Origin of the sequence: Microcoleus sp. PH2017_12_PCY_D_A (genome assembly GCF_020738565.1) — a bacterium.
Taxonomy (GTDB): Bacteria; Cyanobacteriota; Cyanobacteriia; order Cyanobacteriales; family Microcoleaceae; genus Microcoleus.
In genome coordinates, this window is sequence record NZ_JAEQCI010000053.1 from 1 (window position 1) to 55460 (window position 55460).

A 55460-nucleotide genomic window follows, 5' to 3' on the forward strand; every position below is an offset into this window, starting at 1 on the left:
AAAAAGCCTCAAATGATTGCAGAGCAATTATTTGAGGTTTTGAGAATTCTGAATTCTTTTGAAATTAAATCCGATCGAATATCTGCGGAATGTGGGATCAAAATCAAGATTCCCCTCAGGAACTTGAGGGATTCTCTGCCGCACGGGAATCTGCACCACAAACTCGCTGCCTTGCCCCAGTTTAGAATAACAATCAATCTTGCCGCGATGTCTTTCAGTGACGATTTGATGGCTGATCGACAGTCCCAATCCCGTGCCTTTGCCAACCGATTTGGTTGTAAAAAAAGGATCGAAAAGTTGCGATCGCACTTCTGAGCAAATGCCGGTGCCGTTATCGGAAATCGCGATCGTCACCGAGTTAGCATCGGCGGTGAAGGTGTGGATCGCAATCGTGGGATTATGCCGTGCGGGTGTGTTTCTGATACCTTCTTCCAGCGCATCAATGGCATTGCTCAGCAGATTCATAAATACCTGGTTGAGTTGACTGGGGTAGCATTCCACCATTGGTAACTGTCCGTAGTCTTTGATTACTTGAATGGTGGGATGTTCAGCACAGGCTTTGAGGCGATGTTGCAAAATCACTAGGGTGCTGTCGATGCCTTCGTGAATATCGACGGGTTTGACTTGTGCTTCATCCAGACGGGAGAAATTGCGGAGGGAAAGGACGAGTTGGTAAATGCGATCGCTCCCTAATTGCATAGAATTGAGCAGTTTGGGCAAATCTTCTTGCAGGTAATCGACATCTACATCATCCATCCAAGCTTTAATTTTGGGATGGGGCTGGGGATGGCATTCCTCGTACAACTCCAGAAAAGTCATCAAATCTTGAATGTGATCTTTGGCGGGTTGGATGTTGGCGGAGACAAAATTGAGGGGATTGTTAATTTCGTGGGCTACACCAGCCACCAATTGCCCCAGGGATGACATTTTTTCGCTTTGCACCAGATGCACCTGCGCCTGTTTTAGATCGTTTAGCGCTTGGGAAAGCTCGATCGTCTTTTGTTCAACTTTCTTTTGGGCATCGCGCAGTTTCATGTGGACGCGAATCCTTGCCAGTGCTTCTTCGTGCTGGACAGGCTTGGTGATATAATCTACCGCACCCAAGCTCAACCCTTTCACTTTATCGACTGAATCAGACAAGGCTGTCATGAAAATTACCGGAATGTCGCTGGTGGTGCGATCGCTTTTGAGCCGCCCACAGGTTTCAAACCCATCAATCCCCGGCATCATTACATCCAGCAAAATCAGATCCGGATGGTAAGATTGGAGGCGTTGCAGGGCCGCTTCTCCACTTTTGGCGATGGCGACTCGATATCCGATCTCACTCAATACATCAAATAAAACCTGAATATTGGTGGGGTTATCATCCACCACTAGAATGGTTCCGATTGCAGATGCGGTTTCAACTGACACGGGTTAACTCCTCATAAAAATTACAAATTAAAAAGAAATTAAAACTTTTTTTTTAACAAACATTTACCATTTTTATACATTTCTAAGTAATTTCACCGTACAAAGATTGTGGAATTTATTTCATCAACTTAATCTAATATTGCATAGTTTTTTGGAATAAGTATTGATTGTGCATAGCCTGACTAAACATACGGTTCCAGCAAATTGATAATCGCTTCATCGTCAAACCTCTGACTCAGTTCTAGCATTTTGTTAGCAAAGGGCGCATATTGCCGATCGACTTGTTTGAGGCGATCGGCTTCCTGTTGAATATCAGCCATAAAACCATCTTTGGCTGCTCGGTAAAGGGCTGCTAGTTGGCCCGGTGGTGGCACAATCCAATCCGCAGTCTGGGAAGCTGTGACAGAAGATTCAATTGTTTCCGGCGCAAGTTCATAAATCCATTGTAACTCTAAGTGATGCTCCAACTGGCTTAGCAATCCGGTAAACTCGATCGGCTTGGGGAAAAAGCCATTGCAACCGGCTTCCATCGCTTCCTGCATATCCACCTGCGACAGACTCGCTGCGGAGGCAATAATTGGAGTGTGGGCAAAATCCGGCAGTTGGCGCAGGCGGCGGGTCATTTCCAGCCCGTTCATCCGAGACATCATCACATCGGTAATAATCAAATCTGGACGCATTTGCAGGGCGGTATCGAGTCCCGTGTGTCCGTCATCGGCTTCTGCTAGCTTAAAGCCTAGAGGTTGCAGCATCCCGATGAGTACAGCGCGGTTTTCGCGGCGATCGTCAATCACTAAAATTTTACGCGGTTCCCCTTGGTAGCCGATAATCTTTTGATGGGCTGTCTCGGACTGATTGAGCCAATCAGCAGCGGCGGGTACATCTACTTCAAACCAGAAAGTGCTGCCTTTGTTTGGTATGCTCTTAACTTGAATCGTGCTGCCCATCACCTGCACGATTTGCTGACCGATCGCCAGTCCTAATCCAGTTCCTTCGCTGTTGCGATCGCGCTTCCCCGCTTGCTCGAAGGGTAAAAAGATCGATTCGAGTTTTTCCGGTACTATACCAATACCCGTGTCTTCTACTTGAAAACGCAGGCGGGTAAATCCGGTGTTTTCCTGTTCCCGATTCTCCACTTTTTCCACAGTAAATGTGACGCGGCCGAAGTCGGTAAATTTAACGGCATTACTCAGCAAGTTTAACAATACTTGCCGCAAGCGTTTGTCGTCAGCATGGACGGCGGTGGGTAAATTGCGATCGGGCTGGTAATGAAATGCAACACCTTTTTGCTCGGCTTTGATCCGGCACATTTCTACTGTGGTAGTGAGGAAGTTTGCTAAGTGGAAATCTTGGGGATAGAGCTCCATTTTCTGTACTTCCAGTTTGGACAAATCTAGGATGTCGTTGATGAGTGTCAGCAGGTGCGAACCGCACTGGTGAATCACCTCCAAGCCTTTCCGTTGCTTCTCGGTGGTGGCGGGATCGCGATCGAGAATTTGAGCATAGCCTAAAATGCCGTTGAGGGGGGTGCGGAGTTCGTGGTTCATGTTGGCAAGAAATTCGCTTTTGGCATGATTGGCGGCTTCGGCGGCTTCCTTTGCTAGTTGTAATGCGGCTTCTATTTGTTTGCGCTGGGCAATTTCTTGTTCTATTTGCTTATAGGCTTGGACTCGTATAGTCACAGCGTCTTGAATTGTCTGGGCGAGAAACTGGATTTCGTTATCGGACAATCCACTAGGCATGACAAAATAGTCAGTGCTTTGACTTTCAGTAACGGCTTTATTTAATCGCTGGAGTGGTTGCAGGATCGATCGCTGAATCATCACTGCCATCAATGCGAGAATTACCGACATCCCGACGATCAGGGTGACTGTAGATGCTGAAAAGGTGTGCCATGCTTGTTGTTGCATTTGTTCAACGTCGAGAATTGCGATCGCCAATCCCCGGCGATCGATCGAAGCAAACAATGTGCTGCTAAAAGGCAAAATTTCTACCAATGCAGGCTTGCCCTCTACAGTTGTTCGGAGGCTTGTCTCTACGCCTGTTTGAGCAGCTTGTTCCAGCCATTGTGCCAATTCTGGATGAATCGAAGCGTAGGGCAGATTTTGTAATTCTAGTCCGCTGCGGGCTAAGGTTTGTCCGTTGGGACTGACGATCGCCACTTCCACCACAGTTGGTAGTGTGGCATAGTTCTGGACAACGCGCTTGATAATGCTGGTATTCCCCAATTCGATCAAACCTTCTGTGGAAAATCCCACACCTTGGGTAATTGATTGAGCGCGTTGTTTTAGCTCTTGTTCCAGGTTTGATTCAATCAGAAAGTAGTTTAATCCCAAGGTGGTTAAACCTACAGTTGCTAAGGAAATACCAAAACCTGTCAGCAGTTGACGCGATAAGTAGTTTTTGGAGGATTTGGATTTAGGATTCATGACTTCCACGCCTCGATTGCTTTGCTGACAAGTGAGCCATCAATCTTCACATCTTGCCGAATCACCCTACCGTGACGCGGATCTTCTTCTAGCAGTTGGATAATTTGTGTTTTTACCGAACTTAGCCGACCATTTGTCTGGAACATCCGCCGATTCAGAGCAATATCTCCTTTTTTCAGCCCAGCATAATCGCTAGCAAAGGATTCAGCGCTTTGTCCGAGTTTTTTGGCGACAACTTCAAATACTTGATTCTGCTTCGTTTCAACAGCGTGCATCACATCAAACCAAGCTAAAATGAACTGGGTTAGTTCTGCTTGTTTCGCTTTCACTGTTTTATCATTGGACATTAAAATATCAATCACAAGGCTATCTACTTGTTTCGTGGTATAAATCACATTGCCCTTGATGGTTTTAGCCGTTTCTCCTAGCATCGGGTTCCACAGGATGGCGGCGTCGATGTCTTCTGAAGTAATTTTTTCGGCCGCCACTTCATTGGAATAATCGAGAATATGTACATCAACCGGTGTGATTTTATGAGCTTTTAACGCTTCTAACAGAATCAAATGATTAACAGTACCCAGCTTGGCACCGACTCGTTTACCGCGCAAATCTTCTACTGATTTAATTTCTGGTTTGGCGACAATTCCATCAGAACCGGCAGAAATATTGGTCGTCATTAAAACCACAGGCAGTCCATCACCAGGCTCGACTTGCATCGCATCCCACACAGAAATAAATGCCGCATCTAATCGGTTGTTCATCACTGCACGGCTGGAATCTTGTTGGTTGTCAAATCGCACCAGTTCCACCTTGATGCCTCGTTGTTTGAAGAGTTCTGAGGCTTGAGCGTAGAGTACAACATCAAAGCCCGCCCAGCTTGTAATTCCTACTCGCAAAGGCTTCAGCGATTGCTTGGGCCCGAAACTACAGGCATTAAGGGCAAATATCAGAGTAAGCGCGATCGCAAATAAACTAAAAAAGCTCGGTTTGATGGCGAATTTGAGCTTTTGTGCTGCGAGTTTCTGAATGGCTTTTTCGCGATTTGGGAATGGCAGGTATCTCACAAGTCGCACAGCGCCGAATACCTGCAATATGAATTTGCTAAATGATAGATGGGTCTTCATCTTTTTTTACTTAAAAATCTGGTTTGTTGTGTTAAAATTGAAAAGGTGAAAATTAAACTCCGCTTAATATTACTATACAGACGGTGGCAGCAAATTGAGAATAGCTTCGCCGTTAAATGTCTGACTCAGTTCTAGCATTTTGTTGGCAAAGAGTGTATATTGCAGTTTGTATCTGTTGAGTGGGGCGATCGGACAACTGCTAGCAATGGGTTTAATATCGGGTCCGATCCATTAACCGCAATTAGATTCGTCCGCAAAAGCGGACTTCAGTCCGCAAAAATCTGCGGACTTCAGTCCGCACTACGAACCGCAATTAGATTCGTCCGCAAAAGCGGACTTCAGTCCGCAAAAATCTGCGGACTTAAGTCCGCACTACGAACCGCAATTAGATTCGTTCGTAGTGCGGCAAAAATCTGCGGACTGAAGTCCGCACTACGAACTGCAAACTTGAGATGAGGGTACAGTTTTCGATTTGGCTTTCATAGGTATGGCGATCGCAAACTCTGCACCGTTTCCGGGAGTTGAATTAACCTCCAGAGTCCCAGCATGGGTGTCAACCACGATCGCGCGAGCAATTGCCAATCCTAAACCTGTGCCTTTACCAACTGCCTTACTGGTAAACTGGCGATCGAAGATTTTCTGTTTTACTTCATCAGTCATACCTATACCATTATCTCGAATAGAAATAAACGCAGATTGAGAGTCATTCGATAGTTCAGTCTTAACCCTAATGCAATTTGGATGAGCTTTTATTTCCTCAAAACTGCGTCCCTGATTTGATTCCTCCAGAGCATCAATAGCATTGGCAAGTAAATTCATAAACACCTGGTTTAGTTATCCGGCATAACATCGCACAGCAGGTAAATTTCCATATTCTTTAACAACTTCAATCGCCGGACGTTTTTCCTTAGCTTTGAGGCGATATTTGAGAATCAGTAAAGTGCTATCTATACCATCGTGAATATTGTATAGCCTTTCTCAGAAAGATGAGGTACGACTGGGAATAGGGCATAGGGAATAGGGAATAGGGCATAGGGCATAGGGCATAGGGCATAGGGCATACCTCACTTTTTTGAGAACCGCTATAAGCAACAGGAGAGCTGCTATCGGCGCGAGAAAAGGTTCTCAGATTATAGTTGCAGTCGAATGACTAATCTCTTTTTATATTGTCGCATACTTTCGCTCGCTGTCAACACCGGCAATTCATCCCAGTCTTCTATTTTGTAAAGTCTAAGTATGAGTTCAAAAATACACAATCAGTCAAACATCGAGCGCCACGAAGTGAAGCTCTCTTCGCGATCGCTCCGAAGAAAAGCAATCCGCTTGCGGTTAGGAAAATTTTACTGTTACACAGGTAAAATTTATTTGCGTCTATCTATAGCGGTTTTCAGAAAGATGAGGTATGACTGACAGCTTCTAGAACCTCTAAACGTATAGGGCTCTCGAACCAACAACGTCCGCGAATCTTTCTGAGAAGGGCTATATCTATCTATCTATCTACCTACCTACTTAATTGAGTTGTGCGATCGACAATTTCAACATTTTCTGTTGCGATCGCTCTTGTGGCAATTCACCTCTGAACTCTAACAGGATGTCTGGGATCGATCGAGTATCGATCGACAATTGCTATACTTGAACAAAGGATCTGTCGTTTCGCGATCGGATAGCTGACAGCCATGACCCAAAGCTTCAACCCCACAACCATACCGCCCGCCTTTCCCGATCACACGCAACTACCAGACTCTGACGGCACGTTTGTGAAAAACTTCCAAGAACTTCCCCAGAGTATCCTGCTCACCGATTCCCTGGAAACCACGCTGCAAACCCTGCACCCGGACGGACAATATGCGATCGGTCAAGATTGCGGCATCTACTGGCGCGAAACCGACCCTCCCGAACGCGGTGCCGAAGCGCCTGACTGGTTCTACGTCCCCAACGTTCCACCGCTGTTAGATGGCGAATTTCGCCGCTCTTACGTGTTGTGGCGCGAGTATATTGTGCCGTTAATTGCGATCGAGTTTGCGAGCGGCAACGGTTCTGAAGAACGGGACAATACTCCGTTATCTCGCTTACCCGAAGGTGGGAATCAGAAACCAGGAAAGTTTTGGGTTTACGAGCAGATTATTCGGATTCCTTACTATGCGATTTACGTCGTTAAAACAAGTGAATTGGAAGTCTACAATTGGGTGAATACTCGCTATCGCCGCCTGGAACCGAACGATCGCGGACATTACCCGATCGACCTAATGGGTGTAGAGTTAGGTGTGTGGGAAGGTAGCTATCAAAATCAGCCCATGCGATGGTTGCGTTGGTGGGATAGTGAGGGGAATTTGTTATTGACGGGTAGCGAACAAGCTAGACTCGAACGCCTCCACACGGAACAGGAACGTCAAAGAGCCGATCGCGCACAGCAAGCGCAACGGGATGCGATTCCCCAACTTTTGGCGATGGGTTTAAGTGTAGAGCAAGTGGCTGGGGCTTTGTCGCTGTCGCTGGAAGATGTGGAGAGATTTGTTGGGTAAAGTGCGATCGCATCGATGATGCAGTTTCAATGTCGATCGCTACAATCTTACCATAGGGAGCGATCGGTGCAGACAGTTGATGAATGTCGATCGACTATGCGGCGAAAAGATCGTGGGAATTGGGGGAATGCGTGTGCGATCGATCGATTGCGTTGAGCTACTGCAATGGAACCCAGCAGAATTATCATCCGGTGCAGCGCCTTGTTAGTTCCTGATAGTTTATACACATATTTCATCTATACTGGAACAAAAAGTGTTGACTGAGAGAGTTTTGCTTGAAGAGCCTGAAGAATTTGTTCTAGCTCAACCCTTGCTTCAACTTGAAGACCGAGACACATACCAATCCCGTCCGCGTCTGTGCTTAATCTGGATTGCATAACCAGCCTATATGATTCATCTGATTGTTTATTCATCAGATATGCGTGAAAGTGCATTGAATCACCGATGGCAGCCGGTTTTTTGAGATGGGAAAAGTTAAACTCCCGTTCCATATAAGCGAGAAGTTTGTCCTGCATGACCAAAACAAGTTTCTTGTTGATATGCTCGAATGTTTGAATTTTATGATGCATCTGCACTAAAGTTGTTTTTGCGGTCATTTTCCAATTCATACCATAGGGCTTTTTAGACTTCTCAGCTTCATCATTTCTGTCTATGCCAAGTTCTTTAAGCAAACGTTGCCGTTCTGGCCATACCGTGCCAGTAGTATCAATAGTTTGAAGCTCGATTCCAACAAAGTCTTTAACTTTGCCATCTTTAGTAGAAACTAGAAAGTAATCTACACTCCCACCCGGAATAGAAACTTCCGGAACTATATGTAACTCGTTTCCGGGTTCATGGGTTGTGAGCAAATGAAAGCAGTCAGTAAAAATCTGGCGTCTATCGATAAGTCGAGTTGGACAAATAAGTATGGGTTCGAGGGGTCGCCCGTAGAGAACTGTGCAGGTACCTATTGATATGTCTGGATCGCTTTTCCTAACCTTGTAACACTTTTTGCCTAGAAACGGACACTGCTGTTCTTCAACAATTTTCTGCCAATTTTCACTGTGTCTTCCTATGGAGTGACCGAATAGTTCGTTAATTTTATTCATAGGAGTGATGCACACCTTTTTCGTGATAATTCGAGATACTGGCGCGACAGGTCTATACCGACAGATTTTCTGCCGAGATTTCCGGCTACAACGAGTGTTGTACCTGTACCACAAAAAGGATCGAGGATTATACCGCCCTCTGGACAGGTAGCGAGAATCGGAATCAGGCAAAGGTCTTCTGGGTATGGAGCGAAGTGTGCATCCCTTTTCTGGGTATCTTCAGGAATAATGTCCCAAACATCAGCGGGTTTGCTTCCTTTCGGATGATAACGAAGAAAATAAAAACCCTTATTCCGAAGTTCCTTGGCTCGTCCAGAAACTTTTTCACTATCAGAGTGCGTCGCACGCTGTTGCCCGCGGATTACCATGCGAAAATCAGATATCCGGCCAACAGCAATGTCGGCGAGCATTTTCTCAAGCGCCTCAAAAGCTTCTACCTTCTCCTTTTGATTCAAAGAGGTAGATAGTTCGATCTGGCGCTTATATCGCACGCCAGAAACCCCAGTAGCAGAAACGACCGCTCCATTTACGACTTTGGCCTCGCGTGGCTTCGATCTAATGGCATCTGCGTTGTAGTAATACTTGGGCTGCTTCACAAAATGAAATACATTTTCGTGAACATTGCCAAGACGGTCTTTCGTATTATCCATACCGCTCTTTACTTTGTTCCAAATAACACTATTGCGAAGAATCCAACCTTGTTTTTCAGTAAGTTCAAATGCAATATGCCACGGAATTCCCAGCAGACTTTTATTCTGATAAGAATCGCCGATATTTAGCCAAAATGACCCTTCATTTTTGAGGACTCGTTTGATCTCGATCGCAATATCTGCTAGGTTGCTTACATAATCACGGTAATCTTTTTCTAGACCAATTCCTCCATTCTCGTACTCGCGCTTTCCCCAATAAGGGGGAGAAGTCATAACAAAATCAATACATGAGTTTGGCAATTGATGCAGTATTTCAAGTGCGTTTCCGAGCATTAGAAGAGGCCGGACATAAGGCTCTTTGGTATATTGTTCAAATGATGTTCGATACGCAGTGGATACTATCTGGTCTGAGTAGTTTAAAGACACCGAGTTCGGATCTTCTGTGTATGTCAATACTTGATTTTCACTTGGCATTAGCTATTTGCTTCTAGGTCAGGTGTGGGACATAAATATTTATTAAACTAACTTTGTCTTTGGAAAAGGCGATCGCCCATAACAACAAAACAACAGCAGCCCCAAAATAGAACCACTGTTTCCCCCCAAAACATCCTAGAAATCCATCACAACAAACCGCGATATCTAATAAAAATCAACACCACCGCCCACGATCCCAAAGCAACCTTTGCAGCCACCAAAATATTCAGCAAAGGCACCACACCACCGCTAACTAATGCCCCAAACTGTCCGTGCGGCAACTCGTACCCACACAAAGTAATCGCCGATAATACCACAAAAACCAATACTGAAATCTTCTCCCAAGTCGCCGCGTGCGATCGATCGTAAATCCGCTGCATCCACTCCGATGACGAAGTAATCGCCACCAAACCGATCGCAGTTCCCCCCGCAACACCCGCCGCAAAACCGCCTCCGGGAGTCAAATGTCCCCGCAGCGACAATTCAATACTCACCAAAGCCGCAATAGTTGCTCCCAAACGAGCTAAAACAATTGAAGGTTGATCGGTAAACTGATAAATTGTGCAGGAGGGTCTTTCTGTGGCTAACAGAAAATTAGCGCCCATAATGGCGATCGTAAATACCACCACTTCAAAAATTGTGTCATACAGGCGATTGCGGAAAATTATCGCCGATACTGCATTCGGAATCCCGCTATCTTTGACAATCAATTCTACGATCGCCAAACCTGATAAACCTGACGCTGGATTGGCAAAAAATAGCATTTTAATGTAAAGCACTATTCCCGCCGCAATGTAAACCCATTTCATTGATGATCCTCCCCTAAACCTGAAGCAATTTTATAGTCGAGACTCGTGTTTATTGATGCAATTTCCGGCTGCATGATGTCATAAAGCCGTTGAATTCTCGTGACTGTTTGATAATGTTTGGTTTCGGCACCACCATCTAGCACAGGCACACAACTTGCATGAATTTCCTTCTCCATCAGGGCGCGGTGTAAAGCCTCCACACAGGTGAAAGGTACTACCTCAATGCGGAGATAATACTTGCTAAAAATCCGGCGAAAATCCTTCATCAATGAGTTAAAATCGCGGGGACTCTCTACTGTCAACTCCACTTTCAAAACATCGCCATCCGACTCGACAGTCTCCTCTTCCAACACGCCCAGACGCATCACCAAAGACGATCGCACCGCTATCGCATACAGGGTTATTGCCAGCATCGTACCCATCAAGGCTTCCGTCAATGCCACATCCGCCGCCCCAAATACTGAATAGATCAATGCTGCGATCGCACCCAATATCCCGCGAATGACTAGGGCATGGTAGGGATTAGCTTGAACTACTACCATACAAGCAGCCAAGGGCAACAGCGCAGTTAAGATATAGATATAGCTATCATCATTCATAATGTACTTGTGGGAAACTCCGTCTGATTTTCTTGCTCTTCACTGGAACAGTGCGCCAACACATATCCCAGCATTGTATTCCAGATTGCCAAGGAAAGAATTGCTAAAGTTAGCAGCGGCCATCTACTAGGTATTCTGATCAGCAGCCCGACGACGATTAGCATCGAACCCAAGGTATCTGCAACCGAAAGACTGTGTAACTTAAATAATACCGATCGCTTGCCGACTAGGTGAGAAGTTCCCCAAAACCAGAAGAATATTCCTACACCAAAAAAGACATAACTCACCAAATCAATCATAAATCATCCAGTCGTTTTATTATGTGTGCCAACAGCATTAATCCTGCATTTCCGACAGTGAGGATAATTGCCCCCACAGCGCCAATCATCCAATCGTCGCGCAAGACAGATATGAACAAAGTCATAATTCCTGCCTTGCTGGAAATACTGCCCAAGGCTAACATTTTCTGCCAAACATCCTCATCCGTCAATGCCTCGTACATGGGGATGAGCATCGCTGCAATCATCGCAATTAAGAGCAAATTCATGGTTTTTTAATCGGGAAAACCCGGTGAACTTCGTAGCAGCCTTGTTGGTTGTGTCTCACCACAATTGTTTTGGGAGTAAACGTGATCAGAAATACATCCAAAAATATCATGATCGGCGATCGTTTCATTTTTGCCCGTTCCAAAATCATGTCTTCTCCGTTATGGGGACGGACGATAATTTCAAAGGCTTCAATGTATGCTACGGGAATCGCAATTAAGATTTTTTTGAGCATACTTAGCCATTCCTTAATCCTTTCCGGGGGTGTATTGCCGCGGGGCAGGAGAAATGCGATCAGCACACCAATGATGATATTCGGTACGGTGAAATCGGCGGTAAGCAAGAACCAAATTGTCAATCGCAATATGAAACTTCCAATCATCTTTTTTCCTTCTTAGACTTCTTGCATAAATCTTGAATTGGTGGAACAACCGCAGATGTCATTGAGATAAACAGATATAGCCTTTCAAGCTCTCCTATGAGGTACGATTGGCCCGCGCCGGGCATAGGCCTGCGCCGGGCATAGGCCTGCGCCGGGCATACCTCACAATGCTTGAGAACCGCTATATTACAAGATACTTTCTACTTTGGCTAGAGGTTTCTTGCATACCCTTACGGTTAGCGATCGCACTTTCTATTCAAGTGTGGGTTCCTGTCGCTAATGCCATCCAAAAGAGTGCGATCAAGGTTAGAGTCATCACACCTACCAGATGATCGAATTGCTCGGCTGCACGCGGCAGGGCGATCGCTAACCGTTTAATAATTAAAACATAAATCAGCCACCCGATCGCGATCGTCCCCACTGCTTTGATGATGCTTTCAATGCTATAAGCATCTAAGTACGCTATGTTTGCGATAATTAGCCCGCCAATCAAAAGTGCGATCGCTTGCCACAAACCCGGCTTGATTTCTTGTTTTTCTCCGCGCGGTATAAAGATGAATTTGGCGAAGGTTATAGCTGTACCTACGGCCGCAATATTCATCGGGATCGCCTGCCAAGGTGCTACACTTTTCAATGTCCACACTTTTGCGCCAAATCCTGCCAACAAAGGAAAGCCCGAAATCGAGAGACTGGCGATTACTAGGGCTATCCAAATTTTTGGATCGATCGCCTTAGATTGGAGTTCTTTGAAGTTGCGACTTGGTAAGGAACCGGCAATTAAGAAGAGAGTTGATTTAACTAAACCGTGAGTCAGCGCATAAAAACCACCGACTTCCGGTGCTGAGATAATAAAGCCTAACTGGGCAATTGTGCTGAATGCTAGCATCCGTTTTGTATCTTTTTCAAAGATGGCATAGGATACTCCCATTAAAGCTGTCGCCACGCCAAATATTCTGACGATAGTACCGAGATCGTCGGAAACCAAGGCACAGCGCAACAAAGGTAAGATACTAGCTTTGATGACTATTCCTGAGAGTAATGCTGAGACTGGGGTTTCTGATTCTGAGTGAGTTAGCGGCAGCCACAATCCCGATACAAAAATCCCTCCTTTGAGCAACAATCCCAGAAAAATCAGGGCTAAAGCTTCGGGTGGAGCACCTTTTAAACCGTCAAAAACAAAGGAATTATGTTTTTGATATACTAGCACCGCACCCACTAGGTAAAATAGCATGGCGGTGTTGCTGATAAACAGATAGCGCAAGGCTACCCATAAAGAGCGATCGGTGCGAGGATAGGCAATTAACAGAAAAGCTGCAATCCCGCTGACTTCTAAGGCGACGTATAAACTGATAAAATCTTGACAGATAAAGGTCGCATTTATACTGCCGTGCAGAATAATCATCTGGGAGTAAAAGAAGGCTGATTTACCGCTGTGCCAACAGTAGAAAATCACCGCAGCAGTTACTAGGGCATTTGTCAAGATAAAGTAGGCGCCCAACTGATCTGCGACTACTTCAACACCGAAATTATCTAGTAATTTTAGTTTGAGGGGCGACTTTTCGAGAAATAGTTGTAGCGCGTAGCCTGCTGAAACAAAGGTGACTGCTAAGGCGAGATATTTGTCAAGCTTGGGAAGTAGATAAATGACGAACCCGATAAAAAATGGTATTGTCAGCCAAGCGATCGTAATAATATTCATGGATGGGTTTTACGGCGTGTTATTTTTCTCGATCTCGCTGGTTTCCAAAGTCGGGTTATCCCGTGCTAGCTTCATCACACCCACCAGCATCAGGGCTTGAATCGAAAAGCCGATGACGATCGCAGTTAAGATGATCCCTTGGGGGACGGGATCGGCGAAAGCTCTATTTTTGACATCTCCCATAATTGGCGTGAACAAGCCATTGAGGGATGCGATTACGACATAATAGGCAATTACACCGGTGCTCATTACGTCCATAGAGACGATCTTCATCACCAGGTTCTTTTTAAGGATGATACCAAAAAATCCGCACAATACTGTGGCAAAGACGAAGGCTTCTAACACGGAAAGTTTTGTTGCTTAGGGTTTGGTGACAATGATACATTACTTGGGTGCTACTAATGTAGAGCGAGTCGATCGATTTTAGATTTGGGATTTTAGATTGAAGGAGGCGTGTAACAGGGGCGATCGGGCGATCGCACCAGGATGCAGCGGAATGGGAGTAAAATGAATGATATTTCTCTTAACAGTGATGCGCTGACTGGAGACAATAACTCCGGCGTGTATGGGCGAGAGAGTGTTTCTTGAGTGTATGATGTCCATTTGCTTATGGCTCAATATACCCTGCATGAGAAGCGGCATTGCCGTGTCCGATTCGGGGATCTGCGACTTTCATTGAGATGCTCTCTTTTGCACCTGACGCGATCGAGCCTAAACCTCCAGTTATAACCGAGTGTTTAACTGCCCTTCAACCAACAACAATAGTTCTCTATAAAGTATAAAAAATTATAATTACTTGTTGTTCGGCGTACTGTACAATTCCTGCCAATTTTTGTATTTGACAAAACCTTTAGTTGTACTCTATAATATTAGATGAACAGGTGCCCCGAACTGCACGGGGAGGTATGGTACGGTTGCAATACCGTGCGCCTGTCAAAGACAAGGTGCCCCGAACTGCACGGGGAGTTATGGTACGGTTGAGATGCCGTGCGCCTGTCAAGCTGAAACACTAGAACATTTAATAACAATACCCCGGTTGACAAAACAACGCCCTGCCAAGGCGTAGAGTGTTCTTTTGAACACTCAGTAAGGGCGAAATCCACGGCTATTATAGTCGTGGATTCGCATTTAAACTTACCCTTGATTTGAGCGGTCTTCAAAGTGGATTTTCTGCTGGAGAATAGGGATTTTAACCAACTGCATTTTCGGCTTAAGCAGATTGAATGCTTCCTCCAATTCGGCATTGCCACGGGCTGTCCCTGCTTCCTTTGAACGACGATCGATCAAATACACCACATAATCTGCTATCTGTAAACCAGTGTAAAAGTTTGAGACCCCAAATAAAGGTAATTCCACAAAGTTAGAAGATTCTTTTTGTGACTTCCACTCTCGATACACTCTGAGCAATCTGTCATCTTGAATGCTGGTATGATGAGCCGAGCGCGAATCCATAAGTAATATTCCAGTTTCGTTATATTGCTTTAAATAAGCATCTAGCTGCTCTAATAGTTGATTAAAACTTAAGCGATACAAGTCAATGTCATCTTTTATATCTTCCCTGGTTTCGTGCAATCTTTTTTTGTTCTCTTGAACAGCAAATATATGGCAAGGTAACTGATTCAGAGTTTGGGAAATTTTCTTAAAATATCGAAGGCGAAATTCCTGTCGGCAATTCTTAAATGAACCCTGCCCTTGCCAAATATCACGCCCCTTAAGTTCCCAGTCTTCAGGTTCCCTTCGACTCAATAGCTCCTTTTTAAGTGCTGAAACTTCTCTATCCATTTGTGACCAGTCCTGGACATGGATTGCAAAGCTAGCTAAAAAAAAGAAATCTGTCTGTTTATCGTTCCAGGTAGTGCCACCCTCATCTACATAAAATAGAATCGTCATATCGCCTTGTAGTAACATTTTAAATATAAATGCTACATTATTATAGTTGTCTTTGAACCTGAAACTTAGATTAAACTAAAGATACAGACAAAAATCCTGTCTGTCGCCTGCGCTTCCCCTAAATTAGCCATGACCGCACAAACCCCCGTACAATTCCAAGACAGTTTCGACATCATCGTAGTAGGTGGCGGACACTCCGGCTGCGAAGCCGCCCTCGCCACATCTCGCCTCGGATGCCGCACGCTTTTACTCACCCTCAACCTCGACAAAATTGCGTGGCAACCCTGCAACCCAGCCGTCGGCGGCCCCGCTAAAACTCAACTTACCAACGAAGTCGATGCCCTAGGCGGAGAAATCGGCAAAATGGCCGATCGCACCTACCTGCAAAAACGCATCCTCAACTCTTCCAGAGGCCCCGCAGTTTGGGCGCTCAGAGCACAAACAGACAAGCGGGAATACGCCGCCGTCATGAACAATATTGTCGAAAATCAACTTAATTTGACCGTCCGCGAAGCGATGGTAACAGACTTAGTTTTGGGCAAAAACGAAGAAGTAATCGGCGTTGAAACATACTTCGGCGTTGCCTTTGAATGCAAAGCCGTAATTCTCACCACAGGAACTTTTTTAGGCGGTACAATTTGGGTGGGCAACAAGTCGATGCCCGCCGGACGCGCCGGAGAATTTGCAGCCGTCGGTTTGACGGAAACTCTCAACCGCTTGGGCTTTGAAACAGGCCGCTTGAAAACAGGAACTCCGGCCAGAGTTGACAAGCGCACTCTCGATTACTCTAACCTGGAACCGCAGCCCGGAGATGCAGATGTTCGCTGGTTTAGTTTCGATCCAGAAGCTTGGGTGGAACGGGAACAAATGCCCTGCTATTTAACTCGAACCACGCCAGCAACTCACCAGTTAATTAGAGACAACTTGCACCTTTCTCCGGTTTACGGCGGCTGGGTTGATGCGAAGGGGCCGCGCTATTGTCCGAGTATTGAAGATAAGATTGTGCGCTTTGCAGATAAGGAAAGCCACCAGATTTTTATTGAACCGGAAGGTAGGGATATTCCTGAACTTTATATCCAAGGTTTTTCGACTGGTTTACCGGAAAGTTTGCAGTTGCAAATGCTGCGGACTCTTCCGGGTTTGGAAAACTGCAAGATGATGCGCCCTGCTTATGCTGTGGAGTACGATTATTTGCCGGCAACTCAGTGCTTTCCGACTCTGATGACTAAGAAGATTCAAGGGCTGTTTTGCGCGGGACAGGTGAACGGTACGACGGGATATGAGGAGGCGGCTGCACAGGGGATTGTCGCGGGGATTAATGCGGCTCGGTTTGCGAAAAATCAGGAGATGGTTGTGTTTCCCCGCGAGCAAAGTTATATCGGCACTTTGATTGACGATTTGTGCACGAAGGATTTGCGGGAACCTTACCGGATGCTGACTTCGCGATCGGAATACCGGCTGTTGTTGCGATCGGACAATGCCGATCAACGCTTGACTCCGCTTGGACGGGAAATTGGCTTAATTTGCGATCGGCGCTGGGAGTTATTCGAGCGCAAACAAGCTAATATTGTGGCGGAAAAAGCCCGTTTGTACTCGACTCGGGTAAAAGAACACGAGGATGTTGGTAAAGCAATTTTTGCTGACACTCAACAAGCAATTAAAGGTTCAATAACTCTGGCTGACTTGCTGCGCCGTCCCGGTTTTCACTACGTCGATTTAGAACGGCACAATTTAGGCAATTCGAGCCTACAATTAGCTGAGAAAGAGGGTGCAGAAATTGACATCAAATATTCCGGTTATTTGCAAAAACAGCAAAATCAAATTGATGAAATTGTCAGACACGAACGCCGCCAATTACCTGCGGATTTGGATTATATGGCAATCACAACTCTCTCGAAGGAGTCGCGGGAAAAGTTGACTAAAATTAGACCCTTGACTATTGGCCAAGCGGCGAGAATTGGCGGGGTGAATCCGGCTGATGTTAATGCTTTGTTGATTTATCTGGAAGTGCAAAACCGCAAGCAGCCGGCTGCTGTGGGAAAATGAATACATAGAACCACAAATGGCTCGACTTTGCCTTAATTGTTGGCTCAATTGTACGGGATATCCGCAGGGACACGGCCATACCGTGTCCGGTACGGGACTCGGCAATTTTTAATAGCCCTATGGATGACTTGAAGTTCAATTAGCCATTTCCTAAATCTGCTGATTAGCACGTCTTTTTTTATGGTTGTAAAGGAAGTTGGAATCAGGATATGTTATTGAAACGATCAACTTTAGCGCGATGCTGGATTGCAGAAACCTGTGTACGCGGTAAGGTTGGTGAAATACGATTTGAACATATCGAGAATGGCTTCATTAGCAAATTTGTTGCACCCACTTGGTCTGAATCAATTACTTGCCAGAAATTGACAAAATACAAAATATGTGGTATATTAGGATTAGATAATCTGCTCGTTCTGCCTTTACAAATTAATGTTAATTTGTACAGCGTTTATTGTCGTTAGCGAAGTTTATAGAGGCGATCGCTTAGTGTTTAATGCTAAAGTGTTTGAATATTTTTAGATAAGGTTTCATTGGTAGGTATTTTGGTGAATCAGCATGGGAAAATTTATCAACCTCAACAACACTCACATCATTGATATTGCTGAAATTCAATCTATCGAGTTTACGACCAAAGAAATAGGAACTCTTTATGGTATGAGCAAATTAGCTCAACGTTACACTCAACTAACCGGAAAACAAATTGATATTTTCCAGGGAACAAAGCTTAAGGGAACCTACGACAAGATTGAAATTGAGTTAAAAAGTGGTCATATAATTAAGATTGAGGACTTCGATCTGAAGAATTTAAGAGAGTATCTTATTTCATTGTTAGGATCTGTCAAATATTTTGAGTGTGCGGAACTTAAATATACGAAGCCAGATTCAGATGTATATATAGATGGCAAAATAGAGGTTGAAGCGCAATTAACAACGGGCGATTATCCTCTAGACTTAGCTTTGATAACTAATGATACAATTGATGTAAAGATCGAAAAATAATCGAAGTAGTAACTTGGTAGAGCCTATGACATTAGCAATTGCGATCGAACCAGCACCTTTAGAAATTGATGCTCGTGGCGTTGTACGAGTCGGTAAAACTCGCGTCACCCTAGACACCGTTGTGATGGCTTTCCTGGAAGGTGCTACAGCAGAAGAGATTGGAGAGCAATACACATCTCTTCAGATCCAAGATATTTATTCAACCATTGGTTACTACTTGAGACATCAGGCTGAAGTAGATGCTTATCTTTTAGAACGTCAACATCAAGCAGCAGCAATTCGGCAGGAAACTGAGCAGCGTTTTAATCCGATGGGAATACGAGCTCGGTTATTGGCTAGACGAGATAGGCAGAGGTAATCTAACATGGTTCGATTCCTGGCTGACGAGAATTTTAATAATCAGATTGTTCGCGGTATTTTTCGGCAGAGTCGTGATGTTGATATTGTGCGCGTTCAAGATGTGGAATTATCAGGAGCTGACGATCCAACTGTTTTAGAATGGGCTGCACAGCAAGGGCGTATTGTCCTAACCCATGATGTTGCCACGACGATCGCTTTTGCTTACGAACGGATTGAATCAAAATTGTCTATGCCTGGATTATTTGAAGTAAGCCGCCGAGTCTCAGTGGGGTTAGCAATCGAGGAAATTATACTGATTGCTGAGTGCAGTATTGAGGGAGAATGGGAGGGGCAAGTTAGGTTTCTTCCTTTACGATAGAAGGATCAAAATGTTACCGAATACTGCACAGTGCAAGAGTGCCGCCCAAATTCCCAGTCAGAAACCGCGTTTCTCATTCAAGAGGGGGTAAGTCCAGCAGACGGACAAAAATATTGTCCGCCCACTCAATAGCTAACTAGCAATCATTCCCACTCGATCGTACCAGGCGGCTTAGAAGTAATATCGTAAACCACCCGATTAACGCCCTTAACCTCATTCACAATCCGGTTCGAGATCAATTCCAACAAATCGTATGGAACCCGCGCCCAGTCAGCCGTCATCCCATCTTCGCTGGTGATAAATCGCAGAACGATCGGGTAAGCATAGGTGCGCTGATCGCCCATAACCCCTACACTGCGAATCGGCAGCAAAACTGCAAAAGCTTGCCAAAGTTCGCCGTACAATCCGTGGCGGTTGATTTCTTGGCGCACGATGAAATCAGCATCCCGCAAAATATTCAGCCTCTCTGCGGTAACTTCTCCCGTAATCCGAATCGCCAATCCCGGGCCCGGGAAAGGTTGTCGGTTGACGATTTCTTCCGGAAGCCCGATCGATCTGCCGACTTTTCGCACCTCATCCTTAAACAACTTTCGCAGCGGTTCGATCAGCTTAAAACACAAATCTTTAGGTAATCCGCCCACATTGTGGTGGCTTTTAATCTTAACAGCAACTCGTTCGCCGCTTTTCGGGTCTACATTCGTGTCAGCCGACTCAATCACATCCGGGTAAAGAGTACCTTGCGCGAGGTAATCGAAGGGGCCGAGGCGCTTCGATTCTTCTTCAAATACACTGATAAATTCGTGGCCGATCCGCTTGCGTTTTACTTCCGGATCGGTAACGCCTTCAAGCTGAGCCAAAAAGCGCTCGCGAGCCAGAACGTACTGCACCGGAATGTGGAATTCCTCTTGAAATAATTTCACCAACCGTTCCGGTTCCTGCTTGCGCATAAACCCTTGGTCGATAAACATACAGGTAAGTTGGTCGCCGATCGCCTTGTGCAGCAAAAAAGCCAAAGTCGAAGAATCAACCCCGCCAGATAGAGCCAACAAAACTCGTTGATCTCCCACTCTGGCGCGAATTTCGCGAATAGTTTCCTCAACAAAAGTAGCCGTCGTCCAAGTCGGTTCGCACTCGCAAATATGGTAAACAAAATTGCGAATCAAAGCTTGTCCGCCGATCGAGTGAACCACTTCTGGGTGAAACTGCACCCCGTACAAATTTTTCTCGTGGTTAGCAACAGCCGCAGACGGAGTATTGTCAGTGTGAGCGAGAATCTCAAAACCCGCCGGCAATTCGTTACAGGAGTCTCCGTGGCTCATCCACATCGTCGTGCCTTCTTCGACATTTGTGAGCAAATCCGTAGGATCGTCAATAAATAGCGATGCCTTGCCGTATTCGGCTAACTTAGCTCGCTCAACAGTCCCGCCGAGTTGCTTTACCATCAACTGCATCCCGTAGCAGACGCCCAACACCGGTATTCCCAGATTCCAAATTTCCGGGTCGCATTGGGGAGCTCTTTCATCGTATACAGAACTCGGGCCTCCTGAAAGAATAATTCCTTTAGGATTGATAGTTCTTAACTGTTCTGCGGTAGTGCGGTAAGAAATAACTTCTGAATATACTTGAGTTTCGCGAATGCGGCGAGCAATCAGTTCGGAATATTGCGAACCGAAGTCGAGAATCACGATCGTCTGGCGATCGATTTGTCCCAGAGAATAGTTGGTGAGGTCGGATTCAGTTTCTATTTGAGTAGTCACGGTGATTGGGTAGTTGCTAATTGCTAATTGGGCATAACGTAGCGGGGGTATTTGTCGCCGCCTGAGTCCAAAACCGAGGTCTGCGAACGACTTTTAGTCGCCAGCAATAAATCTTATTTGTACTAGATTGCTGCTAGTGATTTTGATAAATTAATAGGGTCGGCGACCAGTATAGATTTACTTCGAGCTTTACCCTAATTAATTGAACCATTGCATCATAAATTGCCTCAATAAGCAACCTAGTATAATTAAGGTCTAGGGACTGAGAATTATTACTTGTTAAATATTATCTCTGACTGATGTTTTAAACAGAAATCAGGGATATTCACACCACATTAACAAATTTGCGTCAAAAATGTATCCCCTGTGTCACTCTTAACAATTATTTTGCGATCGCGCCCAAACATCACTGAGCCCACGGGGATACGCTGGTTAGTGTGAGTAAAAATGCAATCGGACGATCGCAAGTCAATTTCTCGGGCAATATCGCCGTAAATTCGATCGACCCAATGGCTGTTAGTTGTCGCATCCAGAGCCCGCAGTTGCCCGAGAGCATCTTCGGCTGTCGCCGCCCCAAAAATCGCGGAACACGCATCGGCGGGCATTCCAGCTCGAGCGCAGAAAGCTGTCAAAATTTCCCGGCGCCCGTCAGCGAGGTGATGGTGAGTGTGAAAAATCCCCGCCGCCAATTTCATCAGTTTACCGTGATAGCCAAACAGCAAGATCGATCGCACCCCCTGACATCCAGCCTCTGCCAGCAGCGGGCCGAGCCAGTTAGCAGTTTTCACCAGCCGCTGAGGATCGATGCCCAGTTGTCGCGCCAAATCCAAGCCATTTTCGCCGATGCAAAACACTAAAGTGTCAAACAGTTCGGCTTTTTGTTGCAGTTGTTCGCGGTAAACTTCCAACTGTCCGGGGGCACTCAGGGGTTGAGAAATCCCAGTTGTACCCAGCAGCGAAAGTCCTTCGACGACGCCGAAAGCTTCGTTAGAAGTGCGGGTGGCTAGCTGGCGCCCCAAGGGCAAAATCAGCGTGACAAAAATTCTCTCTCCCGGTGCCAGTTGTTGGCCCAGATTCGATCGCAGCAGCCGCATCGCGTAATCATAGATTGCCGCTCCACCACCTACTTTGTGATGTCCAATTCCCTCGCCCCCAACAATCACAATCTGCTCCCCCTCTCCCCCATTCTCCCCCTCTCCCCCTCTCCCCCTCTCCCCCTCTCCCTCTCCCAGCAATTCCACCATTGCCCAAACGGGCGTATTGCGAGTCAGATCGAGGTTGTCTCCCGGATCGGAGCGAGTCACGCCTAAAGCTGTACCAGCTTTGAGTACAGATGCTTGTTCGATCGCAATTTCTGCCGTGATTGGCGGTTCCAGTAAATTTACTGATACGGTATCTACAGACTGAGTACCTGCGCGCAAGCACTGCAAAGCTGCAAGTGCCGCCGCACAGGCAAATACTGGCAGTGTATACCCGGATAAAGGTTGAGTTTTTGTCACAAAATGCAGCAATCCTTAAATTAGTTGGCGATCGACATCACGGTGTGGTAGTGATACCCCTCAAACATTTAAGCTTAATTCTAGGGTTTGATATTATTAGCAGTTAGCGTCATTTGTGTCAAGCAAGAATTTTGTCATGCCTGTTGTCTTGAAGCAAGCAACATTTTTTTTCAGGTGCGATCGAGCGCAACCTACTCCGAAGTCCTACCGGGACCTGCGGCGGATTTTCACAAAACACCCGAAATACTGAGCGCCAGCGCGTCCTAGAGCAACAAACTGATTCCCCGAATCAATTACAAATACTCCTAGATTTCCAAGTTAATTTGGAGCAAGCTTTTGAAAGGGCCGCTCTGAGAGTTGTTGTGGATATGCAGCCAGTGGATGCCCTCGCCCCAGATGGAATAGCCGCGATCGCCCGAGGGCTGGAGTTAGCAGCTATACTCGGCAAGTCGATCGTCTTTGATTCTATAGATTTAGTCAGCTATAGAACCCATTTGACATCTTTGAGTTTTTGGGTTGGGTGACGATAAATAAGCCAGAGAAACCGATTTCACGCCTATTTACGCTCATGTCGAGAAACCGGGTTTCTACGAGTTTTTGGGTTGGGTGACGAGAAATAAGCCAGAGAAACCCGGTTTCTGGGATTTACGCAAAATAGATATCAAATGGGTTCTATATAGGTTTGAGAACCGAGTGGAAGAGCTGGCGCGAAATTTGTTTTGGCCCTTGGGGCGACTTGTTCGAGGGGGAATTCGAGCAATTTTTGACAGACGAAATGTTGCGATCGCTTCCTTGTGAAGCCGTAAAACCTACTTTTTTACAATTTGCCAAATTATATCTTCCAAGCGGTTGATGTCCCAGCGATCGCTTGTCATCTATATTCATAACAATTACCCGGAAGTGCCAGTCTAGCTTTCAAGATGTTAGCTTGAAAGCTAGACTGGCTTTATCTTACTACGTGAACTCAGCAATTTTCAGCATGATTAAATTGTATTGACGCCCGTGCGCGAACAATAATTTAATCGCCAACCAGCCCCAAACCTCGACCAAACAAGGATTGTGCAAATCTAAAATCTAAAATCTAAAATCTAAAATCCTATGACTATGGTTGAACCAGTCGCAGAGTTAAATGAGCCTCTAGCTCTTCAAACTTCAGAAATATTAGAAAAGACAATATTTCAGCTCGTTCGACCTGCAAAAACAGCTCTCAAAATTCCTAAACAAGACATTCGATCGACCCTCAAAGCCTCAACAATAGACGGCGTTTTTGCCACTGTCTTCGAGTCGGCGACCGGGGGCGTGCTGCTGAGCAACTTCTTGCTGCAACTCGGCGCCAGCAGTGTGGAAATAGGTATATTATCTGCTATTCCGATGGTGGTAAATCTCCTGCAACCATTAGGAGCCTACATCGCCGATCGCACAACCAGCCGCCACTGGTACAACCTAGGAATATTCGGCGTGTCGCGGCTGCTGTGGCTGTTGCTCGCGGTGGCAATTGTTTGGGGCCCGCAGCACGCGGACTCGCACCAACTGCTGCAATGGACTCTGGTAACAGTCGTAGCAGCTAGCGTGCTGGGAGCTTTTGCCAATTCTAACTGGTTTAGTTGGATGGCTGCCGTGGTTCCTCACCGCTTGCGGGGACGCTATTTTGGCTTTCGCAACAGTGCTACGAGCTTGATTAGTTTGGTGGGAGTGCCGTTGATGGGACTGTGCGCGTCAACTTGGGGCGCCGATCGAATGGACGGCTACGGGATCGTGTTATTTGTCGGTGTTTTGGCGGGAATGATTAGTTTGGCCTGTCAATTCTTCATGGTGGATGTGAACCCGCAGGCATACCGAAAAGATGCAGAGAGCGATCGAGTTCCAGACAAAAAAGAAAAAGCTTTAACAGATTTTGTGCCTTCGATCCTGAAAGATTCTAATTTCTTAATGTTTCTGGTTTACTTCAGCGTGTGGACGTTTGCAGTTAATCTCAGCGCGCCTTTTTTTAATATCTACCTGCTGAAAGATTTAAGCTTGGATGTGAGTTTGGTGACGACTTACAACAGCTTGAGTTCTGGGGCAAATCTGCTGCTGCTGATGTTTTGGGGCAAATTGGCCGATCGCTGGGGAAATCGCCCCTTGCTAATTGCGGTGGGGCTGGTGGTAGCCCTAACGCCTTTGCTGTGGTTGGGTACGGGCAATTACCCATTTGCCCTGTGGGTGTGGCTGCCGCTGCTGCACTTGCTCGGGGGAACGACTCTAGGGGCGATCGCCCTGTGTACTAACAACATTCAAATGGAAATCGCGCCCCATCAGCAACCATCGACTTATTTTGCGATCGCCGCAGCAGTTTCGGGAGTAGCTGGGGCCTTGGGAACTACCGCCGGCGGCTTTCTCGCCGAACTTCCGGGCATGAGTTTGGGGGCGCTGTTTGCCCTCTCGGCTGCTGTGCGGCTGGTGGGCTTGCTGCCGTTGATTTTGGTACGAGAACCGCGCAGCTTGTCGCTAAGGTCGATCGTCCCGACTTTTCTACAATTCAAATTCAACGATTAATATTATTTCCCAAGATAACTATCGTCCGGTTCGATCGTTCGGACTTCAGTCCGCATCATTACTATAACTAATCGGTTTGTAGTGAGAACTTTAGTCCGCATCATTACTATAACTAACCGGTTTGTAGTGAGGACTTTAGTCCGCATCATTATTAGGACTAAAGTCCTTACTACAAACCGTTACAGATTCTGGATCGTTGACCGGACATAAATAATATAACGGCCAACAACTAACTGTTAAAAGTTAATTATTGACCGTCACAAAGCTTTTTTCAGCCTTCAGCATAGCTGTTTGTTCCTAAAAAATTAGTCCTCAGTCCTTAGCCCTCATTATTCAGTAACAATAAACCAATAATTTGGTACATACCCAATTATTAATTTTTTGCTAGCAACTAACTGATGACTAATGACCAACGACTGATGACTAATAAATTAAGCTTGACGCGAGTAGTATTCAACCACTAGCAGTTCGTTAATCTGAAGAGCAATCCATTCGCGTTCGACAACGCCGTTAACTTTGCCAACCAGTTTTTGCTTGTCAAATTCCAAGTGACTGGGCAAGTGAGCCAAGCCTGGATCTTTGAGGTTAGCTTCAATCATTGCACGGGAGCGTTCTCTGTTTTTCACAGCAACCACATCACCGGGCTTGCACTGATAGCTAGCGATATTGACTTCACGATCGTTCACAGTAATGTGACCGTGATTTACCAATTGTCTAGCGGACGGAATGGTTGGAGCCATTCCCATCCGAAACACAGTATTGTCCAAGCGCATTTCCAAAAATTGCAGTAACACTTGACCTGTGGAACCCGTCACACGGCGGGCTTTGCGGACATAACGGAGCAATTGGCGTTCCGTCACACCGTAATTGAAACGTAGTTTTTGCTTTTCTTGCAAGCGAACCGCGTACTCAGAAAGCTTTTTGCGGTTTTGACCGTGCTGCCCAGGCGGATAATCCCGTCTGGGAGTTTTGCGGGTTAGACCGGGCAACTCTTTCAGGCGACGGACGATTCTTAATCGGGGGCCTCGATATCGAGACATTTATTTTCCTCTCTAATCTCTGTATGCAATTTTATGCAGACTCTATATTATATGTTGATAAGGGTGAAAATTCCAACAAAAATCGATTAAAAAAATCGATCGACCGCAGCCATCCGTAATGTGCGGTAAATTCTGAAGTAAAAGCCGATCGAGCGACCCAACCAGCCCAAAAACTTACAAATCGAGCTGCCATGCACAACCGCAAATTTTCCCAAAATTCTTCCCCAAAGCCAGCACCGCGCTGGATGTTGGCTCTCGGCACTCCCTTAGTCGCGCTGAGTTTGTTGGCAACAGCACTGCCAATCTCGCCAGCATCAGCCATCACCCTGAGATTCCCGCGAACTCAAAATCCCTATCGCGTCTGCGCTAAGGAACTAATCGAAGCCGGAGTCGGTGCAGAGGAAGCAGCAGCAGCTTGTGCCGACGCGCTCCACCCCCGCGACATATCTAGATGCGCCCTCCAAATCAACCGCAAAACCAATATTTCTGGTATCGAAGCGCTCTCTAGCTGTCGGCGGGTGAGGCGCCCGGACGAATTAACTACTTGCGTGGTGAATATTAATAGCAAAACTAAAACTCAACCTGCTGCTGCCCTGTTAGTTCTTGATGGGTGCCGCCGCAGTTTATTGCCAGAAGTGTTTGCTGAATGCGTAGTCGGGTTGAGCGGCAGGCTCGACTTTCCCACGGACAGGTTAATTGCCACTTGTCTCGATCCCAGGGGTACAGTGAGCCAGTTGGACGGGCGTCCTGCACCGACACCTCCTACGGAGTTAATTCCACCGCCTTCGCGGCTCAATTAATTAGTTATGGGTAATTGGGAATTGGGCAAACAGGGAATTGGGCAAACAGGGAATTGGGAATTGGTAATTGGGAATTGGTAATTGGGAATTGGTAATTGGTAATTGGTAATTAGGCAACTCTCACCTATTCCTCTCCCTTCTTCCCTCTTCCTTCCTTCGGCTACGCTGACTGACAAGTCTTTTTACCCGCTCGCGAAGCCTTTATAGCCTTCTTCCTTCTTCCTTCTTCCTTCTTCCTTCTTCCTTCTTTCTTCTAATCAAATGTCAGAAATTTTTGGTCAAATTACAGTCGAAGAATTAGGTCGGAAATTAGCAGAAACTAATGCCGATCGATTGCAGCTTGTAGACGTGCGGGAACCTTACGAAATTGAACTCGCAGCGCTGCCGGGATTTGTGGTTTTTCCGCTAAGCGAGTTTGCCCAATGGTCTGGTGATATTGACGATCGACTAAATCGCGACACAGAAACCCTAGTGCTGTGCCACCACGGAGTGCGATCGGCTCAAATGTGCCAGTGGTTGAGCGATCGGGGATTTATCCATGTTAAAAATATCCTTGGTGGCATCGATGCTTACTCCATATTGGTCGATCGCACTGTGCCGCGCTATTAATCTGATGCCCACTCTAACTACCGCAATATAGGTTCTCTCGTTCGGGATACAAGTCCTCCGATCCTGCGGACTCGCATTCCGAACGATCGAACCTTTGCAATATAGGTTCGCAGTCAGGACTTTAGTCCTCTCTTGGATGCGGACTCGCATTCCGAACGATCGAACCTTTGTTTATTATTGGGTTTGGGCTGACAGGATCTGAATTCTAATTAACAGCAGCAAATCGAAAATTTAACAGCGTACTCATAGTGATCCGATCGCGCCCGTGCCTTTTTGAGTCATAAAGAGCCTCATCAGCCGCCAGTACCAGCGTTGCTGCATCATTTTCCGGGCCGGGAACAACGCTGGCAATTCCCAAACTAATTGTCACCACAGAATTAGGCAAACAGTCAACATTCTCCGGGTCAAAAATAATACTCAAAGCTTTAACTTTCGCTCTAATCTGTTCAGCAATAACCAAAGCGCCCGTTGCATCTGTTTGAGGTAAAACGATCGCAAATTCCTCACCGCCGTAGCGAGCAGCTACATCAGCAGGACGCTGGAGCGATCGGCGAATTGCCTGAGCTACCGAGCGCAAACAACTATCTCCAGCTTGATGTCCGTAGGTATCGTTATAAATTTTGAAATAATCGATGTCGCACAAAATTAAAGATATCGGAGACTCATCGCGAGCATTATGTTTCCATTGGGCTCGCAAGCAACTGTCAAAATGTCGTCTGTTGCCAATTTGGGTAAGTTCGTCCACATTCACCAAAGCTAGCAGTCTTTCATTTTCTTGCTGCAACTCCTCAAAACCGACAGCCGAGAAACCGTCCTCGCACAAATTTTGCTCTTGAAAATACAGGCGATATAATTCGCAAGACAAACTACAGTTATTACCCTCTAATTTGACAAGCCCCATGCTATCTAACTGATAGGCCATCAAAGGTTCGAGGTGAAGGCTATTTTTAACATCCAGAACCTGTTGGAACGCCCATGCGAGTTCTGGCTTCTGCTGAATGGCGATCGACTGATTTCGCAAGTAGTCGCTATAAATTCCGCTTTGAGTAGGAGCTGCTTTTAATAGTTGTTCCAACTCGGCTCGCCCCAGCTCCTCCCCAGACTCATTCTCCCCAACCGACAGGCGGTTTTGCTGTAAAATTGCCAGGTGATAAAGCGCTAAATGCACTAAATAAGGATGACCGCCTACCATTTGCATTAATTGCTCGACGGGATAGCTGTCGTTCCAGTTCAGTCCGTGCCGGCGCGCCAACTCTTGGACTTGTTCGGCACTAAATTCTGAGAGTTTAATCGGCAGCCCTACATTGAATGGAGATTGATTGAGACTCAAAGCAATATAAATTTCTGTCGAGTGAATGACTGCGATTCGCAGTTTTTCCCAGGTTTCGCTCTGTCGCGCTTGTTCGTACCAAAAACGGAGCAGCGGCAGGAATTCTTGAGCGATATTGGCGCGTTCAAATACTCGGTTTACTTCGTTGAGTACCAAGAAAAGGGGACTGTCAATTTGTTCGAGCAAATAGTTCTCGAAGTAAAGAGAGCAGCTTACTTTGCTCCCCATATCTTCATCCCAAAATTCATTGAGATTTGGTTCGAGTTTGAGTTGGCGAGCGACATTGACACACAACCAGCGCAAAAATTTATCTACATTAGCAAAAACTGCTTCGTCGGCTTGCTGAAAGTCTACAGTGACTGTGCGGTATCCGCGATCGACCGCAGCCTTAATTATCCGCAGCATCAGGGAACTTTTGCCCATTTTTCGGGGAGCTTTAATCCGAATCAGACTCCCTGGCTTGCTAATTTCTGCACAAGCTCGGGCTTCGGCGGGCGATCGATCGATATAAAATGCAGAGTCAAGCGGTATAGGGCCCCCAGGAAATTCTAGGTGTGCAACCGTTTGGATTAAATTTGGTGATTTTTGGATTCGTGCCATAGTGCATCCGCGAGGCGATACCCTGACTGTATCTTACATCTCAAGGTTAGGGGGGGTAGAGGATCGGTGTCAAAGACTTATTGACAATCATACAAAATGTAAGTTTTTCAGGACTTCCCGGAACTGACTTTGTTATAGTAGTGTCACTTTAGCTAATCTCAAACCCTGCTTAAACTCGCAGCAGACCGACACAAATTTTCTGGCGATCGAGACGCGATGATTCTGCGCCTCTACCCGAAAAGTCAGTCGTCTGTCGCCCATGTCTTGCAGGATTCACACGAATCAAAGGAGAAATAATCATTGTCACGCCGCTACCTGTTTACCTCTGAATCCGTCACCGAAGGCCATCCCGATAAAATCTGCGATCAAATTTCAGACACTATCTTAGATGCCTTGCTGACCGAAGACCCTAAAAGTCGCGTCGCAGCCGAAGTTGTCGTCAACACGGGTTTGATGCTGCTGACGGGCGAAATTACCACGAAAGCTCAGGTAAATTACATAGAGTTGGCGCGGAAAAAAATAGCCGATATTGGCTACATCCACGCTGATAACGGCTTTTCTGCCAATAGCTGCTCGGTGTTGGTGGCTCTGGACTCTCAATCTCCCGATATTGCCCAAGGGGTGAATACGGCTCACGAAAGTCGGGAACAATCCAGTGAAGAGGAGTTGGATGCGATCGGTGCTGGCGACCAAGGCTTGATGTTCGGTTTTGCTTGCAACGAAACGCCGGAATTGATGCCTTTACCAATTAGTTTAGCGCACCGGATTTGCCGCCAACTGGCCGCAGTCCGCAAAACAGGTCAATTGCCTTACCTGCGTCCGGACGGTAAAAGCCAAGTTACCGTAGCTTACGAAGACGGGAAACCTGTTGGCATTGATACGATCTTAATTTCTACGCAGCACACTGAGGCGATCGGCGATATCACCGAAACAGCCGCGGTTCAAGCCAAGATTAAAGCAGACCTTTGGACTGCTGTTGTCCAACCCGTGTTTGCCGATATTAGCATCAAGCCGGATGCAGAAACTCGCTTCCTTGTCAACCCCACTGGCAAATTTGTCGTCGGCGGGCCTCAAGGAGATTCGGGTTTGACTGGCCGCAAAATTATTGTGGATACCTACGGCGGCTATTCCCGTCACGGCGGCGGTGCTTTTTCTGGGAAAGACCCCACGAAGGTAGACCGCAGCGCGGCTTATGCTTGTCGCTATGTTGCTAAAAATATCGTGGCGGCCGGTTTGGCCGAAAAGTGCGAAGTGCAGTTGAGTTATGCGATCGGCGTAGCGCGCCCTGTTAGCATGATGATCGAAACTTTTGGCACTGGTAAAGCTGATGACGATCGCCTTTTGGAAGTTGTGAAGCAGCATTTTGAACTGCGTCCTGCGGGCATCATTCAGGCATTTAACTTGCAGAATTTGCCAGCGGAAAGAGGCGGCCGTTTCTATCAAGATGTGGCGGCTTACGGTCACTTCGGACGCACCGATTTAGAGTTGCCTTGGGAGCAAACTGATAAGGCCGAGCTTTTGAAGGAAGCCTTGAGCCAGCAGTTGTCTGGAGTAGCTAAATAGTACAATTTTGGGGCGCGCCCTCCGCGCCCCATTTATTAGTTACTTACCATCTTTTTTCTTTTCTTGACTGCGAGAATACTTGTCAAACCCAAAATCGCACCTGCGATTGTTGTCGGTTCTGGAACTGGTTCGGAAACCACTATTTCAGGCCCAAAATAACTGACGGTAGCAGTTTGTCCGCCGGCATTGGGACGCCCCATAGACCTTCTATCAGATACGAATTGATTATTATCTATCCTCCAAATAGCATTATGTGGATCGAGAAAAGAGTTCCCGCTAAAGCTCAGCCCTACCAATCGCCCCGAGCGCACGTTGACCACTCCACCCGATACACGATACAAGTACCAACTCTCTGTTATTGCTAAAGGTGTCCCCAAAAAATTATAAGAGAAAGGAATCTGAGGTTCGCGATGACGGTCCAGAGGCAATAGATAATTGAAGACTCCAGACAGTACACTCACTGATTCATCACCAACACCTGTTAAAGATGAGTTGTCAAAGCTGAAAGAACCGCTGTAATTAGCAATGTAAGGCTCGGGAAAGCTTTGGAATAAACTTGTAGCATCGACTGTAAAATTGTAAGTCAGAGTAGCTGCTTGTGCTTCGGCAGCAAATTGAGTTAATATGACTCCACAGGCCAAGACCCTACTTGCGATTGCAACACTTAATTGACTCCCTTTATATTTAGCCATTTTGTGTTCTGGATAAATTATTGTATGTTACGACTCTAAACTTTGATGAATGGAATGTCTATACAAAAGCTATGTCTTTGCTTAAACTTTACAATATTTAGCTAGAGTATGTAGAATAAATGAAGTTCTAAAATCTTTTAAGTTTGATTAAGTATATTAACCAAAAAATCTATACAATTTTTGATATTTTATACACAATTAGTATGTTATATTAATGGCATTTTTTCCTTCTTTCCAGTCAGCAATTCGCAGTTTTACATCAGCACTAAAACAGCGGTTTACTGCTGAATTTTATCCACAAAATCCAGCAGCGCTGCCGAGTTCGTCGGCGCCTGAATGTGGAATGCGCGGCGTTTGGATACCCAGCACCGACTGCCAAGTTCTCACTTCAAAACAGCGGATTGCTGAGGCAATAAATTTTCTTGCAGATACGGGATTTAATACAGTATTTCCTGTAGTTTGGAACCGTGGTTTTACGACTTATCCTTCTCAAATAATGCGCGAACAATTTGGGGTTGAAATTGACGCGCGCTATCAAGGTCGCGACCCTTTGGCAGAATTAATTGTTGAGGCTAATAGAGTTGGTTTAAAAGTTATTCCTTGGTTTGAATACGGATTTGTGAGTTCTTATAATCTCAACGGCGGTCATTTGCTGGCGAAGAAACCGGAATGGGCGGCGCGCGATTGTAATGGCAATTTACTTAAGAAAAATAAGTTTGAATGGATGAATTCTCTTGACCCGGAAGTGCAAGATTTTTTGCTGGGGTTGATGCTGGAAGTTGCGAGGAATTATCCGGTACATGGCGTTCAAGGAGACGATCGCATTGCGCTACCCTGTGAAGGCGGTTATGATGCAAAAACGGTTAAACGCTACCGCCAAGAGTGCGGGAGAGAACCGCCACAGAATTGTAGAGAGCAACATTGGCTGCACTGGCGGGCTGATATAATTACTGAGTTTGTGGCTCGATTGCATCGAGAATTGAAGGCTATTAATCCAGATTTGTTGCTGTCGATGTCGCCGAGTCCCTATGACTGGGGACTCGTGGAATATTTGCAAGATTCTCTATCTTGGGTTGACAAAAAGTTGGTTGATATGCTTCACCCGCAGTTTTACCGCCGCGATTTTAACGGTTACAAACAATTGCTCGATCGACTGATCGATGGACAACTTACCTGCGAGCAAGTGTCCTGTGTGTCTCCCGGTATCCTGTTGGCGAATCGAGGGGGCAATTATAGCATGAATCCGGAGCTGTTGTTGCAAGTAATTGCTTACAACCGCGCTCGCGGCGTTCCAGGAGAAGTGCTGTTTTTTTACGAAGGTTTGCGGGATAACGATAATGCTTTGGCTGAGGCTTTGAAAAATGGGCCCTACGGTTGACACTCTCCCGGAATCGGGCTGTTTCCGGTTTGTTGCGTTCAACGGAGTCGATCGATATTTGAACCCAACTTGGTATAAAATGATATAGCGCAGAGCAAGTCTAGCAAACAGTGCATCGATGCCAAGCAGCAAGCGCTACTAATTGTTAAGGCGATCGCCCAAAAAAACAGATAATCAATTTAGGGCATAGGGCATAGGGCATAGGGCCTAGGGCTCCGTGGGCATAGGCCTCCGTGGGCCTAGGGCTCCGTGGGCTTGTGGGCATACCTGACTTTTTTGAGAACCGCTATATTTTATAAGTGGTGCAAGTTTTTTTATCAGTTGAGTTTTGTAGGTGCAGGCGTATTTTCTTAAAGAAACCGAGTTTAAAAAGAGCAATCTCAAACGATCGCCAAAATATGAGGATAAATGAATGAACTCAGTAGCAACCCTCATCCAACAGCTACCAGAGCTCAGCGATGCTGAATTCAACCAAAAATATTTGAAACAAAAACAAGGGATGCACGCCTTGGCGACAATATTGCCGCAAGTAGAACAGCAAAGTCTGGCTTTGCGCGCAGTAAAATTAGCCCTAAAAGTAAATTTAAAACTCGGCTCGAAGCTAGCAGGAATGGTAAAGCCGGAGTTTCAACTAAAAACAGTAAGATTAATCGTAAAAATTAAAACTTCCCTGCCGCTCAAAATTCAACTGCTGGCACTAACAAGTTCCGATATGGCAATTCCAATACTTGTCAAAGCATTGAACCACAAAGACAGTGCCGTGCGCCTTCATTGCATTCGGGCGATCGGGCAAATTGGTTCTAGGGCGGCAGTAATTGAATTAGCGCGGGTGCTCGAATCTGCCGATTCCCAAGCGCAAGCTTGGGCCGCTTGGGCCCTGGGAGAAATTGACTCGAAACCAGCAGCCGCAGCACTGATCGAAGCTCTCAACCACAAAGCCGCCGGAGTCCGCGCCTGGGCGGTTTGGGCCTTGGGTAAAATCAACCCCAAAATAGCCGTCCCCGCAACGATTAAAGCCCTGAAACATCAAGACTGCGAGGTGCGCTGGCGGGCCGCCGTAAATTGCGGGAAAATCGGGGTGGGTGAGGTAGTTCCGTGGCTGCTGAATGCCCTCAGAGACGAAAATCACCTCGTCCGTGCTAGGGCGGCGGTGGCTTTGGGGAAAATCGGCGATCGCGACGCAGTACCCCGCTTAGTAGAATTGCTTCACGATCCTGACTCCTATGCCGTTTCTTTGAGGGCCGCCGAGGCCTTGGGACAAATCGGGACGGAAACGGCTGTGGCTGGGCTGCTGCAAGCCCTCAACCACGAGGACTCAGATGTGCGCGGCAGTGCAGTTTCTGCCTTGGGGGAAATCAGCAGCGAGGTGGCTGCTGTGGCGGTAATGCGATCGCTCTCGGATCGAGACATTTTCGTGCGCGGCAGGGCTGCTGTTGCCCTGGGGAACATCAATACAGCGGGAGATGCTAACTTGCAAAAAATGGTGGCCGCGGGACTGGCGATCGCCCTAGGCGACAGTGAATCCTATGTGCGGTGGAGAGTTGCTGGTGCTTTGGGGCAGATTGGGACAGACGAGGCTGTAGCAGGTTTGGTGCGGCTGCTGGGAGACGAAACCTCTGGAGTGCGCCAAAAGGCTGTTAAATCCATCGGTCAAATTGGCTCTCGTGCTGCTCTTTTGGCTCTGGAAGCAGCTTTGAGACGCCAATTTGCTGACGTTCGCGCCCTTGCCGCCCAATATTTGCCGGATGTCGGCGCTGAGGTAAAAACAGTTTATTTTGAGCAGGAATCTGCTGCGGATGTCTCGGGTGAAAAACTGCCGAAAATCCAGATTGCTTCGGAAGCAGAAGCCACCGAATATATTATCGATCGCGCTGCGGGGTCCAATCTCCAATACCTGATCTCGATCGGCACTCCCGGCGTACCCGAGCCCAAAACTTTTCACAAAATCCCGCACCGGCTGCGGTTAGAATTTAACGACCTCGACACTCCCGTTGACGATCCCGATCGCGTCTTGGCTACCATTGATGACGTACTCCAAATTATTGACTTCGCCCGCCAAATATCGGCGCACCCCGGCAAATTGCTCGTCTGCTGCCAAAGCGGCATCAGCCGTTCAACAGCCGCAGCTTTGACTGTTTGTGCTGCGCTGTTGGGCCGGGGCAAAGAAGGGGAAGCTTGGGCCGCGGTGCTTGCCGCCAGAGCCCAAGCCAGGCCGAATCGCTGGATTGTGCAATTGGCCGATGAAGCTTTGGGTAGAAATGGGAAGTTATCCGATTTGAGATTTGAGATTTGAGATTTGAGAACGACTTATTTTCTATAGCGATCCTAAATGATTTTAATAACTTTGTAGGGGTAGTGGATGGTGCGTGCCTACCCTCTCTATCGGGCAACCACGGGGGGTTTGCCCCTACAAGCATTATTTTTTGGAACTGGTATTAATAGGAGCGATCGAATTAACCGTCGCCACAGAGAGATATCGCAATTGCCACAGTTAACCCGTAGAAACCCGGTTTCTTTTAGTAAGCCCTAAAGTTATACTCGACTTACACGACTTGCGGGGCAGTGATGCCAAAAGTCGATCGCTCTTAGTGCATAAGCGCGATCGGCAGCCACATTTGTCACATTCTGTGGTATAAAATAGTCGGATACGCAACAAAAACCGTCAAGCAATCGTCGCATTGCTGGCAGCAACACTCCAAAGCTGAAGAATCGGGTGCATTGTCAAGAGACAATATCAGCTTTGGGCGAATCACAGGCAAAACGCATCAGACAGAATCTTCTGCCTGTAACATTTCATGCGGCAATAAATCACTGCCGGGATAAATCTTTCTTTTTTTGCCTGCTGGAGACTTTTATTAGTCGAAAAAGTAATTTGGCAACAGCCATCAACAGCCTAATTATCTATTAGACATCAACGGAATTGAAGTTTCTCCTGACTCGACAAGAGTTTCAGATACTTTTTCGCAGATGTCTACTGGAAAACATACAAGCTTTTCCCTTTGGAGAACTTAAGAGCGTGGTAAATTTTCACAGAATACAGCAGTTGCATATGTCACAAACAAACTTGCTCAAAAAAACACGCAACGAAGTAGGTTTATCGGTTGGCGCTTGGCAAGATCGGGGCGATATCAATCCAGATTTGGAACCATTGAACCAGCAGGAAAAACCTGTATTGCCGACAAAAAATAACCCCGAAAATAGCAATATAGGTAAACGAATGTGGGCTTTTATTTCCGCACAACTTGCTTCTGTCGAAACCGAAGCACAACAATCATCCTTCCATGATTTGGCCGAACAACTATCCTTAAAAATCAACCAAAACTTGTCTCTCAAACTTGGCAGTTTGCCCATACATCAAAAAATTGGTGGGGGGTATTTGCTGGCAATAGGAATCGGATTTATTGGCTCGCTGAGCGGACTGGCAATTGCCGACTATCACCAAGAAAAAGGATTAAAAGAATTCAATGACGCTCACATACAAGCACAATTGCTCGGCAACTTTAAAGATGCAGCGTTGCTGGCACAATTGCAGGGAGCGCAGCTAGATTCTTTTGTGGATAATTCCGCTAAGCTGGAACTGCAAGAACAGCAGTTTGTCAACAGTATTGTTAAGGCAAAAAACCTGCGCTTGGGCATCGAAAAATTTGCCGACAGCCAACCAGCAAGGCTCGCAGCCAAGCCGGAAGCTCTCAAAACTTTACTCCAAGATTGCACGGAAAATTTAGAATCCTACGCCGATACTCTCAATTCAACTTTGCAGCAAATCCAGCAATCGCAACTTTCGCCTCGGAAGATAGAGTCTGCCCGAAAATTGTTGGCGACAGAAAGCGGAGAAGGTGCAAAACAGCTTGAGGGCCACCTTCAGAAATTGAGCAAAATCCTCGATATTGCCCAGCAGCAAGAGCGCCAAAGCGGTGCAGCGATGCAGGATGCTCAAGGAATCGAAAAGGGCATCATTATGATTAGTATGCTGCTGTCGGTAGGGCTGGCTGGAATAGTGGCTTGCCGCACCAGTAGGGCGATCGCCAAACCAGTCGTCAGCGTCACTCAGGTGGCTCAACAAGTCGCCGCCGAGTCGAATTTTGATTTGCGAGCCCCCGTCAGCGGACAAGACGAAATAAGCTCATTAGCTGTATCTCTCAATCACCTGATCGAGCGAGTTTCGGAACATACAAAAGAATTGGCACAAGCTAAGGAAGATGCTTTAGTGGCTAGCACAGCTAAAAGCCACTTTTTAGCCAATATGAGCCACGAGTTGCGGACGCCTTTAAACGCAATTATCGGCTACAGTGAACTACTTTTAGAAGATGCCAGAGATTCCGGGTACAAAGATTTTGTTACCGACTTAGACAAGATTCAGAATGCAGGCACGCACCTGCTATCTTTGGTTAACGACATCCTCGATTTGTCAAAAATTCAAGCGGGGGGAATGAACCTCGACATCGAAGAGTTTGACATCGAATCCCTGCTCGATCACCTGTCAATTGAGGTAAAATTGTCGGTACAACAGAATGGCAATGTTTTAGAAATAGAGTGCGACAGTCAAGCTGTCGGCACCATGCACGCAGATTTAGCGAAAGTCCGGAAAGTGCTGCTGAACCTGCTGAACAATGCTGCTAAATTCACCAAAAATGGGATAGTAAAAGTCAGCGTCAGCCGTGTTGAGGGAACCGGAGAATCTAATGCAGCGCACCTGTCGGGTGTGGAAAACTTAATGGTTGTGGGGGAGGGGAAATCGAGTTTGATTGCTTCTCCAGTTGCTAATGTTGCAGCATCGGATTGGATTTGCTTATCTGTTAAAGATACCGGCATTGGAATGTCTGCCCAACAACAGCAAAAATTGTTTGAAGCCTTCGCGCAAGCTGATTCTTCGGCGGCGCGCCAGTATGGCGGCACTGGATTGGGGCTGACAATTAGCCGCCACTACTGTCACATGATGGGCGGCGAAATTTTGGTGGAAAGCGAGGAGGGCAAAGGGTCTATTTTCACTGTACGCATACCAGCAGGAAATAGTTAGTTAACACAGGGGTAGGGTGCGAAGCGAAAAACAGGAAAAAATCAAGCTCTTGGGCACTCTACCAGTTGAATTGACTGGTGTATTGAATGTAGCTTTTCTCAGCGTGGTGAGGTATGGCTGCCATCGAGTTTCGTGAGTTTCTCGCCAGTTGTCTTACCTTTTTGTCAATTGCCAATCTGTACCTGACTCACTTGAGAATTGCTATAAAAATTCTGAAAACTCGATCACAGGTCAAATATTGAAGTGAGTTTTGTGTCAACAAATTTCATGTCACCAGTAGTGCCTCCAGCAAAATGCAGAAAATAGTTGTTGAAAAATGCTGTTGTTACACATTTAGAAATTAGTGAAGCCTTAGGATTTAAACCAATTTTTTGTAATCCCTTTTGTACGATGTTATCTCTCGAACTTAGAAACGGGTACAGAAATTGCTGGATTAACGGCCAAGGCATATTGAACTTTGGAGAAATCCAGCACTCAATATGCTTCATCAATATCTCATAGCTCAAGGGGCGCATTTCATAGTTCCATTCTCCTGAACCTTTGTCTTCATAGGAGTGATAAACATACTCCAGCAATTCTCGATGATAACGAGGAGAAAGCACCATAACTCCGGCTTGTACAACGGATTCAAATTCTGCATCTATCCCAAAACTTTTGTAAAAAGCTGTAGGAGAAAGGTTGTCTATGTATTCGATACCATTCTTAGACCAAAAATCATAAATTCTTTTCAGGCAAATCTCGTGATCTGCTCTACTAGGAGTTGCATAATCATCTACTGCCCCAATCTTCTCCAGTGGAACTCCTTCGGTAATATCGGGACTATTTGGGTTAATCAATACATCAGCATCGACCCAAACAACTCGATCGTATTTTTGAAGACTGGGTTGTGACAAAATTAGGCACTTTTGCCATGATGGATTTCTGGACTGAGCCTTGGATGAATTATCTAACGGTTGTGTAAAAACAACCAATTCAAATTGATACTTTTCAGCATAGTGCAGCCAGAGAGACCTACAATATTTATCGAACATGAGTTCATAGTTCTTGCCTATCGCTAGCGTAACAAGTGCCTTTGCCACTCTATACTCTCCTTAGTTTATTCATTGAAGATTTACCTCTAAAGCCTTAACGCGGAAATCTCCCACAAACACCTGATTCAACCCCAAAATGCCGCATATGGTTTGTCCTGTCAAGTTATACTATAAAAAATTATAGAAATTTTTCAGTATCGGGGATTAGTAGTGTATAATCCAATACGCTTATGTTGGGGGTTGTCCGAAGAGAAAAACGCTATACACAAACGGGATACGTTCGCCTTTATGCGTTCGGTAAAGGGTAGGAAAGCGATCGAGCGTGTCTATTTTTTACCATAAAGAATTGGTTGAAAGCCCCAGCCCCGATCGCCCTTGAGAAATTAAAAGAAGACTATTGATTAGTCCAATCCTCGGACTTCCAGGTAGAGGTCGCTATCACAGGTCAACCCTTCTCGCTGGCGAGCGGGCAAGCTGTCAACTGTCAACTGTCAACTGTTTGCTGTCAACTGAAAAGGTGATATTTAACACCAGTGCAGTAGATTCTCAATTCCCCACCGATCGCGAATGGTGCGATCGATAGCTACTACATCACAAGGCAGCCAACACTGACTGAGAGATTGCTAGGGAGCATCTCAGTTTGGCAATAACCATTTTTTAAAGAGCGGACTCTACTGACGTACTACGAACCTTTTTTGAGATCCCGACAGCACTGTAAATGCAAAACTGAGATGCTCCCGATTGCTACCCGCTGAGGTGGTTGCGAGCTTTGGGTTTACAAGTCGAAATTCTGGTACCTTGGGACTTGGGAGATAAAATGGCTGTAGAAATCCAAAATACTGGGAACTTATACCGATAGTCTTTTGCCCGATAATTATTAAAGCTATTGTGGAAAACTTGCCTATTTCTGTGGAAAACCCCCTTTTTCCTGTGGAAAACTACAACTAAACGAAGTGCGATTGCTCTCACCAGATTGATAGCATTTAAAAAATTGGAGGAATTGCGATCGCCTTTGATCGCCTTCCTGCTTCATCCCTCAACCTGCTTTTTGCTGGAAATACAGCCTAAATTTTTCTTGCTTCATCCTTCCCTCTTCATTCTTCCTTCTTCCCTCTCTTGCGCCTCGTAGCTAATTTGGTCGGAATGGTAAGCCGGCGGTTCAACGTGAATTAAGATGCGTACAGGGCTGAAACGTTCTTCCAAACGGGCTTCAACTTCTTCTGTAATCCGGTGAGCAGTTTCTACATCGACAGCATCGACAATCATGTGCATATCAATAAACACTTGACGCCCGATCAGCCCGCGAGAGGCGATCGAGTGACAATTAACAACTCCGGGCACATCCATGGCAATTGCTTGGATGACTTCCGGCGCGATCGCCATTTCATCCACCAACCAAGGCAAATTTTCCTTTAAAACTTTCCAACCGCTGCGAAATACCAAAAGAGCGACAGGAAAAGACAAAAACACGTCCACCGATTGCAGTTGAGGTATGTTTAAAACCTGGCCTTGCCAAACACCGATCAACCCGCCAATGACCATAATTGTCACCCAAACATCGCTCATCGTGTGCTGGGCGTCAGCCACCAAAATCGCGCTACCGAGACGTTTGCCAACTCTGCGCTCGTAAAAAGTGACAAAAATATTAATCCCCAGTACCAGCAGCAAAATCCACAATTCATTTGGGGATATTTTGACAGCTTTACCGCCGTGTAGCAGCCTTTCGACAGCACCGCTGAGAATTTCAAAACAGGCAATTCCCAGAAAAACAGCAATTCCCAGAGCTCCGAGAGCGTCAAATTTCTGGTGTCCGTAGGGATGATCGCGATCGGGCTGCGGATTGGCATAATGATTAGTTACCAATCCTAAAATATTATTAGCACTGTCCGTGACGCTGTGCAAGGCATCTGCGAGCAAACTCAGGGAACCAGTCAGCCATCCCACGGCTGCTTTAATTGCCATCACTAACAAGTTTAGCAATAAGGTAATGATTAAAACGTTGCGGACTTCGGAACGGTTATCGGCAACCATAGAATCTCCTCTATCAGCCATCAAGTTTTCTGGCTTCTAGTTTAAAGCGTATCAAGTCACCAAAGGTTCAAAGTATTGCAGAATCTAGCTTGCAACTAGATTTATATTCATTAATTTAGCCGAGCTTCTTGAGAGAAGTTTCAATTAATAGCATTCTCGCAGTCCAATTGAGCTGGAATGTACTTCTTTTGGGTTACTATATTTTTTAGCATTAACGATTGTATATTAAATTTCATTGCTTATGTCTCTTTCTCCGCTGACACTGAATTTAGTTGAAGGTTCTGTCTCGTTTAGCTTTTCCCCGGAAGCCGCGCGGGATTTGCAAAGTGCGATCGCCACTTTGATGGACAGCTTGAAAGCCGTAGCAGCCAAAACCGCTGGCGGTAAAGCTTCTCCTCAAAAGCCGATGGAATATCGGTATGCAGGGGACGTATTTTTGGAGGTTTTCTGCAACCCCAATATTTGGGCGACGCCTTTTGCTGCGAAAGTGCTGATTACGGTTAGGGACGATCGCCTGCGCGTCACCACCGAAGCCGAACTGAGCCGCCTGCGCGACGATCTCGCTCAGTATATCGAACAAGTCGGTTGAGATGCTCAACCTGAAACCCGTCGGTTGATTGAGGTTGAATTGTTAATGAATTAGCGAGTTTTGTCACAGCTTAGTAGGGTGCGTTAGTTATACGCACATTACTACTAAAAAAATACAGTAAATTTGGTTCGTAGTAAGGACTTTAGTCCTCTGATTTTAATGCGGACTGAAGTCCTCACTACGAACCTATTTTGATGGCTGATACTTAACTTAAAATTCTATAAATATCAAATCTACTGACGTACCCTACGACTTTTTTCCAACGGATAGCTATCAGCAGGCGAAGCCGACCATTCCCACATTGAACCTGCATAATTTTTAGCATCAAATCCTAAACTTGTCAAGACAGAAGTCAACCACGCAGACCTAATTCCGCCACTACAATAAGTTACAATTTGAGCAGACAGCGAAACACCTTTCTGCTGCAAAAATTCGACAATTTCCTCGCGAGCCAGCAGTTGTCCTTGCTTGTCCATTAACTGTTTGTAGTAAAGGTGAATCGCACCGGGAATGTGGCCGCCCCGCTTTTCTCCGTAAGGCGTTTTACCTGCATATTCTCGGGATTCTCTGGCGTCAATTATTGCTAAATTAGGATTACCTAAAATAGCTTTTAAATCATCCTGCTGAATTTCCCAAGTCGAGCGGCTAGATACTACAAAATCTCCCGGTGGCGGTGGATGATTTGCACATTTTACTTGAGAAATTCCCGCTTTGACTAAAGCTCGATATCCTCCATCTACAAAAACAGCTTTTTCGTGTCCCAAAGTCCGCAGCATCCAAACAATTCGCCCGTCTTCGCCCCATCCTTTCACGGAATCGGCAATGACGATTACAGGTTGGTCTTGACAAATTCCCAGTGCTTGCAGCTTTTCTGTTAAGATTGTATCATCTTCGATAATTTGGCCTTTGTGCGGAAAGTGCGATCGTGAAAATTGCTGCCAAGTTACGGGAATAGCTGGCGGGAGACGGCAAAACCATTTTAAAATCGGTGCCCGAGCATCAAGCAAGGTAGCTCCTCCTGAGAGCAATTCCTTCGCTAAATCTGCACTTACTATCCAATTGTCTGCTAAATTACACAGTAAATTAGACATAATTTATTGAGCAACTTTTGCTGTATTAGCACCGCAAGATATAACCCCTTTAGTATCCATTGTTGGCTTAGCTGGTTTAATCTTGCCAGAAGCAACATTTAGACACAAGATTGTTTGGGTCTTATTTCCTATCAAAAAGACTCCACCCACAAAACTTTTGAGATTAGCTTGATTCGACACTGCATAATTAAATACAGCTTTGTTTGCTGTATCAATTGAATATTTGTAATTAGCTGCGTCAGATTTAATGCCTAGAGCTAGATTAGAAACAGAACTTGTAAAACCCGTATTGTTGCGATAGTAGTCTTGCTGAGCTTTATTCATTTCTACCACATATTGTTTAGCTGCTGATTCCTGAGTTTTAAGGGTTGGCGACAACTGAGGATGAGCCGCTGTAGGAAACAAAACTGGTAGAATTAGAGTTGCGAGCGCAAATTTTATCTGCTGGTTGCGAGAGCTATAAGTCATGTTTTTACCAGTGCTTAAAACTTGAATAGCGGTAGGACACCGCACAGCCTTGTTCTTACAGGCGTGCGGTTTTACCTACATATTTCACGTGAAATTCATCGCTCGACCTACTTAGCCAGAGCGGTATTCTTCGCAGAAATGACTGATGAAATAAGCGGTGGAGTAACATACAATTAAACTAATTGTTTTGCTTGAAACTGTTTCAACTCTCCCGGAGCAACCGTGCCGTATTCTGTGATGATTCCCGAGATTAAAGCCGCCGGAGTTACGTCAAAAGCTGGATTGTAAAATTCTACTCCTTCAGGACAAATTCGGGTAGTTCCAACTTGATACATTTCAACTGAATCGCGTTCTTCTATGGGGATTTGGCTGCCGTCGGAAAGTTCAAAATCAATTGTTGACAGAGGGGCGGCAACAAAGAAGGGAACGTTGTGAGCTTTGGCAACAATTGCTAAACTGTAAGTGCCAATTTTATTGGCGGCATCGCCGTTAGCAGCGATTCTGTCTGCACCGACAACTACTGCGTGAATCATGCCGAGTTTCATGCAGTGGGCGGCCATATTGTCGGCGATTAATGTGACGGGAATTCCTTCTTGCACGCATTCCCAAGTGGTGAGTTTTGCACCTTGGAGGCGGGGCCGAGTTTCGTCTGCAAAAACTCTGCCGAGTCGGCCTTCTCGCCAAGCAGAACGAAATACGCCTAATGCCGTACCGTAGCCTGCTGTTGCTAAGGCGCCGGCATTGCAGTGAGTTAGTAAGTTCAATTTTTCGGGTGTTGCGGGCAGAACTTCTAAACCTTTGTCGCCGATATCTTTACAAGTTTGTACGTCTTCTGCTTGAATGGTTTTAGCCATTTCTAACAAGGTTTTTTGGACTTGTTCGACGGAACCGCTAGTTTGATTTGCTGTTTTGAGCATTCGGGATATTGCCCAAAATAAATTAACGGCTGTGGGACGAGTCGATCGCAATAATTCACCAACTTGTTCTAGTTTAGCCAAAAATTCGGTGCGATCGCCCGTTTCGATTTCTCGCGCCCCCAAATACATCCCGTAAGCTGCTGCTACCCCAATTGCCGGAGCACCTCGGACGATCATAGTTTTAATCGCCTCAGCCATATCTTGAGAGCTGGTAATTTCGACTGTAGCGTATTCTTTCGGCAGTCGGTTTTGCTCAATTAGCAGCACTCGGTCTTCGAGCCAGGTGACGGGGGAAACTGGGGAGTTTTGAGCAGTCATCGATTTCAATGATGTGAGGGACAAGTTTCTATGATGCCATGAAGGCGGATATTTCTCTATTTTATTAGACACGCACTGGATTTGCCAAAATCCCTGTCCTGCCATTCGAGATTCGAGCATTGTTGGATACTGACTACTTTATTGGTTTAGAGTTTGCGTAGAGTTGCATTCTTTTTCACAAAATTGTACTTAGTCATAAATAAAACATTAAGTTATGTAAAGGATATTTGCGTTTTTTAAATTTTTCCGGAATCGGGAACAAGCTAGCTGTGCGTGCGGTCAGTCTTTGTTAAGTTGAGAATGAGAAAGTGCGATCGACAAACTTTCCCTCTCCAACAAATTTACAAGAATCACAGAAATAGATAATTGTAAGGCTTTAGTCTGTGCAACTTTTACTGAGTTGAAGGCTGATTTTGTGCTAGCCATATTTGTGGCTGGAAGTTTGTCGATCGCACTTCAAACAACATATTAAGAACCTAATTATGTGCATGGGGGAACAGTCATCATGAAAAACCAACAAATAGTCTTCGTAGATTCAGCAGTTGAAGATTGGCAGAGTCTGGCTGGAGGTGTGAAAGCCGGGATAGAGGTGATTTTAGTCGATCGCGCGCGGGACGGTATCGAACAAATTGCCGCAGCATTGGAAAGGCGGAAAGATATAGAAATCGTTCACATTATTTCTCACGGGGAATCGGGAAGTTTGCAGCTAGGGCAAACTAGCCTGAATTCCGACAATTTAGAAACCTATCGCGATTGTTTGAGGCGGTGGTTTTCGTCATCTGTTAGCTCAATTCAAAATAAATTTGAAATTCTGCTCTACGGATGTAACGTAGCTGCGGGTGAAAAAGGAGCAGCTTTTGTACAAAAGCTGAGCCAGTTAACAAAAGCGTCGGTTGCTGCTTCTGCTGATATTACTGGGAGTGCCGAAAAAGGCGGCAACTGGTTGCTTGAATATGCAACAGGAGTGATTGAGACGGGATTGGCGATCGAGCCGGAGGCGATGGCAAATTACGCGCACGCCTTGGCTACGTTTGTGGTTACTAATACCAACGATGCTGGGCCGGGTTCGCTGCGAGATGCGATTACTCAAGCTAATGCCACTGCTGCACCACCGCACAATATTAACTTCAACATTCCCGGTGCAGGCGTGCAGACGATCGCGCCGCTGAGTTCCTTGCCAATAATTACCGTTCCCACAGTCATCAACGGCACTACCCAAGCGGGGTTCGCCGGTACGCCACTGATCCAACTGGATGGAACCAATGCCGGCGCTACAACCAACGGCATACTCATCACCGGCAGTGGCAGCACCATTCGGGGACTAGCCATCAATCGCTTTCGGGGTTCTGGAATCTTCATTGTAGGTAACGCTGCCACAGGCAACTTTGTACTCGGCAACTCGATCGGCACCGATCCCAATGGTACAGCCGACTTGGGCAACGCTGCCAGTGGCGTAGTAGTTGACAATGCACCGGGCAACACGATCGGCGGGACTGCTGCGGCCGATCGCAATATCATTTCCGGCAACGATGCTTTCGGGGTGTTAATCAATGCCGCAGGTGCCACAGGCAACCGAGTGCTGGGTAACATCATCGGTACCAACGCTGCTGGTACTGCTGCGTTGCCCAATACCTTGACAGGCGTGCAAATATCCGGTGGCTCTAACAATATCGTTGGCGGAATTACTGCTGGCGATCGCAACTTGATTTCTGGCAATGGCAGCGCTGGCGTGTTTATCGATGGTGCCACAGCCACAGGCAACACTGTACTCGGCAACTTCATTGGCACCGACATCAACGGCACAGCCAAGGTGAGCAACGTCGGTTTTGGCGTGGCGATTCAGAATGCTCCCAACAACACGATTGGTGGCAATACCGCAGGTGCGCGCAACATCATTTCCGGCAATAATGCTTTCGGTGTAGTCATTCTAAACACCCCTGCTACCAGCAACGCCGCTACAGGCAATCGAGTCTTAGGCAACTTCATCGGCACCGATGTCAGCGGCACAGCCAAGTTGAGCAACACCTTGACTGGTGTCCTCATACAGGATGCTGCCAGTAACACGATCGGCGGAACTACTGCGGGCGATCGCAACATCATTTCCGGCAATGACGGTTTCGGCGTGCAAATTCTCAACGGCAATGCAACTCTCAACTCTGTACTCGGCAACTACATCGGCACCAACTCCGCAGGCACCGCTGCATTGCCAAACATTATTGGCGTGGTTGTAGACAATGCACCCAACAACACGATTGGTGGTAGTGTGGCAGGCGCTGGCAATATCATTTCCGGCAACAGCAGTCCCAGTGCCGGTTTAGGCGTCCAGATTACAGGCGCTTCTGCAACAGGCAACACTTTGCGCGGCAATTCGATCGGCGTTGCAGCCAACGGTACTAGCCCCTTAGGCAATAGCTCGCTAGGAGTACAGATTACTGCTGCTGCAAGTAATAATGCGATCGGCGGCACAGCAGGTGAAGGAAATATCATCGCCAATAATGGCAATATCGGCGTAGGTGTTAATTCCGGCACTGGCAACCGCATCCAAAACAACTCGATCTTCGGCAACGCCGGCATAGGCATCGACCTCGGCAACAACAGCATCACCGCCAACGATCCGGGCGATCCAGACACAGGCGCGAACAACCTCCAAAACTTCCCCGTACTCACCACCGCCAACGTCAGCGGTGGCAACGTCACCGTCGCCGGAACCTTCAACAGCATTCCTAGCGCCAATTTCACCCTCCAATTTTTCGCCAACACTCCCCCCGGCACCCAAGGTCAAACCTTAATCGGTTCTGCCACAGTAACAACTGATGCTGCTGGTAACGCCACCTTCAATCAAGTTTTCCCTGTAGCAGTTGCTCCCGGTCAATTAATCACCGCCACAGCAATTGATGCTGCTGGCAACACCTCCGAATTTTCAGCACAGCCGATACCTGTTGTCGCGCCGCTGGGCAGCATTACTGGTATCAAATTTAACGACGTTGACGGCAACGGCACTCAAACAGCGGGAGAACTTGGCGTCGCCGGAGTGACGGTTTTCCTCGACACTAACAATGACGGCATTCTCGGCGCGGGTGAAACTTCGGTAACTACGGGTGCTAACGGCAGCTTTAATTTCCCCAACTTGCCCGCAGCTACTTACAACGTTCGGGAAATTGTGCCTCCTGGAAACCGACCAACTACTCCGAATCCAGTTTCGGTAGCGCTGGCTGCTGGGCAAACAACTACGGTGAATTTCGGCAATCAAGCGATACCCCCTGTACTCGGCAGCATTACAGGTATCAAATTTAATGATGCCGATGGCAACGGTACTCAAACAGCCGGAGAGCTCGGTGTCGCCGGAGTGACGGTTTTCCTCGACACTAACAATGACGGCATTCTCGGCGCTGGAGAAACTTCGGTAACTACGGGTGCTAACGGCAGCTTTAATTTCCCCAACTTGCCCGCAGCTACTTACAACGTCCGGGAAATTGTGCCAGCCGGAAGTCAACCTACAACTCCCAACCCGGTTTCGGTGACGCTGGCTGCTGGGCAAACGACTCCCGCTACTGTTAATTTCGGGAATCGATCGACTCCGACACCTGCGGTACTCGGCAGCATTACTGGTATCAAATTTAACGACGTTGACGGCAACGGCACTCAAACAGCCGGAGAACTTGGTGTCGCCGGAGTGACGGTTTTCCTCGATACTAACAATGACGGCATTCTCGGCGCGGGTGAAACTTCGGCAACAACTACCAGTCCTCTGGGCAGCTTTAATTTCCCCAACTTGCCTGCTGGTACTTACAATGTTCGGGAAATTGTGCCAGCCGGAAGTCAACCTACGACTGCAAATCCGGTTTCGGTGCGATACCCCCCGTACTGGGCAGCATTACTGGTATCAAATTTAACGATGTAGACGGTAACGGAACTCAAACAGCGGGAGAACTTGGCGTCGCCGGAGTGACGGTTTTCCTCGACAGTAACAATGACGGTATTCTCGGCGCGGGTGAAACTTCGGCAACAACTACCAGTCCTCTTGGCAGCTTTAATTTCCCCAACTTGCCTGCTGGTACTTACAATGTTCGGGAAATTGTGCCAGCCGGAAGTCAACCTACGACTGCAAATCCGGTTTCGGTGCTCCTGCTACGGTAAATTTCGGGAATAGCCCATTGACGGTTCCGACTCCGACTCCAGCTCCAACTCCAACTCCAACTCCGCCTCCGACTCCGATTTCGACTCCGACTCCAGTGCAGCAAGGCAGCATCAGCGGTATTAAATTTAACGATGCCAACGGCAACGGTACTCAGGATGCGGGGGAAACTGGTATTTCGGGATGGCAAATTTTCCTGGATGCTAACGGGAACAACTCTTTAGATTCGGGCGAAACTTCTGTTACCACTGGCTCGAATGGCAATTACGGCTTCACCAACCTCAACTCCAGCACTACTTACAACGTGCGGGAGGTGCAGCGGACTGGTTGGACGCAAACGACTGCTAATCCGGGGGCGATTAATCTGGGTAATGGCGAAAGTCGATCGAACGTTAACTTCGGCAATTTCCAAAATATTAGCATCTCCGGCAGCAAGTTTAATGACCTCAACAACAACGGGGTTTTGGATGCTCAAGAACCGCTATTGCCCAACTGGCAAATATTCCTTGATGCTAACGGGAACGATTCTTTAGATGGTGGAGAAGTTAACACTGCAACTGATAGTTTGGGCGGCTACAGTTTTACTAACTTAGGCCCGGGAACTTATCGAGTCCGGGAAGTAAATCAACTGGGTTGGACGCGAACTACTGCGAATCCTGCTAATATCATTGCCGTCAGCGGCACGAATGTTGGCAGTATTAATTTTGGGAATTCCTTCGCCCAACCACCAACACCAACACCGCAAACAGTAGAAGATGCTGACTGCATTTGTTCGCAAATTGTTTTACCCAGCCTTAGCAGTATTCGCGGCCCGAGTTCTGTCACTAATACCCGCAACGGTACTAACGGCAACGACACCATTCTCGGCACTAATAATGGTGACGAAATCAACGGTTTTGACGGCAATGATTTGTTGGCAGGATTGCGGGGCAATGATGATATTTACGGAGGACTTAACAGCAATTTCCCGGTTGGCCCAAATATAGACAGCGACTTGCTGTTTGGCAATGAGGGTAATGATTACCTCAACGGGGTTGCTGGGGAGGATTTAATCTTTGCGGGCAAGAACAACGATGTTGTTTACGGCGGCAAAGATGACGATATTATTTTTGGCGACCAAGAGAGTGATACTTTAATTGGAGACCAAGGTAACGATACTATTTACGGGGGAACTCTTAACCCGTTCGACCCGGATTTGACTGGCAGCGATTTGGTGTTCGGTTTGGAGGGCGATGACTTCCTCAGCGGGGAGAAAAATCAAGATACGATCGCAGGTGGTGACGGCAATGATACAGTACGTGCCGGCAAGGGCAACGACGTAATTGTTGGCGAGTTGGGGAACGACTTGCTGTTTGGCGATGAGGGCAACGATACTATCTGCGGAGGCGAGGGGGAAGATACTGTTTACGGGGATATTGGCAGCCCTCTCCCCATCGGTTCTGCTGGCGGACAAGACCAAATCTGTGGCGGTTCTGGCAACAATTTGCTGTTTGGCAATGAAGGTCAGGATACTGTTAACGGCGATGCTGGAAATGATACTATTTACGGCGGTAAGGATGAGGATAGTTTGCTCGGCGGTGCTGGGGATGATTTCTTGTTTGGAGATGAGGGGAATGATGCTCTGATTGGAGGTACTGGGAACGATCGATTTATCTTAGGCCTTGACCTCGGTAGCGAGACTATTTTAGACTTTCAAGATGGTCTAGATGCGATCGGCTTAATCGGCGGTCTAAATTTCTCGCAACTGAGCATTGTGGCGGAGAATAGTTCTACTCTGATCCGAGTGATCGGTTCGGGTCAACTTTTGGCAACTCTCAGCAATGTGCCGTCGAGCTTGATTACTGCTACGGATTTTGCGCTCCTGTAGTGCGATCGAACTAATCAACTAGCATAAAATGTTCAGTAGTAAGGTGCGCGCTGCGTACCATACTACTGACAAATCCTATCCCCCAAAAGCATTGTTCTGGCAGAAAATGAGTATTTCAAAGTTTATTCCTTCTTCCTTCTTCTACTTCCCTATATTGCGCTTCATGCGATCGAGTTCTTCCTCAGCTTCCCAGTTTTGAAACTTTTGTTCGAGAGGGTCTGCCGCCTTAAAACTGTTATAATTAGAACTCTGATTCCAACCCTTTGTATCCCAACTCTGCTCTGTTTTATCTGCTTTAGCCGTAGTTTTCGTTTGCACTTCGGCTGCTTTGGCGCGGACTTCTTTGCGGCGCAATTGAATTTGGCGGTACAATTCTTTGGCTTTTTCAATCCGTTCTTTGCAGCCTTGCATTTGTCCCCAGCGCTGATTTCCCTGACGCAGCAAAGCTGCTTGTCGCTCTTGGGCTGCTTGAGCTAAATCGAGCCGATTCGCGGCTTTGGCTTTGTTTGCTCGATCGTTCCAGCGCTGAATTTCTTGGGCTGCGGAGAGAATTTCTGCTTGCAGTGTTTTCTCTTGTTTCTGAATCTCCAAAATCAGTCGCAGGGTGTCTTCTTCTTGTTCCTTGAGTTGTTCTTCTATTGCTTGCAATTCCAGGTGGGGGTTGCTCCGCAAAAATTCTTCTAATCTGGTTTCTAGAAAGCGGCTGACATCATCAAATATGCTCATTTTTTATAAGTCATTGGGCAAACAGGGCATTGGCCAAACAGGGCATTGGCCAAACAGGGCATTGGGCATTGGTCATGAGTTCTTCTTGAATGGCGATCGATTATCGGTCATTAGTTGTTAGTTATAGCAGAAGAAAGTTCGGCTTCGGTCGCAGCGTATTGGATTTAACCGATAGAAGGAAGAAGCAATAATAGCAATGGTTTCAGCAATATTATAACTGTTGTCACCGCTCGTGAGATACAGCCCGATCGCTGCCAATTACCAATTAAGTAGTTGTGCAAAATTAATTACAGGAGATTTCGACTGAAACCCAAGCCTAGTAAGGAGTCTTTATGTAATTAATTTTGTGTGGCTACTTACCAATTACCAACTCCCAATTACCGATTACCCATTACCAAAATCTTAACAAATGACTAATGACTGATGACTAATGACTGATGACTGATTAGAACTTTTGTCCGACAAAAACCGATCGCACGTCTCCACCCTTGCGGATAACTGCTTCTTGATTTTTGATTTCTGCCAGAGTCCAACCGCTAGCGCCGATGCTTTCGCCGACATAAATTCTGCGGGCTACACCGTCTACTTCAAACAAAGCAGCCGATCGATCGCCCAATTCCAAAATCCCCACTAGCGTCTGGGCGGAAGTCGGCGCGCTGCTAGCAGCCGCTACCGGTTGCTGGGGCGCTGGCGCCGATTGCGCTGCTGCAGGTGCTGGTGCTGATTCTGTTTCGCGAGCCAAAATCTTCGGCTCCACAGCAGCCGAGGGGGAAGGGGAAGCCGCCTGGGGAGTGCGATTGCCAGCCGCGGCGATCGCGCGACCGGAAGCTTGGGCCCCTGCTGAAGGCGAAGCTGCTGCGGTTTGAGAAGCGGCCGGAACCGCCACAGTCACCTGAGTCGGAGCCGCCGGAGCCACAGTCACCTGAGCGGGGGGAGGGATGACTACGACTTGGGGTGCAGGTGCTCCCGGCGCGGCGGCGGCTTGTTCTAGGGCATTCGCGATGCGGTTGACTGCACTCGAAAGACCTGCGGTTGCCGGTGGCGCGCCGGAAATTGAAATGCTCGGCAGCGTCCCTGGGGTTGCTGCTCCCGGAACAGGGGCAAGTTGCGAGTTAGCCTGAGGAGCTTTTTTTTGTTCGATCGCCGCTAGCGAGCGCTGCACGTATTCGACAAACTGGGTGTCTGGTGCGATTTTGCCGCTTGCTGCAGGCGTCTGCGGGGCTGGCGCTGCGGGCAGGCGCACCAGTCCCGATCGACTTGCCAGCCACAATCCCATGACTAGGAGCAGCGACCCACAGGCTGCTCCTAGCAAGATTCGGTCAAATGATTGTTTGGACTGCTGTTTTTTGGTTGTTTCTAGGGCGACTTGGCGGGCGAGCGCTGCTACCTCTTGTTCCTGGCCTCGCGGAGGTTCTGGCGCCAACTGCGACAAAACTATTTGAGGTACCGAGATGGATTTGAGCGCCACGAATTCTGCTGGCGGCACCTGCTCGGCTGGCAGTCCTTCACTGCCGTCGAATGCTCGATCGACTCCTTCAAACAGTTCGTCCATCAACCGATCGGCGTAGGACTCTACTGCCACTGTTTCGGCTGGCACTGTTTCGACTCTCGCCACTACGGCGATCGGATCGGACGCTGATTCCAAGGACATCTGTTTGGCGATTACTTTTTGAGGCATAGTTTTATGTTACTCCCGCTCCCCGACCACCCTGAGGTTCTCCACTTCAGACTTTACAGGATACTTCTAATATTTACCAATTCTTTGCTCAGAACAGGTCAATTGTATCTCACCCACCACCATATTTTTAGTCCGGGGCGAACTTGTACCATTTTCGCTGCGACTTTTGAGATTTGAGTTTGGGAAATGACTTACTGCATAAGGGTTTGAAGCGCCAGCTTGCAGTTGCTTTTTTTTCTCTGGGGTTGAAGCGCCCGATCGACTTTTGTTTCATTTGTTTTTGCACCTTTTGACCCGCAATCAACCTATACCGTGCCCCGACACTCATGAGAGTCGGTGCTCTGAAAATTTTCGACTCAAGTTCTGCCTCCGGTGATTCACTGCCCTGCAACTCAATCTCAAATCGCAACATGGAAAATCGACTGACTGTTTTTTGGTACTCTTAACTTCCTCTCACTCTCACTAGACTTTTTACTGCTTTTGTCAACCCCACTTAGATGGAAATCGCCGTTTTTGACACAAAATTTTACTTTGTGTAACAATTCAGCAAAAAAACTGAATTTTCTCCGATTTTTTTGCTTGAATCTTAGACTTGACAAAGGTTTCAGATTTTCAGTTTTGTTCAGCTTGTTTGTTTGCAAGCAATAACGTACTGCAGATTCTAGACTTTTGATAGTACCATAATTTGATTAGAATTGCTTATATATTCTCAAAGCTCGCAAAATCCTTGACTAAATAAGAATTATTCCTAATAAAATTTGAAGGTTTAGGACTTAATTATTCGTAATATTATAATAAGTTTATATTTGTTAGACTTATATAACTTCTGTTTATGTATTGGAGTGCGATCGCACTTTCTCAGAAAATAGCAGGAAACTCTAAATTTACCTGATTTACCTTAGCAAAAAAATTGTCATTGCTGTAGCTTGACAGAGGATAAAAACTGAAGGGAATATCCAGCGAAACTTGCGCTGCTGATTAACGGAGATTTCCGGCTGTTTGTGGTTGTTGAGCAAGAAATGAGCTGTGACATTAGCGATAATCGACGCAAAGAAAAACAGGTAACAGATAAATATGTATGTGTCCATCAGAGTCATGTAAGGCACTCTCGGCAAAGAGTTAGCAACCGTGAAGTTAAAAGTAATTGCCGTGAGCGTACAGGGGGCAGCCTACACTCATCTGAGTGGCAAAAACCGCACTCGCATTCATCCAAAAAGTCGTCCAAGAAATTATCGTAATTAGCAGCAGGGGCAGAAACACCTTAAAAATGTAATATTGGTAATTGCGCTGGAGCTAAATTTTAAAAGTGTATCGCGGGTAAGTTTTATCTTCTGTTTCAGCTTTCTTGGCAGTAACTGCGGTGTTGATGCCTAGAATTTTCCATTCGGATAAAGAAACCTAAGGCTCTTTGTTATATCCATTCGCCGTGGAATTTTCTTGCAAAACTATAGCTTGGGCGTCACCAGAGAAAGGTTCCCAGATAATTTCAGGAGTTTCCGATTGACATACTCACCGCCCTTAAAGTGCGGTGATTCTTGACACTTCATCAACTGATGCTACCGCAGTAGTCTTACTCTGTCTCGGTGTCCGGTTAAACTAAGCGAGACCCTCACGAGTCCCGCTCGTCTTCAAAACCGTGCTTGAGACTTTCACCTCACACGACTCCTCAGTAATAAGGCTCTTGTCATGAGTACCTCTGGGCGTTGCTGAATCAAGGTATGGATACCCCAGGAATGGGGATATCATCAAATTTCAAGTAATGTATTAATAACTTAATAGAATGCTTGAGCATTTCCTCACATTTAGAATAACAAAGAATCTTGCGATGTAGTCTTGCCAAATAATGTCTTAGTCTTGTATTTTCCCCTTCTACTCGTGTCAGATAAGTCTTACTAACAATCCGATCTCCATCGGTCATAAACCTGGGATATACAGACCATCCATCAGTTACATAAAAGTAGCATTTCCATTCACTTACTTTGTCCCATAATGGTTCAAATGTCTTAGCACTATGATCCCCTAATGCCCATCCTAAAATTCCCGGCTTAAAGTGGTCAACTGCTGTCCACAGCCAGATCTTGTCTGTTTTTTTTTCACGTAAGTTTGTAATTCGTCGAGTTCACCAACTTCTGGAATGACTTCAGGATCATAAACATCTGGTAACAGTTTGCCGACTTGTTTAATCCAATTCATTACGCTCGGTATGATGAACTCCCTTAACTCGTTCTATCGCCCGTAAACCCATCCCATTGACATACATTTTTAGGCAATCACGTTTGATAGCCTCGCTATAACCTCGTTGAGGCTCATACTCATTGATGAATTGACGACCGCATTGCACACAAATGTGGTTTTGTTTTCCTTTTTTCTTGCCGTTTTTACGGATATGGGTTGATTTACAT

At 46.5% G+C, this 55460-nt stretch carries 47 protein-coding genes and 2 pseudogenes; 19 read left to right on the forward strand and 30 right to left on the reverse strand.

The genetic code is table 11. The features are described 5' to 3' along the window. Positions 1-27 precede the first annotated feature (27 nt). The 4 genes and pseudogenes from JGK39_RS16615 to JGK39_RS16630 form a co-directional block, all read right to left on the reverse strand. Positions 28-1413 carry a response regulator gene (locus tag JGK39_RS16615; RefSeq protein WP_293296866.1) on the reverse strand — a complete coding sequence of 462 codons (1386 nt, stop codon included), beginning with the start codon at positions 1411-1413 and terminating at the stop codon, positions 28-30. A gap of 182 nt (positions 1414-1595) precedes the next feature. Continuing rightward, positions 1596-3842: an ATP-binding protein gene (locus JGK39_RS16620; protein WP_293255141.1), complete on the reverse strand. Its 2247-nt coding sequence runs from the start codon at positions 3840-3842 to the stop codon at positions 1596-1598. Beyond that, a complete protein-coding gene (locus JGK39_RS16625; RefSeq protein WP_293255144.1) occupies positions 3839-4966 on the reverse strand; it encodes an ABC transporter substrate-binding protein in 1128 nt (375 codons plus the stop codon). Before JGK39_RS16625 ends, JGK39_RS16620 begins: the two co-directional genes overlap by 4 nt. A 432-nt stretch (positions 4967-5398) precedes the next feature. Beyond that, positions 5399-5932, reverse strand: a pseudogene (locus JGK39_RS16630) (ATP-binding protein); the annotation flags it as partial. Between the two features lie 710 nt (positions 5933-6642). On the opposite strand from JGK39_RS16630, the gene JGK39_RS16635 reads away from it, so the two are divergent. Both JGK39_RS16635 and JGK39_RS16640 read left to right on the forward strand, forming a co-directional pair. After that, positions 6643-7488, forward strand: a complete 846-nt coding sequence (locus JGK39_RS16635; RefSeq protein ID WP_293255147.1) for a Uma2 family endonuclease — start codon at positions 6643-6645, stop codon at positions 7486-7488. A gap of 15 nt (positions 7489-7503) precedes the next feature. After that, positions 7504-7644, forward strand: coding sequence for a hypothetical protein (locus tag JGK39_RS16640; protein ID WP_293296868.1), 141 nt, complete (start codon positions 7504-7506; stop codon positions 7642-7644). Positions 7645-7724: 80 nt separating this feature from the next. On the opposite strand, the gene JGK39_RS16645 is transcribed toward JGK39_RS16640, so the two are convergent. The 11 genes from JGK39_RS16645 to JGK39_RS16695 all read right to left on the reverse strand — a co-directional run bounded on the left by JGK39_RS16645 (position 7725) and on the right by JGK39_RS16695 (position 15624). Further along, positions 7725-8576, reverse strand: a complete 852-nt coding sequence (locus JGK39_RS16645; RefSeq protein WP_293296870.1) for a NotI family restriction endonuclease — start codon at positions 8574-8576, stop codon at positions 7725-7727. Then, positions 8573-9700: a site-specific DNA-methyltransferase gene (locus JGK39_RS16650; RefSeq protein ID WP_293296872.1), complete on the reverse strand. Its 1128-nt coding sequence runs from the start codon at positions 9698-9700 to the stop codon at positions 8573-8575. Before JGK39_RS16650 ends, JGK39_RS16645 begins: the two co-directional genes overlap by 4 nt. Positions 9701-9846: 146 nt before the next feature. Next, positions 9847-10509, reverse strand: coding sequence for a Na(+)/H(+) antiporter subunit B (locus JGK39_RS16655; protein WP_293296874.1), 663 nt, complete (start codon positions 10507-10509; stop codon positions 9847-9849). Beyond that, positions 10506-11108 carry a DUF4040 domain-containing protein gene (locus tag JGK39_RS16660; protein ID WP_293296876.1) on the reverse strand — a complete coding sequence of 201 codons (603 nt, stop codon included), beginning with the start codon at positions 11106-11108 and terminating at the stop codon, positions 10506-10508. Before JGK39_RS16660 ends, JGK39_RS16655 begins: the two co-directional genes overlap by 4 nt. Beyond that, complete coding sequence (locus JGK39_RS16665) at positions 11105-11407, reverse strand: monovalent cation/H(+) antiporter subunit G (protein WP_293296878.1); 303 nt, start codon at positions 11405-11407, stop codon at positions 11105-11107. The genes JGK39_RS16660 and JGK39_RS16665 overlap by 4 nt, the downstream gene beginning before the upstream one ends. Then, positions 11404-11655, reverse strand: coding sequence for a hypothetical protein (locus JGK39_RS16670; protein WP_293296880.1), 252 nt, complete (start codon positions 11653-11655; stop codon positions 11404-11406). The genes JGK39_RS16665 and JGK39_RS16670 overlap by 4 nt, the downstream gene beginning before the upstream one ends. Next, positions 11652-12035, reverse strand: coding sequence for a Na+/H+ antiporter subunit E (locus JGK39_RS16675; protein ID WP_293296882.1), 384 nt, complete (start codon positions 12033-12035; stop codon positions 11652-11654). The genes JGK39_RS16670 and JGK39_RS16675 overlap by 4 nt, the downstream gene beginning before the upstream one ends. 256 nt (positions 12036-12291) lie before the next feature. Beyond that, a complete protein-coding gene (locus JGK39_RS16680) occupies positions 12292-13734 on the reverse strand; it encodes a cation:proton antiporter (RefSeq protein ID WP_293255180.1) in 1443 nt (480 codons plus the stop codon). Positions 13735-13743: 9 nt separating this feature from the next. Then, on the reverse strand, positions 13744-14079 hold the full coding sequence (locus tag JGK39_RS16685) for an NADH-quinone oxidoreductase subunit K (RefSeq protein ID WP_293143060.1): 336 nt from the start codon (positions 14077-14079) through the stop codon (positions 13744-13746). Positions 14080-14157: 78 nt separating this feature from the next. Next, complete coding sequence (locus JGK39_RS16690) at positions 14158-14337, reverse strand: hypothetical protein (RefSeq protein ID WP_293255183.1); 180 nt, start codon at positions 14335-14337, stop codon at positions 14158-14160. Positions 14338-14868: 531 nt separating this feature from the next. Continuing rightward, on the reverse strand, positions 14869-15624 hold the full coding sequence (locus JGK39_RS16695) for a DUF3800 domain-containing protein (protein WP_293322288.1): 756 nt from the start codon (positions 15622-15624) through the stop codon (positions 14869-14871). 129 nt (positions 15625-15753) lie between these two features. Here JGK39_RS16695 and mnmG point away from each other — a divergent pair, with 129 nt between their 5' ends. The 4 genes from mnmG to JGK39_RS16715 all read left to right on the forward strand — a co-directional run bounded on the left by mnmG (position 15754) and on the right by JGK39_RS16715 (position 19387). Further along, a complete protein-coding gene (gene mnmG / locus JGK39_RS16700) occupies positions 15754-17670 on the forward strand; it encodes a tRNA uridine-5-carboxymethylaminomethyl(34) synthesis enzyme MnmG (protein ID WP_293255189.1) in 1917 nt (638 codons plus the stop codon). Between the two features lie 555 nt (positions 17671-18225). Further along, a complete protein-coding gene (locus JGK39_RS16705) occupies positions 18226-18669 on the forward strand; it encodes a hypothetical protein (RefSeq protein ID WP_293255192.1) in 444 nt (147 codons plus the stop codon). Positions 18670-18694: 25 nt separating this feature from the next. After that, on the forward strand, positions 18695-19027 hold the full coding sequence (locus JGK39_RS16710) for a DUF433 domain-containing protein (protein WP_293255195.1): 333 nt from the start codon (positions 18695-18697) through the stop codon (positions 19025-19027). Positions 19028-19033: 6 nt separating this feature from the next. Then, complete coding sequence (locus tag JGK39_RS16715) at positions 19034-19387, forward strand: DUF5615 family PIN-like protein (protein WP_293255198.1); 354 nt, start codon at positions 19034-19036, stop codon at positions 19385-19387. A 143-nt stretch (positions 19388-19530) separates the two neighbouring features. Here JGK39_RS16715 and guaA read toward each other — a convergent pair whose 3' ends face one another. Further along, a complete protein-coding gene (gene guaA, locus JGK39_RS16720) occupies positions 19531-21144 on the reverse strand; it encodes a glutamine-hydrolyzing GMP synthase (RefSeq protein WP_293255201.1) in 1614 nt (537 codons plus the stop codon). Between the two features lie 335 nt (positions 21145-21479). Next, positions 21480-22643, reverse strand: a complete 1164-nt coding sequence (gene cbiD, locus JGK39_RS16725; RefSeq protein WP_293255204.1) for a cobalt-precorrin-5B (C(1))-methyltransferase CbiD — start codon at positions 22641-22643, stop codon at positions 21480-21482. Positions 22644-22966: 323 nt separating this feature from the next. On the opposite strand from cbiD, the gene JGK39_RS16730 reads away from it, so the two are divergent. Then, positions 22967-23167 (forward strand): hypothetical protein, encoded by a 201-nt coding sequence (locus JGK39_RS16730; RefSeq protein ID WP_293255208.1) that lies wholly within the window; start codon positions 22967-22969, stop codon positions 23165-23167. A gap of 148 nt (positions 23168-23315) precedes the next feature. Here the strand turns inward: JGK39_RS16730 and JGK39_RS16735 are convergent, their stop codons facing one another. Then, on the reverse strand, positions 23316-23528 hold the full coding sequence (locus JGK39_RS16735; protein ID WP_293302652.1) for a hypothetical protein: 213 nt from the start codon (positions 23526-23528) through the stop codon (positions 23316-23318). A gap of 219 nt (positions 23529-23747) precedes the next feature. On the opposite strand from JGK39_RS16735, the gene JGK39_RS16740 reads away from it, so the two are divergent. Continuing rightward, positions 23748-25178, forward strand: a complete 1431-nt coding sequence (locus JGK39_RS16740) for an MFS transporter (RefSeq protein ID WP_293255210.1) — start codon at positions 23748-23750, stop codon at positions 25176-25178. A gap of 431 nt (positions 25179-25609) precedes the next feature. Here JGK39_RS16740 and rpsD read toward each other — a convergent pair whose 3' ends face one another. Further along, positions 25610-26218, reverse strand: a complete 609-nt coding sequence (gene rpsD, locus JGK39_RS16745; RefSeq protein WP_293255213.1) for a 30S ribosomal protein S4 — start codon at positions 26216-26218, stop codon at positions 25610-25612. Between the two features lie 191 nt (positions 26219-26409). Here rpsD and JGK39_RS16750 point away from each other — a divergent pair, with 191 nt between their 5' ends. Together JGK39_RS16750 and JGK39_RS16755 are read left to right on the forward strand one after the other, a co-directional pair. Continuing rightward, positions 26410-27018 (forward strand): hypothetical protein, encoded by a 609-nt coding sequence (locus JGK39_RS16750; RefSeq protein ID WP_293255216.1) that lies wholly within the window; start codon positions 26410-26412, stop codon positions 27016-27018. A 261-nt stretch (positions 27019-27279) separates the two neighbouring features. Continuing rightward, positions 27280-27627: a rhodanese-like domain-containing protein gene (locus tag JGK39_RS16755; protein ID WP_293255219.1), complete on the forward strand. Its 348-nt coding sequence runs from the start codon at positions 27280-27282 to the stop codon at positions 27625-27627. Between the two features lie 205 nt (positions 27628-27832). Here the strand turns inward: JGK39_RS16755 and JGK39_RS16760 are convergent, their stop codons facing one another. Then, positions 27833-29557 (reverse strand): AAA-like domain-containing protein, encoded by a 1725-nt coding sequence (locus JGK39_RS16760; protein WP_293296884.1) that lies wholly within the window; start codon positions 29555-29557, stop codon positions 27833-27835. A 300-nt stretch (positions 29558-29857) separates the two neighbouring features. Between JGK39_RS16760 and metK the strand changes: the two genes are divergently transcribed. Continuing rightward, positions 29858-31120, forward strand: a complete 1263-nt coding sequence (gene metK, locus JGK39_RS16765) for a methionine adenosyltransferase (protein WP_293255225.1) — start codon at positions 29858-29860, stop codon at positions 31118-31120. Positions 31121-31155: 35 nt separating this feature from the next. Here metK and JGK39_RS16770 read toward each other — a convergent pair whose 3' ends face one another. After that, positions 31156-31812: a PEP-CTERM sorting domain-containing protein gene (locus JGK39_RS16770; RefSeq protein ID WP_293255228.1), complete on the reverse strand. Its 657-nt coding sequence runs from the start codon at positions 31810-31812 to the stop codon at positions 31156-31158. A 214-nt stretch (positions 31813-32026) separates the two neighbouring features. Between JGK39_RS16770 and JGK39_RS16775 the strand changes: the two genes are divergently transcribed. From JGK39_RS16775 to JGK39_RS16785, 3 genes are all read left to right on the forward strand, one after another. Beyond that, complete coding sequence (locus JGK39_RS16775) at positions 32027-33190, forward strand: family 10 glycosylhydrolase (protein WP_293260781.1); 1164 nt, start codon at positions 32027-32029, stop codon at positions 33188-33190. Positions 33191-33602: 412 nt separating this feature from the next. Further along, the gene (locus JGK39_RS16780; RefSeq protein WP_293260783.1) at positions 33603-35483 is read left to right on the forward strand and encodes a HEAT repeat domain-containing protein; all 1881 of its coding nucleotides are present in this window, start codon (positions 33603-33605) and stop codon (positions 35481-35483) included. A gap of 756 nt (positions 35484-36239) precedes the next feature. Continuing rightward, the gene (locus tag JGK39_RS16785) at positions 36240-38207 is read left to right on the forward strand and encodes a HAMP domain-containing sensor histidine kinase (protein ID WP_293296886.1); all 1968 of its coding nucleotides are present in this window, start codon (positions 36240-36242) and stop codon (positions 38205-38207) included. 224 nt (positions 38208-38431) lie between these two features. On the opposite strand, the gene JGK39_RS16790 is transcribed toward JGK39_RS16785, so the two are convergent. Then, a complete protein-coding gene (locus tag JGK39_RS16790) occupies positions 38432-39286 on the reverse strand; it encodes a hypothetical protein (protein ID WP_293260787.1) in 855 nt (284 codons plus the stop codon). A gap of 349 nt (positions 39287-39635) precedes the next feature. Between JGK39_RS16790 and JGK39_RS16795 the strand changes: the two genes are divergently transcribed. Then, positions 39636-39821, forward strand: coding sequence for a hypothetical protein (locus JGK39_RS16795; protein ID WP_293260790.1), 186 nt, complete (start codon positions 39636-39638; stop codon positions 39819-39821). A gap of 497 nt (positions 39822-40318) precedes the next feature. Here the strand turns inward: JGK39_RS16795 and JGK39_RS16800 are convergent, their stop codons facing one another. Then, complete coding sequence (locus tag JGK39_RS16800) at positions 40319-41269, reverse strand: cation diffusion facilitator family transporter (protein WP_293260793.1); 951 nt, start codon at positions 41267-41269, stop codon at positions 40319-40321. 241 nt (positions 41270-41510) lie between these two features. On the opposite strand from JGK39_RS16800, the gene JGK39_RS16805 reads away from it, so the two are divergent. After that, entirely contained in the window at positions 41511-41858 is a 348-nt protein-coding gene (locus tag JGK39_RS16805; RefSeq protein WP_293143153.1) for a hypothetical protein, read from the forward strand. A gap of 233 nt (positions 41859-42091) precedes the next feature. On the opposite strand, the gene JGK39_RS16810 is transcribed toward JGK39_RS16805, so the two are convergent. The 4 genes from JGK39_RS16810 to JGK39_RS16825 form a co-directional block, all read right to left on the reverse strand. After that, positions 42092-42949, reverse strand: a complete 858-nt coding sequence (locus JGK39_RS16810) for a rhodanese-like domain-containing protein (protein ID WP_293260796.1) — start codon at positions 42947-42949, stop codon at positions 42092-42094. Positions 42950-42952: 3 nt separating this feature from the next. Further along, a complete protein-coding gene (locus tag JGK39_RS16815) occupies positions 42953-43417 on the reverse strand; it encodes a type IV pilin-like G/H family protein (RefSeq protein ID WP_293296888.1) in 465 nt (154 codons plus the stop codon). Positions 43418-43590: 173 nt separating this feature from the next. Continuing rightward, positions 43591-44652, reverse strand: a complete 1062-nt coding sequence (gene mtnA, locus JGK39_RS16820) for an S-methyl-5-thioribose-1-phosphate isomerase (protein WP_293260801.1) — start codon at positions 44650-44652, stop codon at positions 43591-43593. Between the two features lie 279 nt (positions 44653-44931). Next, a complete protein-coding gene (locus JGK39_RS16825; protein ID WP_293260804.1) occupies positions 44932-45078 on the reverse strand; it encodes a hypothetical protein in 147 nt (48 codons plus the stop codon). A gap of 79 nt (positions 45079-45157) precedes the next feature. On the opposite strand from JGK39_RS16825, the gene JGK39_RS16830 reads away from it, so the two are divergent. Genes JGK39_RS16830 through JGK39_RS16840 form a run of 3 tightly spaced genes read left to right on the forward strand, consistent with a single transcriptional unit; the run spans position 45158 to position 50654 of the window. Continuing rightward, complete coding sequence (locus tag JGK39_RS16830; RefSeq protein WP_293322293.1) at positions 45158-48553, forward strand: DUF4347 domain-containing protein; 3396 nt, start codon at positions 45158-45160, stop codon at positions 48551-48553. Then, positions 48535-48789 carry an SdrD B-like domain-containing protein gene (locus JGK39_RS16835; RefSeq protein ID WP_293322296.1) on the forward strand — a complete coding sequence of 85 codons (255 nt, stop codon included), beginning with the start codon at positions 48535-48537 and terminating at the stop codon, positions 48787-48789. The genes JGK39_RS16830 and JGK39_RS16835 overlap by 19 nt, the downstream gene beginning before the upstream one ends. A 17-nt stretch (positions 48790-48806) precedes the next feature. Next, the gene (locus JGK39_RS16840; RefSeq protein WP_293305639.1) at positions 48807-50654 is read left to right on the forward strand and encodes an SdrD B-like domain-containing protein; all 1848 of its coding nucleotides are present in this window, start codon (positions 48807-48809) and stop codon (positions 50652-50654) included. A 141-nt stretch (positions 50655-50795) separates the two neighbouring features. Here JGK39_RS16840 and JGK39_RS16845 read toward each other — a convergent pair whose 3' ends face one another. The 3 genes and pseudogenes from JGK39_RS16845 to JGK39_RS16855 all read right to left on the reverse strand — a co-directional run. After that, a complete protein-coding gene (locus JGK39_RS16845; protein WP_293260812.1) occupies positions 50796-51380 on the reverse strand; it encodes a TIGR04376 family protein in 585 nt (194 codons plus the stop codon). A gap of 445 nt (positions 51381-51825) precedes the next feature. Beyond that, positions 51826-53058, reverse strand: a complete 1233-nt coding sequence (locus JGK39_RS16850) for a hypothetical protein (protein WP_293260815.1) — start codon at positions 53056-53058, stop codon at positions 51826-51828. Between the two features lie 1711 nt (positions 53059-54769). Next, a pseudogene (locus tag JGK39_RS16855) lies at positions 54770-55460 on the reverse strand (IS1 family transposase); the annotation flags it as partial.

What these genes read in the sequence shown, in the direction of transcription:
- JGK39_RS16640 (WP_293296868.1), top strand. Translation starts at nt 7,504, where the DNA reads ATGATGCAGTTTCAATGTCGATCGCTACAATCTTACCATAGGGAGCGA.
- JGK39_RS16710 (WP_293255195.1), top strand. Translation starts at nt 18,695, where the DNA reads ATGACATTAGCAATTGCGATCGAACCAGCACCTTTAGAAATTGATGCT.
- JGK39_RS16785 (WP_293296886.1), top strand. Translation starts at nt 36,240, where the DNA reads ATGTCACAAACAAACTTGCTCAAAAAAACACGCAACGAAGTAGGTTTA.
- JGK39_RS16645 (WP_293296870.1), bottom strand. Translation starts at nt 8,576, where the DNA reads ATGAATAAAATTAACGAACTATTCGGTCACTCCATAGGAAGACACAGT.
- JGK39_RS16825 (WP_293260804.1), bottom strand. Translation starts at nt 45,078, where the DNA reads ATGGCTAGCACAAAATCAGCCTTCAACTCAGTAAAAGTTGCACAGACT.
- JGK39_RS16635 (WP_293255147.1), top strand. Translation starts at nt 6,643, where the DNA reads ATGACCCAAAGCTTCAACCCCACAACCATACCGCCCGCCTTTCCCGAT.
- JGK39_RS16650 (WP_293296872.1), bottom strand. Translation starts at nt 9,700, where the DNA reads ATGCCAAGTGAAAATCAAGTATTGACATACACAGAAGATCCGAACTCG.
- JGK39_RS16805 (WP_293143153.1), top strand. Translation starts at nt 41,511, where the DNA reads ATGTCTCTTTCTCCGCTGACACTGAATTTAGTTGAAGGTTCTGTCTCG.
- JGK39_RS16660 (WP_293296876.1), bottom strand. Translation starts at nt 11,108, where the DNA reads ATGAATGATGATAGCTATATCTATATCTTAACTGCGCTGTTGCCCTTG.
- JGK39_RS16750 (WP_293255216.1), top strand. Translation starts at nt 26,410, where the DNA reads ATGCACAACCGCAAATTTTCCCAAAATTCTTCCCCAAAGCCAGCACCG.
- rpsD (WP_293255213.1), bottom strand. Translation starts at nt 26,218, where the DNA reads ATGTCTCGATATCGAGGCCCCCGATTAAGAATCGTCCGTCGCCTGAAA.
- JGK39_RS16810 (WP_293260796.1), bottom strand. Translation starts at nt 42,949, where the DNA reads ATGTCTAATTTACTGTGTAATTTAGCAGACAATTGGATAGTAAGTGCA.
- JGK39_RS16665 (WP_293296878.1), bottom strand. Translation starts at nt 11,407, where the DNA reads ATGATTGATTTGGTGAGTTATGTCTTTTTTGGTGTAGGAATATTCTTC.
- mnmG (WP_293255189.1), top strand. Translation starts at nt 15,754, where the DNA reads ATGACCGCACAAACCCCCGTACAATTCCAAGACAGTTTCGACATCATC.
- JGK39_RS16830 (WP_293322293.1), top strand. Translation starts at nt 45,158, where the DNA reads ATGAAAAACCAACAAATAGTCTTCGTAGATTCAGCAGTTGAAGATTGG.
- JGK39_RS16775 (WP_293260781.1), top strand. Translation starts at nt 32,027, where the DNA reads ATGGCATTTTTTCCTTCTTTCCAGTCAGCAATTCGCAGTTTTACATCA.
- JGK39_RS16675 (WP_293296882.1), bottom strand. Translation starts at nt 12,035, where the DNA reads ATGATTGGAAGTTTCATATTGCGATTGACAATTTGGTTCTTGCTTACC.
- JGK39_RS16845 (WP_293260812.1), bottom strand. Translation starts at nt 51,380, where the DNA reads ATGAGCATATTTGATGATGTCAGCCGCTTTCTAGAAACCAGATTAGAA.
- mtnA (WP_293260801.1), bottom strand. Translation starts at nt 44,652, where the DNA reads ATGACTGCTCAAAACTCCCCAGTTTCCCCCGTCACCTGGCTCGAAGAC.
- JGK39_RS16690 (WP_293255183.1), bottom strand. Translation starts at nt 14,337, where the DNA reads ATGGACATCATACACTCAAGAAACACTCTCTCGCCCATACACGCCGGA.
- JGK39_RS16800 (WP_293260793.1), bottom strand. Translation starts at nt 41,269, where the DNA reads ATGGTTGCCGATAACCGTTCCGAAGTCCGCAACGTTTTAATCATTACC.
- JGK39_RS16715 (WP_293255198.1), top strand. Translation starts at nt 19,034, where the DNA reads ATGGTTCGATTCCTGGCTGACGAGAATTTTAATAATCAGATTGTTCGC.
- JGK39_RS16620 (WP_293255141.1), bottom strand. Translation starts at nt 3,842, where the DNA reads ATGAATCCTAAATCCAAATCCTCCAAAAACTACTTATCGCGTCAACTG.
- JGK39_RS16815 (WP_293296888.1), bottom strand. Translation starts at nt 43,417, where the DNA reads ATGACTTATAGCTCTCGCAACCAGCAGATAAAATTTGCGCTCGCAACT.
- JGK39_RS16780 (WP_293260783.1), top strand. Translation starts at nt 33,603, where the DNA reads ATGAACTCAGTAGCAACCCTCATCCAACAGCTACCAGAGCTCAGCGAT.
- JGK39_RS16850 (WP_293260815.1), bottom strand. Translation starts at nt 53,058, where the DNA reads ATGCCTCAAAAAGTAATCGCCAAACAGATGTCCTTGGAATCAGCGTCC.
- JGK39_RS16705 (WP_293255192.1), top strand. Translation starts at nt 18,226, where the DNA reads ATGGGAAAATTTATCAACCTCAACAACACTCACATCATTGATATTGCT.
- JGK39_RS16770 (WP_293255228.1), bottom strand. Translation starts at nt 31,812, where the DNA reads ATGGCTAAATATAAAGGGAGTCAATTAAGTGTTGCAATCGCAAGTAGG.
- JGK39_RS16625 (WP_293255144.1), bottom strand. Translation starts at nt 4,966, where the DNA reads ATGAAGACCCATCTATCATTTAGCAAATTCATATTGCAGGTATTCGGC.
- JGK39_RS16735 (WP_293302652.1), bottom strand. Translation starts at nt 23,528, where the DNA reads ATGAATATAGATGACAAGCGATCGCTGGGACATCAACCGCTTGGAAGA.
- JGK39_RS16655 (WP_293296874.1), bottom strand. Translation starts at nt 10,509, where the DNA reads ATGAAATGGGTTTACATTGCGGCGGGAATAGTGCTTTACATTAAAATG.
- JGK39_RS16760 (WP_293296884.1), bottom strand. Translation starts at nt 29,557, where the DNA reads ATGGCACGAATCCAAAAATCACCAAATTTAATCCAAACGGTTGCACAC.
- JGK39_RS16670 (WP_293296880.1), bottom strand. Translation starts at nt 11,655, where the DNA reads ATGAATTTGCTCTTAATTGCGATGATTGCAGCGATGCTCATCCCCATG.
- JGK39_RS16755 (WP_293255219.1), top strand. Translation starts at nt 27,280, where the DNA reads ATGTCAGAAATTTTTGGTCAAATTACAGTCGAAGAATTAGGTCGGAAA.
- JGK39_RS16740 (WP_293255210.1), top strand. Translation starts at nt 23,748, where the DNA reads ATGGTTGAACCAGTCGCAGAGTTAAATGAGCCTCTAGCTCTTCAAACT.
- JGK39_RS16680 (WP_293255180.1), bottom strand. Translation starts at nt 13,734, where the DNA reads ATGAATATTATTACGATCGCTTGGCTGACAATACCATTTTTTATCGGG.
- JGK39_RS16695 (WP_293322288.1), bottom strand. Translation starts at nt 15,624, where the DNA reads ATGACGATTCTATTTTATGTAGATGAGGGTGGCACTACCTGGAACGAT.